This window comes from Streptomyces sp. NPDC043867, assembly GCF_056435845.1.
The window spans coordinates 8,966-66,636 of sequence record NZ_JBWKDS010000017.1; the positions used below are offsets into that span (position 1 = coordinate 8,966).

A 57,671-nucleotide genomic window follows, 5' to 3' on the forward strand; every position below is an offset into this window, starting at 1 on the left:
TTCCCCCCCCCGACCACCCACAACACACACCAAAAACAAAAACGCCCCCCCCCCCCCCCTGTTCCCCTTCCCTCCCTCCCCCCCGGCGTCGGCGACGGGGTGTGCGGAGCCTGCGCTTCCGGGCGTTGAGGCTCGTCAACCGCCCCTGCGCACCGCCTTATTCCGAGATTGACCAACACTTGACGAGTGGCTTATCTCACCAGCCGTCAACCCTTTCCTACGGTCGCGTAGCTCACATCGGAGGGGAATCATGGGCCGATGTGGCAGACGATTCGAAGAGTGACAACAGATCAGTGATCGGGTCGTACGTGGCGGTGGGGGACAGCTTCACCGAAGGCGTCGGCGATCCCGGCCCGGACGGGGCCTTCGTCGGCTGGGCCGACCGGTTCGCGGTACTGCTCGCCGACCGGCGTCCAGAGGGCGACTTCGGCTACACCAACCTCGCCGTACGGGGAAAACTGCTCGACCAGATCGTCGAGGGCCAGCTTCGGCAGGCCAAGGAACTGGCGCCGGACCTCGTCTCCTTCTGCGCGGGCGGCAACGACATTCTCCGGCCGGGCACCGACCCCGACGAGGTCGCCGAGCGCTTCGAGCGTGCGGTCGCCGACCTCGCCTCGGCCGTCGGCACCGTCATGGTGACCACCGGGTTCGACACCCGCACCATGCCCGTGCTCAGGCATCTGCGCGGCAAGATCGCCACGTACAACGGGCATGTGCGGGCCATCGCCGACCGCTACGGCTGCCCGGTGCTGGACCTGTGGTCGCTCAAGACCATCCAGGACCGGCGCGCCTGGGACGGCGACCGCCTCCACCTGTCGCCCGAAGGACACACCCGGGTCGCCCTGCGGGCCGGCCAGGTCCTCGGCCTCGAGGTCCCGGCGGACCCGGACCAGCCCTGGCCCCCGCTGCCCCCGCGCGGCACCTTCGAGGTGCGCCGCGACAACATCCAGTGGGCGCGCGAGTACCTGGTGCCGTGGATCGGCCGCCGGCTGCGCGGCCAGTCCTCCGGGGACCACGTGGCGGCCAAGGGCAGCCTGTCACCGGACGACATCAAGCTGCGGATCGCCCCCGCGGTGTGAGGGGCCGGGCAGAGTCCCCGGGTGGGCGGGCGGTGCGCCCGGTACGGCGGCTCAGTCGGCGGCCCGGTGGGGCGGTGACGTCAACGCCTCGCGCTCCAGGCCCAGTTCGCGCGTGAGGGCCTCGTCCGCCCAGGCCCGGGTGCGCGCCCGCGACACCGCGCCGGGGTAAGCGGTCATCTGCACGGCGAGACCGTCCAGCAGGGCCGTGAGCCGCAGGGCCGCGTCCATGGCGTCCGGGCAGCGGAACTCGCCCGCGGCCACGCCCTCCGCGATCACCTCGGCGAGCGCGGCCTTCCACTGCCGGTCGAGGTGCTGAGTGACCTCGCGCAGCCCCGGCTCGCGCAGCGCCACCGCCCAGCCCTCGATCCACAGCCGCCAGCCCTTGGCCTGGCCGGTCGGCGCGTACCAGCGGACGGCCGCCCGCAGCCGCCGCAGCGCCGACGTGCGTCGGCCCAGCAGCTTGCGGAGCCGGGCGAGATCGTCCTTGGCGGCGAACGCGAACGCCTCGGCGACCAGTTTCTCCTTCGTCGAGAAGTGGTAGAGCACCAGCGCGTTGCTCACCCCGAGTGCCGCGGCCACGTCCGCGATGCGCACGGCCGCGACACCGCGCGCCTCGATCTGTCCGATGGCGGCCCGCAGCAGTTCCTCGCGCCGCTGGACCACACTCAACCGCACTCTCGCCACGCGGCAACCCTAATCCGTCGCGCAGCACACCCCGGACGCCGGCCCGGCCTCACCGCGAACGCGTGGGCTGCTCCGACACCGACGCCGACGCCGACGCCGACGCCGACGCCGACACCGCCGTCGACGCCGACCCGACCCGACGCGACGCGGCCCGGACCCGACCCGGCCCGGCCGCGGCCGTCCTCCGTAGGGGCCGCCCGCCCGTCACCGGTACCAGCCGAACCGTTCCGCGATCACCGGCAGCCGGTCGGCGGCGACGGCGTGCGCCGCAGCCCGCGGAGTCGTGCCGTCGGCCTCCGCACGCGCCAGCACGCGGTCGATCAGGGCGCGCATCGCGCGACGGAGGTACGCGAACGCCTCGTCCGCGTCGGGACCGATGTCACCGAACAGCGTCCACCACCACCAGGCGTTGGTACCGGAGTTGACCACCACGTCAGGCAGGACCGTGATCCCGCGTGCGGCGAGCAGGTCCTCCGCCCCCGGCAGGACGGGCATGTTGGCGGCCTCCACGATCCAACGGGCCGTGATCCCGGCCTGGTTCACGGTGTCGACCGCGTACGAGACAGCGGCCGGCACCAGGACCTCGGCGTCGGTGAACAGCCAGGCGTCGCCCGGCAGTTCACGGTCCCGGGGACGCAGCGCGGCGCGGTCGACGGTCCCGTACGCGTCCCGCGCGGCCAGCAGCGTCTCCACATCGAGCCCCCGGGGGTTGGCGATCGTGCCCTTCACGTCGGCGACGGCCACCACGGTGAGCCCCGCGCGGGTGAGGAACCGTGCCGTCGCCCCGCCCATCGTGCCGAACCCCTGCACGGCGACCCGAGTTCCCGCGTACGGCACGTCCGCCCGGTCCAGCACGGCGAGGACGGACTCGGCGACACCGCAGCCGCCGGCCAGCTCGTCGAGCCCGATGCCGTCCACCTCGACCGCGAAGGCGTCCGCGAGGCGACGGCGGGCCGCCGCCTCGTCGTCGAGCAGCGGATACACCGCCTGGACGGAGGAGACGAGCCCCGCCTCGGCAGCCGCCCGGTCGACCAGGTCCTGGGTCAGGCCGAGATCCTCTCCGGTGGCCCAGACGGTCTCGATGTAGGGGCGCATGGCGCGCAGATACCGCACGAGCACGCCGTACGCGTCCGGGTGCCGGGGGTCGCAGTCGATGCCGCCCTTGGCGCCGCCCAGGGGGATGTAGCGGCCCTCGGGGTTGTAGTGCAGGGCCTCTTTGACGGTCATGCCGCGGGCGAGCCCCGCGACCTCGTCCACCGTGCAGCCCTCCCGCATCCGCAGTCCGCCGCTGGAGACGCCCCGTACCAGCCGGTCGACGACGAGGTGGCCCGTGCGCCCGGTGACGTGGTCGGTCCAGGTCAGCCGGATGAGCGGGGCGTCGGCGAGGGCGGTCATGCGGGCTCCAGGGACGGTGATCGGCGGCGGGCCCGGCCGGGACGGCAGACCGGGCCGCACCCCCGGTTCGGGATCCGCGGGGATGATATCCGCGTGACGGGCCTCTACTGAACGACGGGTCAGTCCGGGCCCGGGTCGGCGGGTGGACCGGGTGCTGCGGAGGGCGCGGGCCCGGCGGGGCGACCCGGTGCCGGAGGAATCCGGACACCTTGTCGTCACCCGGCCGACCCGGGCCTGTCGGAGGGGCGGACCATAATGGAATGTCAGACCGACTCCACCTGGAGGTTGCCGTGACCGGTTCCCGTCTCCCGAGCTCCGGGCTCCGCTCGTTGCGGCCCGCCGCCTTCGGTGCGGATCCGAGCGGCGAGCGCCTCGAGCGCATCCGCAGATCACCCCACTTCGCCGACGGCGTCTTCAAGAACCCGGAGAGCGCCCGGATTCGGCCCGACGGCTCCATGGTCGAGTTCGCGAAGGTCTACTTCCGCCGCGAGGAGCGCGTCCACCGGTTCCCGGCCGGGACGGTGCCGGTGCACCCCACGACGCTCGCGGACCTGGACAGGCCCGCCGTGAGCGGACTGCGGGTCACCTGGATGGGGCACTCCAGCGTGCTGGCCGAGATCGACGGGCACCGGGTGCTCTTCGACCCGGTCTGGGGTGAGCGCTGCTCCCCGTTCCCGTTCGCCGGGCCCAGGCGGCTGCACCCCGTGCCCCTGCCCCTGGCCGCCCTCGGCCCGGTCGACGTCGTCGTCATCTCGCACGACCACTACGACCACCTCGACATGCCCAGCATCAAGGCCCTCGCCGGCACGGACACCGTGTTCGCGGTCCCGCTCGGCGTCGGCGCGCACCTGGAGCGCTGGGGCGTCTCGGCCGACCGCCTGCGCGAGCTGGACTGGAACGAGACGGCGAAGGTGGGCGGTCTCTCCCTGACCGCCACCCCCGCGCGTCACTTCTGCGGCCGCGGTCTGCGCAACGCCCAGCACACGCTCTGGGCCTCCTGGGCCGTCTCGGGCGACGAGCACCGGATCTACCACAGCGGTGACACCGGCTACTTCGAGGGCTTCCGGGACATCGGCGCCGGACACGGCCCGTTCGACCTGACGATGATCCAGGTCGGCGCGTACAGCGACTTCTGGCCGGACATCCACATGACACCCGAGGAGGGCATGCGCGCCCACCTGGACCTCCAGGGCGGCACGCCGGCCGGCGTGATGATGCCGATCCACTGGGCGACGTTCAATCTCGCGACGCACCCCTGGGTGGAGCCGGGCGAGGGGACGATCGACGCGGGCCGTGCGGCGGGCGCGCGCATCGCCCTGCCGCGGGTCGGGGAACCGTTCGAGCCGACGGCAGCCACCGTCCCGTCCGAGCCCTGGTGGCGCGGGGTCGCCCGGGAGCCCGAAGGCGGCTGGAGCGAGCCCGCGGAGACGGCCGCCACGACCACCGGCATCACCAGCCCGGCCACGCAGAGTAATCCTCCAGCCAAGGCTGCGGAGGGCACCGGGGAGCCGGAGACCGTCCCTGCCGGGTGACCGCCCGGGACGAGACGCCCTACGCCGAGGGCCGAGGAGCGCATCGCTCCTCGGCCCTTCGCCGTTCGCTCCCGACCACTCCTGACCAGGTTCGATCGAGTCGACGCTCGACGGGAACGTCTGTCCGAGGAACTGGCCGGTCTGTCGTGCGAAGTCTCATACCAGAGCGGGACGGCTTCCGCGGGACTTTGTCAACTGCCCACCGCACCTCTTTCGTTGCCGACTACTGTGAGTTGCCGTCGGGCGACGTGGCGTCGGTTTCTTCGGCCCCGCCGACCGGCACCGCGATGGCGCACGACCGAGTCGCGCAGACCCGCGGGGGCCCCGTGCCCCCGACGCACCAGTACGAGGACGCCGATGTCTCACCTCCGCGCACCGGCCGCCCGCGCAGACCGCCGTGAGGGCGGACGGCACGGGCGACCGGCCGCCCGTGCCATTCCGCCGCTGCCCGAGACCCACATACGGTCTCAGCTGCTGCGCCTGGCCGTCCTGCCCCCGATCGCGGTGGCCCTCGGTGCCTGCGCCGCCGTGCTGTTCATGCTCCGCACGGCCGGCGCCCGCCCCAGCCCTGGCCTGTGGGCCGTGCTCGCCGGAGCCGTCGGTGTGGCGCTCGCGGGGATCGTGATCGCCGCCGTCGCCGCCGACCGTGCCGCCAGGACCGTGGGCGACCGGGTCGGCGCCCTGCGCCGCACCACCGCCCGCGGCCAGGCCGACCTGCGCGCCCTCCTGGAGACCCTGCGCCGCGGCGAGCCGGCACCCGCGCGCAGGCCGCGCGGCGGGCCGCCCCCGGACGCCGACGAGTTCGAGCTGCTCGGCGCCGACCTGGTCCGCGCCCAGGACGGCGCCGCGACCGCGGTCGTCCAGGCCGCACAGCTCTCCAGCCATGCGGGCAGCGAGCAGAAGGTCGAGGTCTTCGTCAATCTGGCCCGGCGCCTCCAGTCCCTCGTGCACCGGGAGATCTCCATCCTCGACGAGCTGGAGAACGAGATCGAGGACCCGGACCTGCTCAAGGGCCTCTTCCACGTCGACCACCTCGCCACCCGCATCCGGCGTCACGCCGAGAACCTCGCCGTGCTCGGCGGTGCCGTCTCACGCCGTCAGTGGAGCAACCCCGTCACCACGACCGAGGTGCTGCGGTCCGCCATCGCCGAGGTCGAGCAGTACTCCCGGGTCAAGCTGGTGCCCCCGATCGACGGCACCCTGCGCGGACACGCGGTCGCCGACGTCATCCACCTCCTCGCCGAACTCGTCGAGAACGCCACCGTCTTCTCCGCCCCGCACACCCAGGTGCTGCTGCGCGCCAGTCTCGTCACCTCCGGGCTGGCCGTCGAGGTCGAGGACCGGGGCCTCGGCATGCCCATGGGCGAGCAGAACAGGATGAACGCCCTGCTCGCCGACCCCGACCAGGTCAATGTCGCCAGCCTGCTGCAGGACGGCCGCATCGGCCTCTTCGTGGTCTCGCAGCTGGCCCGGCGGCACGGCATCCACGTCCGGCTCCAGACCAACATCTACGGCGGTGTCCAGGCCGTACTCGTCGTGCCGCAGGCGCTGCTCGGGACGGGTCCGGAGACCACCGGGGCCATTCCCCGGGCGCCGCAGCGGGAGGCCGTGGACCCGCCGCGAGCGGGCGCCGGTCCCGAGCAGCCCGCCGTCACCGGGCCCGCGCCCGAGCCTTCGGCGCCCCGGCACGCCGCCTCACCCTCCCTGCCGCGGCAGGGAGGGGAGCCCCGTGAGCCGGAGCCGGCCGGCGGGGCTCCCGCGCCCGTCTCCCGCGGCGACGGCGGTCCGGCACCGCTGCCGCTGCGGGGTGCCCGTCCAGAGCGGCCCACTCCGGCGGCGGCCGTGCCCGGCGTCCGCCCGGAGGACCGGCGGACGGTGGCGCAGAACGCGATCACGCCGCCCGTGCCGCGCAACGGCGCGGTGCGCGGCACCATGGGCAGGCCGCCCCAGCTGCCGCGCAGGCGGGCCCAGGAACACATCGCGCCCCAGCTCCGCGACGGCCCGGCGTCCACACCCCGCCCGGACGACGGGCAGCACGTCGGCCACGACCCCGGCCTGATGGCCGCGTTCCAGCGCGGGATCGGTCTCGCGGAGGCCGCGCAGCTGGAGCCCGACCTCCCGCAGCCGGACCACCCGCAGCCGGAACACCCGCAACCGGGCCACCCGCAGCCGGGCCACATGGGGCCGGATCACCTGCTCCCGGGTCACATGGAGCCGGGCCACATGGGACCCGGCCACGCGGGGCCGGGCCACCTCCTCCCGGCCCACATGGAGCCGGGCCACATGGGGCCGACCCATATGGAGGGCATCCATATGGAGCGGGTCCACACGGACGCGCCGGCCGTACTGGGAGCCCTGCACCTGGGCACGCAACACTTCGACGGGCCCTTCACCGACGTCCCGCACGAGGACGCGCCGCAGCACGGCCCGTCGTACGGCGGCCCGCCGCACACGGCCTCCGCGCCCCCCTTCGACCTACCGTCCGGCCCCGGCGCCCCGCCCGCCTCCGCACCGCCGCCGGGAGCCGACCCCCTCGGGTACGCGGCGGAGGACCTGCCCGTGGACGACGCCCGCCCCACCCCGGACGCGCCGCACCCGGCCGAAGACCACTCCGTCCACGCGTCCGGGCGGCACGAAACGCGGGCGGCGCGCGAGATCGCGCCCGCGCCCGGACCCGGCTTCACCACCCGGCACGACGGGAGCGCACCGGCCGGATGACCACCCCCACCCCCACCGCTCCCGCAGACCTTCGTATCCCAAGGAGTCGATCCACCATGGCGAGCGATGCGCCGACCGGCCAGGTATCCGATCTCGACTGGCTGATGAGCGGCCTCGTCCAGCGCGTACCGCACACCACTTGCGCGGTACTCCTGTCCTGCGACGGACTAGTGAAGTCGGTTCACGGCCTCGACACGGACAGCGCCGACCACATGGCGGCCCTGGCCTCGGGCCTGTACTCCCTCGGACGCAGCGCCGGACACCGCTTCGGCGAGGGCGGCGACGTACGCCAGGTCGTCGTCGAACTCGACTCGACGCTGCTGTTCGTCTCCACCGCGGGCTCCGGCACCTGCCTCGCCGTACTCGCCGGACGCGAGACCGACGCGGCGGTGCTCGGCTACGAGATGGCGATGCTGGTCAAGAGCGTCCGGCCGTATCTCATGACCGCGCCCCGGCGGGCAGCCGCCGAACCGTCGGCGATGAGGCCGTGAGGGTGGCCGCGGCCGGCGACGGGCCCTGGCTCGACGACGCGGCCGGACGGCTCGTGCGCCCCTACACGGTCAGCAACGGCCGGACCAGGCCGACGACCGAGCTCGACCTGCTCTCGCAGGTGATGACCACCGGGGCGACCCCCCTCGGATACCTCGGCCCGGAGCACACCCAGGCGCTCGAACTGTGCCGCGGGCCGCTCTCGGTCGCCGAGATCGCCGCGCATCTGAAGCTGCCGGCGGCGGTCACCAAGGTGCTGCTGTCCGACCTCGTCGACTGCGGGGCGCTGACCACGAAGCCCCCCGGGTTCCACCACCACCCCACTGACCGGTCTCTTCTGGAGGCAGTGCTCGATGGACTACGACGACAGCTCTGACCCGTTCCCCACCGCACTGAAGATCTTGGTGGCGGGCGGGTTCGGGGTCGGCAAGACGACCTTCGTCGGCGCGGTGAGCGAGATCGCGCCGCTCAGCACCGAGGAGCTGCTCACCACGGTCAGCGCCGCGACCGACAACCTCGACGGGATCGAGAACAAGCTCGAGACGACCGTCGCGATGGACTTCGGGCGCATCACCCTGGACCCGGAACACGTGCTCTACCTGTTCGGTACTCCCGGACAGGAGCGGTTCTGGTTCATGTGGGACGAGCTCTCCGAGGGCGCGCTAGGCGCGGTGATCCTCGCCGACACCCGCCGCCTGGAGGACTGCTTCGCCGCCGTCGACTTCTTCGAACAGCGCGGTCTCGGATTCATCGTCGCGATCAACGAGTTCGACGGCTCGTACCGCTACGACCCCGACGAGGTGCGCGCGGCCATCGACCTCGACCCGGAGATCCCCGTGGTGCGCTGCGACGCCCGGATCTCCAGCTCAGGTGTGCAGACCCTGCTCACGCTGGTACGCCATCTCCTCGCCCACGCGCCGACCCGCGCCCGGGGTCACGGAGCCCACACGTGAGCCCGGCCCCCGGGTCAGGGAGCCCGTCCATGAACCCGCCCCCAGGTCGAGGAGTCCGCGCATGAGTTATGACCCGCCGCGTCCGGCAGGTCGCCTGCTGCTGACCCCGGAGGACAAGGACGCACCGGCGAGGGTGCGGCGGCTGCGCCGGCTGGGCCTGGGCGAACGCGCCGAACCGGCCTTCGACGCGTTCGCGGACCGGCTCGCCGAGGTCGCCGCGGTGCCGTACTCCATGGTCAACTTCATCGACGAGAAACGGCAGTTCTTCGCCGGTCTGCACACGCCCGACGGGACCGGATCGGGCGCACGGCTGATCACCGCCGCGACCGCCGACGGCGGCACACGCGGGTTCGGCCGCCACCTGACCCGCGACTACGGCTTCTGCCCCCATGTGGTGGTCCGCCGCAAGGCACTCGTCCTTGAGGACGTCTGCGACTACCCGCGGTTCGCGGGCAACCCGGTCGTGGACGAGATCGGGATCCGCTCCTACCTGGGCGCTCCGCTGATCGACCGCACGGGGATCGCCCTCGGCACGGTCTGCGTCGTGGACGTCGAACCCCGCCCGTGGGGCAGAGCGGGCCTGGAGACCATCAAGTCGATGGCGTCGGAACTGCTCACGCAGATCGAACGCCGGGAGAGCGACGGCAGCTGACTCCGCCGCCGGTGCGTGAAGCAAAGCTGCGGCGGCGCTTAAGAAAACCTCGATGGACCCGGGCCGCCGTCGTACGGCAGATTTCTGGGGGATCTCACCCCTTTCCCCGGGTCCGGGCCCCTTCGGCGTGCCCTCCCTCCGGGACCTACCCACAGGAGCCGTAGCGTTGAAGGCGCTGGTCAAGGAGAAGGCGGAGCCGGGCCTCTGGCTCACGGACGTACCCGAGCCGTCCATCGGTCCCGGCGACGTACTGATCAAGGTCCTCAGGACCGGGATCTGCGGCACCGACCTGCACATCCGCAGCTGGGACGGCTGGGCGCAGCAGACGATCAGCACCCCGCTCGTCGTCGGCCACGAATTCGCCGGCGAGGTCGTCGAGACCGGCCGTGACGTCGCCGACATCGAGGTGGGCGACCGGGTCAGCGGCGAGGGCCACCTGGTCTGCGGCAAGTGCCGCAACTGTCTGGCCGGCCGGCGCCACCTGTGCCGGGCCACGGTGGGCCTCGGTGTCGGCCGCGACGGCGCCTTCGCCGAGTACGTGGCGCTGCCCGCGGCCAACGTGTGGGTGCACCGGGTGCCCGTGGACCTCGACATCGCGGCGATCTTCGACCCGTTCGGCAACGCGGTGCACACGGCGCTCTCCTTCCCGCTGGTCGGCGAGGACGTCCTGGTCACCGGCGCCGGACCGATCGGACTGATGGCCGCGGCCGTGGCCCGCCACGCCGGCGCCCGCAACGTCGTCATCACCGACGTCAGCGAGGAGCGGCTGGAACTCGCCCGCAAGATCGGCGTCAGTCTCGCCCTGAACGTGGGCAGGGCGACCATCGCGGACGGGCAGCGCGCGCTCGGCCTGCGTGAGGGCTTCGACATCGGCCTGGAGATGTCGGGCCGCCCCGAGGCGATGCGCGACATGATCGCCAACATGACCCACGGCGGCCGGATCGCCATGCTCGGGCTGCCCGCCCAGGAGTTCCCGGTCGACTGGGCCCGGATCGTGACGTCCATGATCACCATCAAGGGCATCTACGGCCGGGAGATGTTCGAGACCTGGTACGCGATGTCGGTGCTGCTCGAAGGCGGCCTCGACCTCGCCCCCGTCATCACCGGCCGGTACGGCTACCGCGACTTCGAGGCGGCCTTCGCCGACGCGGCGAGCGGCCGCGGCGGCAAGGTCATCCTCGACTGGACCGCCTGATCCCGGATCCGGTCCGCCGCTTCGGCCCACCCGCCCTCACGCAACTCCTGGAGCCCTTCCATGTTCGACTCCGTGCGCGACGACCTGCGCGCCACCCTCGACGAGATCCGCGCCGCCGGCCTGCACAAGCCCGAGCGCGTCATCGGCACCCCGCAGTCCGCGACGGTGAGTGTCACCGCCGGTGGCCGCCCCGGTGAGGTCCTCAACTTCTGCGCGAACAACTACCTCGGCCTCGCCGACCACCCCGAGGTCGTCGCCGCCGCCCACGAGGCACTCGACCGCTGGGGCTACGGCATGGCCTCCGTGCGCTTCATCTGCGGCACGCAGGAGGTGCACAAGGAGTTGGAGCAGCGCCTGTCCGCGTTCCTCGGCCAGGAGGACACGATCCTCTACTCCTCCTGCTTCGACGCCAACGGCGGTGTCTTCGAGACCCTCCTCGGCGCGGAGGACGCGGTGATCTCCGACGCCCTCAACCACGCGTCGATCATCGACGGCATCCGGCTGTCCAAGGCCCGCCGCTTCCGGTACGCCAACCGTGACCTCGCCGACCTGGAGCAGAAGCTCAAGGAGGCGTCCGACGCCCGGCGCCGCCTCATCGTCACCGACGGCGTCTTCTCCATGGACGGTTACGTGGCGCCGCTGCGCGAGATCTGCGACCTCGCCGACCGCTACGACGCCATGGTCATGGTCGACGACTCGCACGCCGTCGGCTTCGTCGGCCCCGGCGGCCGCGGCACCCCCGAGCTGCACGGGGTCATGGACCGCGTCGACATCATCACCGGCACCCTCGGCAAGGCCCTCGGCGGTGCGTCCGGCGGCTACGTGGCCGCCCGCGCCGAGATCGTCGCCCTGCTGCGCCAGCGCTCCCGCCCGTACCTCTTCTCCAACACGCTCGCCCCGGTGATCGCGGCGGCGTCCCTGAAGGTCCTGGACCTGCTCGAGTCGGCCGGCGACCTGCGCGACAAGCTCGCCGCGAACACGGCGCTGTTCCGCTCCCGGATGACGGAGGAGGGCTTCGACGTGCTGCCCGGCGACCACGCCATCGCCCCCGTCATGATCGGCGACGCGACCGTCGCGGGACGCCTGGCTGAGCTGCTCCTGGAACGCGGCGTGTACGTGATCGGCTTCTCGTACCCGGTGGTCCCGCAGGGCCAGGCACGGATCCGGGTGCAGCTGTCCGCCGCCCACTCGACCGAGGACGTCAACCGGGCCGTGGACGCGTTCGTGGCGGCCCGCGCGGAGCTGGGCGCCTGAGGGAGGGACATACCGGCCCTCCCGGCCTGAGAGAATCGGTCGCATGATCGAGGCGCGGCGGCTCCACATCCTCCGTGCGGTGGCGGACCACCGCACGGTGACGGCGGCTGCCGCCGCGCTGTATCTCACGCCGTCGGCCGTCTCCCAGCAGCTCGCCGCGCTCGAACAGGAGACCGGCCACCGGCTCGTCGAGCGGGGTGCCCGGGGTGTCCGGCTGACCCCCGCGGGCGAGATCCTGCTCACCCACACGAACGTGGTCCTCGCTCAACTGGAGCGCGCGGAAGCCGAATTGGCGGCGTACAGCTCGGGGGCCGCGGGCACGGTCACCGTCGCCGCCTTCGCCACCGGCATCGGTCTGGTCGTGGCTCCGGCGCTGGCCCGCCTCGCGCTGACGGCGCCCGGCATCCGCCTCCGCGTCCAGGACGCCGAGGGCGACGCCAGCCTGCCCATGGTGCTGGACCGGCAGGTCGACGTCGCGGTGGCCGTCGAGTACCGGGGCGCCCCGGCCGCCGACGACCCGCGCCTCACGCACGTCCCGCTCTACGCCGAGCCCTTCGACGCGGTCGTCCCCGTCGCCCACCGGCTCGCCGACGCGGGGGAGGTGCCGCTCGCCGAGCTCGCCAAGGACCCCTGGATCGGCCCCTACCCCGGCAACCCCTGCCACGACGTGGTTGTCCTGGCCTGCGAGAACGCCGGATTCCAGCCCCGCCTGGAGCACTCCTCGGACGACTTCCGGGCCGTCGTCGCCCTCGCCTCGGCGGACGCCGGTGTCGCCCTGGTGCCCCGCTCCGCCCTGCGCGGCATGGACCTCTCGGGTGTGGTGGTGCGCCCCGTCGACGGCACCGCTCCCACGCGCCGCGTCTTCGCCGCCGTACGCCGTGGCGCGGAGGGGCATCCGCTGATCCGCCCGGTGCTGGCGGCGCTGGCGGAGGCCGCGACGGCGTAGCGGTACGGAAGCCCTGCCGTCTCCCCTGCTGAACGGCGCGTTTCACATCTGGGATAGCATCCCGAATATGAGAGACGATGTGGAGGATGCCGTCGATGCCCGGCTCGCGGCCAGACTGGCCGAGCTGCGGGCCGAACGCGGCTGGTCCCTGGGGGAGCTGGCGGAGCGCAGCGGGGTGAGCCGCTCGACGCTCTCCCGGGCCGAGCGGGCGGAGACCAGCCCCACGGCCTCGCTGCTGAACCGCCTGTGCGGTGTCTACGGACGCACCATGTCGCAGCTGCTCAGTGAGGTCGAGGCGGCTCCCGACCTGCTCGTGCGAGCCGCGGACCAGGCCGTCTGGGAGGACAGCGCGTCCGGTTTCGTACGGCGGTCGGTGTCCCCTCCGCACCCGGGCCTGCGCGGCGAACTGGTCGAGGGCCGGCTCGCGGCGGGCGCCGACATCGCGTACGACCGTCCGCCCGTCCCCGGTCTCGAACAGCACATCTGGGTCCTGGCCGGGAGCCTCGACGTGACCGTGCGGGACGTCGAGCATCACCTCGCCGCTGGAGACTGCCTCCGCATGCGGGTCTGGGGGCCGACCCGCTTCCGGGCACCCGGCCCCGACGGCGCGCGGTACGTGCTGGCGGTGGTGCTGCCGTGACCGCCGTGTCCAGGCTGAGCGCAGCCGAACTCCTCTCTGTCGCCGACGAGTTGGCGGACCTGCTGACCGACACCGTGGACGGCGGGGCTTCCGTGGGGTTCCTCGCGCCGCTCGGCCCCGCGGAGGCCGCCGACTGGTGGCGGGGGCGGGCCGAAGCGGTCGCCGCCGGAGAACTCGCCGTCTGGGCGGCGCGCACCGGGGGCCGGGTGACCGGCACCGTCGGCCTCGCCTTCCCCGGCAGGCCCAACAGCCGGCACCGCGCCGAAGTGGTGAAGCTGATGGTGCACCGGGACGGCCGCGGACAGGGCCTCGGCCGCAGGCTCCTGGCGACCGCCGAGCAGGCGGCGGCCGCGGCCGGCGTCACACTTCTGCACCTCGACACGGAGACCGGCAGCCCCGCCGAGTCCCTCTACCGGTCCGCCGGATGGACACGGGTCGGCGCGATACCCGACTACGCGGAGACCCCCGAGGGCGCGCTGCACGCCACGACGATCTTCTACAAACACGTGGGACCTGCAATTCCACCCGGCTGACGCCCGCCGGGTGATTGTCAGTGCCCTTCGCTACGGTGCGGTCCATGCCGGATGCCCACGACGTACGCCGTATCGCCCTCTCCCTGCCGGAAACGGCGGAGAAGACCGCCTGGAGCATGCCCACGTTCCGGGTCGCGGGCAAGATGTTCGCCACGCTGCCCGAGAACGAGACCTCCATCGCCGTCCGCTGCCCCAAGGAGGAGCGCGACGAACTGGCCCTGGCCGAGCCGGGGAAGTTCTGGATCGCCGGCCACGAGGCGAACTTCGCCTGGGTCCGCGTCCGCCTCGCCGCCCTGGAGGACGAGGACGAACTGCGCGACATCCTGGCCGACTCCTGGCGCCAGGCGGCCCCGCCCCGGCTCCTCGACTCCCACCCGGAGCTGGGGCCCCCGGCCACCGGCTGACGCGACGGTCACGGCGGCCTCGGCACCGGCTCCGGACAGCCGCTCCCGCCTCGCCGGGCGGAGACGCACCCGCGTGGGCCCCGGGAACCCGCCGGACGCTCACCCGTGCGCCACCCCCGCCCCCAGGAACCCGCCGATCCGCTCCCGCAGCGTCCCCGCGTCGAGCCCGTGGGCGGCCACGTGTTCCTCGACGGTGCCGTACCGGCGCAGTTCACGGCGGCCCACGCCGAGACCGAGGACCCGGTGCGGCAGGTCGGCGAGCGCGTCGTTGGCGGCGGCCGTCGACGTACCCGCCAGGTACGGCTCGACCAGGACGACGTCCGCGGCCCCCGAACCGGTGGCCCGGCGCAGCCCCGCCGCGTCGAAGGGCCGGACGGTGGCCGCGTACAGGACCGTCACGTCGAGTCCCTCCGTCGCGTCCAGCACGGCGTCGAGCATGGGGCCCACGGCGACGACCACACCGGCGCGCCCCTCCCGGACGGTGAGGAGGCGGGCCCCGTCTACGGCCCGCCCGCGCGCGTTCGACTGCACGGAGAGCCGCACGTACACCTTGTCGTCCCCGGCGGCGACCGCGTGGCGCAGCAGTGTCTCCGCCTCGTCCGGATGGCCGGGGACGTGCACGGTCCAGCCGTCCAGCGTGTCGAGCAGCGCCACGTCACCCGGTGACATGTGGGTGAAGCCGCCGGCCGGCCAGTCGAAGGAGGCGGCGGCGCTGACCAGGACCGCACCGGCGTCCTGATGTCCGAGGTCCAGCTTGACCTGCTCGAAGGGCCGCTCGACCAGGAAGCTGGCGAAGGTGTGCGCCACCGGCCGCAGCCCGGTGAGCGCGAGTCCCGCGGCCGTGCCGACGAGGAGCTGCTCGCGGATGCCGACGTTGATCACCCGGTCGGGGTGCCTGCGCCGGGCCTCCGCGAAGCCGTCGGAGCCGATCTCCGCGAGGACGACCGCGACCCGCGGATCCTCGTCGAGCAGCCGCGTGACGACGGGGGCGAAGCGGTCGCGCATGGTGTCCATGGGGTGTTTCCCTTCCCGGGGGTCTCCCGAGCGAAGCGAGCGGATGACAGAGGGCGGCCGGGGTGGCTCAGGCGTCCTTGGGCTCGACCCGGGCCACGACCACGTGCGGCCGGCCCGGGTGCGGCGCGGTGAACGCGGCGTACAGCGCCGCGTGGTCACGGCCGTCCACGGTCTCCGTGGACCACCCGGCGGCCGCGAACCGCGCCGCGATCCCGCCGGGCCGGGCGTGACGGGCGGAGGAGTTGTCGATCACGACGGTGTGCAGCCGCTCGAGTCCGGCGGGACCGGCGTACGCGACGGCCTCGTGGTTGCTGCCCTCGTCCAGCTCGGCATCCCCGACCAGCACCCACACGCGCGGCGCGTCGAGCCCCTGGGCGCGCAGCCCGAGTGCCGTGCCGACGGCGATCGGCAGCCCGTGCCCGAGCGACCCGCTGCCGATCTCGGCGCCCGGCACCAGGACGCGGTCCGGGTGATGCCCGAGCGGCGAGTCGTAGGAGCCGAAGCCCGGCAGCCAGTCGACGGGCACAAAGCCCTTGGCGGCGAGTACGGCGTAGTACGCCATCGGCCCGTGCCCCTTGGACAGCAGGAACCGGTCCCGTCCGGGATCGTCCGTCCCCTCGGGCCGCACGTCGAGCACGCGGTCGTACAGCACCCACAGCACGTCCAGGGTGGACGTCGCCGCGGGTCCGTGCTTCTCGTCCCCCGTCATCAGCCCCATGAGCCCGGGCAGGTCCTCGTACCGGTACCGCGCGTGATCGCGCTCAGCCGTGATCGTCATGCCGACGATCGTGCAACCTCAAGCGGAGTTGAGGTCAACCGCCGGGTGCGGGAATTCGCCAGGGAGCCGCCGCTGTGCGTCGCCCCGTAAAAGCGGTGCGCGACCACCGGCCCGAGTGCGGTATTGTTTCCGTGCGCGTTCGGCCAGGGGAAACCCCAGGTCAGACGGGCATCGGGACGTGGCGCAGCTTGGTAGCGCACTTGACTGGGGGTCAAGGGGTCGCAGGTTCAAATCCTGTCGTCCCGACGTGTGAAGTCGACAGTCGGAGGCCGTCTTCCTTCATGGGGAGGCGGCCTCCGTCGTGCTCGCGCAGCCCGGTCGCCCCTTCGCGGTCCGGCTCCGTCACGCCTTGGCGAAGTCGACCTCGTCGGCCCGCACGACCTCGGCGTTCATGTTCCGCTCCATCATCTGGAAGGACGCCCGCGCGAGATCCTCGTGGATGTGGGCGACGGCGTCGCTCGGCACGGTCACCCGGAAGTGCCGGATGTGGGCGTCGAGCGCCGAGTACAGCACGCACTGCTCGGTGACCTGCCCGCACATCACGATGTGCCTCACCCCCTGCTCGGCCAGCAGGTACTCCAGTGGCGTCTGGTAGAAGATCGAGTGCCGGGCCTTGACGACGAAGAGCGACTCACCGTCCGGCCGGATCGGATCGACGAGGTCGGCGTGGGGCCCTCGCAGGGCGGCCTCCAGGAGCTCGTCGTGGTGCGAGCGCCACCGCCCGGAGTTGTCGTTGACATAGATGACGTCCGCTCCCTGTTCCCGGGCCCGGCCGATCAGCCGGCGCATCGCGGGCAGCGCCTTGCGCACGGAGTCGACCAGCACCTCGGCGTCCTCGTGCTCATAGGTGTTGATCATGTCGATGACGACCAGCGCGGTCTTCGGCATGTCGGAATCCACAAGTTCCTCCTCGGCCCAGGGAGCGGAGCCCACGGTGGCATCGTGCGCCCCGGCCGAAGCGTCCGACACGCCCCGGCCCGTCCAGGGCGCGGTGTTCGGGTGACACAGGGCCACGCGTCATCCCCTCTATGATCACGAACGCACGGTCCGGTTCTGTGCGGTACCCCTCTCGGACGCGGCCATCCGCCGGTCTTTCCCGGCACTCCCCGGGCCCGGGAGATCGCCGCTCGTCGGGCGCCGGTCTCCGGGCGGACGACTCCCGCCGGTCCGGTGCGCGGCATCGGGATCGGCCCGAAAAGGGATAGCGCGGCGCATTGTGGGAACGCGGACGGCTGCCCCGGAATCACCCGACCGGGGTCCCGCACCGTCCCGACCGTCCCGCACAGGAGGGCACATGCCAGCACCGCAATGGCCGTTGCGGACGGACACCCGCTTCGGCAGCAACGACGTGCTGGCGGGCCGGTACCGTCTGGACGCTCTTCTCGGCCGGGGCGGCGCCGCCGACGTGTACGGCGGCTTCGACCTGAGACTGCGGCGGCCGGTCGCGGTGAAGGTGTTCAGGCTCGGCACCGACGCGCAGACGGAGGAACGGTTCACCGAGGAGGCCGTGATGCTGGCCGGCCTCCAGCACCCCGGACTCGTCACGGTCTTCGACTCCGGACGGGAAGCGGGCAGCCCGTTCCTCGTCATGCAGCTCGTCACCGGTGCGACGCTGCGTGCCCGGGTCGCCGGGGGAGCCCTCACCCCCGCCGAGGCGTGCACCGTCGGCGCTGCCCTGGCGGACGCCCTCGACTACGTGCACGCGGCCGGAGTGGTGCACCGCGACGTCAAGCCGTCGAACATCCTCCTGGACGGGACGGGCGCACCCCACCTGACCGACTTCGGCATCTCGCGGCTGATGGACAGCACCACGCAGACCGCCACGGGCGCGCTGGTGGGCACCGCCGCGTACCTGGCTCCCGAGCAGGTCATGGGCCGGCCGGTCGGGCCCCCCGCCGACGTGTACGCGCTCGGACTGACCCTCCTGGAATGCCTCAAGGGAGAGCTCGAGTACGACGGCGCCCCGTTGGAGGCGGCGATCGCCCGCCTGCACCGTGCCCCGGTCCTCCCGTCCTTCCTGGGCGAGGAGCTGACCGCTCTGCTCGGCGCCATGACCGCCGTGGACGAGCACGAGCGCCCCGACGCCCGTACCTGCGCGGACCTGCTGTCGGCCCTGGGCGCGGGGGAGCGGCCCGCCGTGATCCGTGTGCTGCCCCCGCAGTCCCCCGGCGCGAAGGACGGCAACGACACGGCCCGGGTCCTCGGCGCAGGTCCCGGCATGCGCGCCGCCGACGGCGACGCCGCTCCCCTACGGCACGGCAGCGGGCGCGCGCTGGCCACCGCGGGCGCGGCGCTGGCAACGCTCCTGGGCGTCACCCTCGCGGGCGTGGTGGGTCTGCCCGACCACGGCGCCGCCGCGGGGCCCGACAGCCATGCCTCGTCCAGCGCGGGCACCGAGCCGTCGGACACCTCCGCGGCCGCGCCGGACCCGAAGGCCGCGCCGGGGAGCGCCTCCGCGCGGGCCAGCACGCAGCCCGTCACGTCCTCCGCGTCCGCGCCTTCCGCGTCGGCCCCCGCTCCCCGGGAGAACGCGGTGACAACTCGCCAGGTCGCTGCGCCGGCCAACCCCGAGCCGCAGGCCAGATCGCCCAAGCACAAGGCGCCCAAGAAGCAGATGGCGCCCAAGAAGGAGAAGGCGTCCGGCAAGCAGAAGGCGAACAAGTAGGACCAGCGGCGCCGGTCCAGGACGGTGCCGGAGCCCGGCGCACCGGCCTCACGTGCTGACCGGGGTGCTCGGCTGCCCCGCGGTGACTCTCGCCGATGTCCTCGCGGACCCGGCACTCCTGCCTGGGGCACCCCCTGTGTGATCAAAGTACCGGGAGCGTTAACATCTGAGCACCGCCTAGCTCGAAAGATAAACCTGTGACTGTCAACGACGACTCGTTCACCAACTGGAAGAACCGCGAGGAGATCGCGGAGTCGATGATCCCGATCATCGGGAAGCTGCACCGCGAGCGGGACGTCACGGTCCTGCTGCACAGCCGCTCCTTGGTGAACAAGTCGGTGGTCAGCATCCTCAAGACCCACCGGTTCGCCCGGCAGATGGCCGGTGAGGAGCTCTCGGTCACCGAGACCCTGCCGTTCCTGCAGACGCTCACCACGCTCGACCTCGGCCCGTCCCAGATCGACATCGGCATGCTCGCCGCGACCTACAAGTGCGACGACCGCGGGCTCTCGGTGGCCGACTTCACCGCCGAGGCCGTCGCCGGCGCGACGGGTGAGAACAAGATCGAGCGCCGCGAGGGACGCGACGTCGTCCTGTACGGGTTCGGCCGGATCGGCCGGCTCGTCGCCCGCCTGCTCATCGAGAAGGCGGGTTCGGGCAACGGCCTGCGGCTGCGGGCCGTCGTCGTCCGGCAGGGCGGCGCCCAGGACATCGTCAAGCGGGCCTCGCTGCTGCGCCGGGACTCGATTCACGGCCAGTTCCAGGGCACGATCACCGTCGACGAGGCGAACAGCACGATCATCGCCAACGGCAACGAGATCAAGGTGATCTACGCGGGCGACCCGTCGGAGGTCGACTACACGGCGTACGGCATCAAGAACGCCATCCTCATCGACAACACCGGCAAGTGGCGCGACCGCCAGGGCCTGTCGCAGCACCTGCGTCCGGGCATCGACAAGGTCGTCCTGACGGCGCCGGGCAAGGGCGACGTCCCGAACATCGTCCACGGCGTCAACCACGACACGATCAAGCCCGACGAGCAGATCCTGTCCTGCGCGTCCTGCACCACCAACGCGATCGTGCCGCCGCTGAAGGCGATGGCGGACGAGTACGGCGTCCTGCGCGGGCACGTGGAGACCGTCCACTCGTTCACCAACGACCAGAACCTGCTGGACAATTACCACAACTCCGACCGCCGTGGCCGTTCGGCGCCGCTCAACATGGTGCTCACCGAGACCGGCGCCGCCTCCGCCGTCGCAAAGGCGCTGCCCGACCTCGAGGCGAGGATCACCGGCAGCTCGATCCGCGTGCCGGTGCCGGACGTCTCGATCGCGATCCTGAACCTGCGGCTCGCCCGCGAGACCACCCGCGAGGAGGTCCTCGACTACCTGCGGAACGTCTCGCTGACCTCGCCGCTGAAGCGCCAGATCGACTTCATCAGCGCCCCCGACGCGGTCTCCAGCGACTTCATCGGCTCGCGTCACGCCTCGATCGTCGACGCCGGTGCCACGAAGGTGGAGGGTGACGACGCCATCCTCTACCTCTGGTACGACAACGAGTTCGGCTACTCCTGCCAGGTGATCCGCGTCGTCCAGCACGTGTCCGGGGTGGAGTACCCGACGTACCCGGTGCCCGTGAGCTGACGTGAGATGAGCCGGGCCCCGCGCCGGACGACCGCCGGCGCGGGACGGCGACAGCCGTACGCGGTGCCCGTCCCGGAGAGGGGGCGGGCACCGCGTACGGCTGTCGTGGGGTGTCCGGGGTTCGTGGCGGAGGCGGGACTCCGACGGCCGGGGTGTCCGTCAGGCCGCCTGGACCAGCTGCGCCCGTCCGAACAGCAGGGCGTATCCGTCGGGGAGCCGGCGGATGATGCGGGAGGTCAGATCGTCGCCGGCGAGGCGTGCGACGACACCGAGGACCGAGCCGGTGTCCCAGCGCGTGGTGGCCGGGGAGCCGCCGGTGCGTTCGGCGAGGTCCTTCACGAACCCCCAGCCGCTGAGCGGCTTGCCGGAGGGGATCTGCGAGGCGAGGAAGGCGGCCGCCTCCCGGGGCAGGAGGGCGGCGAGCTCGACGCGCTCGTCACCCGTCAGCTGCCGGCCGAGCGCTTCGAGGACGTGGCGGACGACGTCCTCCGCCCGTCGGCGGGTGGGGTAGGCGCCCTCGTAGCGCACCCTTTCCAGCATCTGCTCGAAAGTGACGGCCGCCGCCGGCGCTGCCGGAGGCGTGGGGGGCGCGGCGGGAGAGAGGAGGGTCATGTGAGGTGCGACGTCTTTCCTTGCGTGGGCCGATGTCGGGCGTGGACCGGGTGTGTGTGGGGGGCGGGCCGACGTCCTCATGTCGAGGCGTCCTCATGGGGAGGGAAGGCCCGTGGCGCCGGGGCGCCGGGGCGGAACCCTGGGCGAGCCGCCCCGAGCCGCCCCGAGCCGCAACGGCGGGCGTACGACCGGTTGTTCAGCCGTCGAGTTCCCTGCGCTTCCCGCTGCCGCGGACGCTGATCTTCCGGGGCCTGGCGCGCTCGGTGATCGGGATGCGCAGGGTGAGGACGCCGTCCTCGTAGTCGGCCGTGATGTGCTCGGTGTCGAGGGTGTCGGCCAGGACGACCTGGCGGGAGAAGACACCCAGCGGCCGCTCGGACAGTTCCGTCTGCGCGTTCTCGGACCTCGCGAGGGGGCGCCGTTCGGCCCGCACCGTCAGCATGTTGCGCTCGACGTCGATGTCCAGCGCGTCGGGGTCGATGCCGGGCAGGTCGAAGGCGATCACGTACTGGTCGCCGTCGCGGTAGGCGTCCATCGGCATCGCGGAGGGGCGGGACCACGTCCCCGGACCCATCAGGTGCTGGGCCAGCCGGTCGAGTTCACGGAACGGGTCGGTGCGCATCAACACGGGAAACACCTCCAGAAGGTTCAGGCAGTTGCTGCCAATGCGCTTCACCTGACTCCGTTGTAGCATGTCATCCATACGACGACAAGTGAGATGTCATCCGATTGATGACGATCGGGTCCGGCGGGCGGTCAGCGGGTCTGCGGAAGTGCGGAGCCGCCGTCTGCGGAGCCGCTCGACGAAGGAGACGAAGGAGAAGAAGGAGAGGCGATGAACGACGACAGCACCCCGGCTCCGGCCTCCTTCATGGCGGCGGCCACGGCTTTGGAGGCCATCGCGCGGGCCATGCGGACGGCCCGCGCCGCCGACGCCTCCTCCACGGACGACCCCGAGCAGGCGATGGCGGCGCTGCTGCTTCTGCGTGAGGTGCGCGAGCAGCTCGCCGACTGGGAACCGGGTCTGATCGAGACGGCCCGGGAGGCGGGCGCCAGCTGGGCGGACCTCGCCCGGCCGCTCGGTGTCTCCAGCCGTCAGGCGGCCGAGCGGCGGTACTTGCGCGTACGGCCCGGGGAAGCCGGTACGACCAAGGAGCAGCGGGTGCGGGCCACCCGCGACCGGCGGGCGGCGGACCGCTCCGTCGCGTCCTGGGCCCACGACCACGCCGCCGCACTGCGCCAGCTCGCCGGGACGATCACGGACCTGCCCGACCTTCCCGCGGCGGCGACGGACGCGCTGAGCGACCTCCGGGCGGCGCTGGGGGACAGTGATCCGGCCCGTCTGCTGGACCCCCTCACGGCGGCGGGGCCGCACCTGCGCACCGTGCATCCCGAACTCGCCGACCGGGTCGGTGACATCGGCCGCCGTACCCGGCTGATGCGAGAGACCGAACAGCGCCAGCGCTCCTCGGGCGCGCCGTAGGCACCCGCGGGGTCCGCGTCAGCGGGCGGAGTGCGTGAGCAGGTAGTCGATCGCCTGGGTGACGTCGTCCACGCTGTGATGGGGCACGGCGAGATCGTCGGGCCAGGGCCGCCCGCGGACCCAGATCGGCTGCAGTCCCGCCTTGTACCCGCCGGCGATGTCGTTCTCCGGGTCGTCGCCGATCATCCAGTCGTCGCGCGAGAGCTGGGTGCCGCACCGGGCCGCCGCCAGCTCGAAGAGGCGGGGATCCGGTTTGCGCACGTCGATGTCGCCGCTGGCCGCGATCCCGTCGATCAGGTCGGCGAGGCCGGTGGCGCGGATCTTGGCGCGCTGGATGTCGGACGGCCCGTTGGTGGCGACGCCGACGGTCCAGTCGGCGGCCCTGAGCCGGGCCAGGCTGTCGAGCACGGCGGGGCGGCAGGTGACGGCGGACGCCATGCGGTCGATGTACGCGCGCCACAGGTCCGCGGCGGACTCGTCCAGGTTGAAGAGCTCCCGGAGCCGGGCGAAGTCCTCCGGGCCCGCCCGGTCGGCGAGCTGCGTGAGCATCCAGTGCTCGACGTCGGGCCCGTAGCCGCGCGTGCGAGTCAGCTCGCCCACGGCCTCGGCGAACGCGGAACGACGGTCGACCAGGGTCCCGTCCAGGTCGAAAAGAGCCAGGCGCATGCGGTGACCTTAGCCTGGTGCGTCTCCTGCGTCCGTGAAGGTTCACGCCGACGTGCGGGCGCGGTCCAGGCGCTCGACGCCCGCGGCCGGCGTTCCGGGATCACGCGGGTCTTCGGCGGGCGAACCGGGCTCGGGCGCCGACCGCTTCCCGGTTCACCGCGATGGCCGCGATGGCCGCGGGCCGGGTTCCGGGACGGGGTGCGGGGTTTGCCGGTGGCCGCCTCCGGTGTCCGCGTGCGTGTCCGTCCCGGTGGGGGCCGTCGGTTCCGTCGCCACGAGGACCACCTGGTCCTCGGCCCGCCACTCGCGCTGTTCCGCCTTGGGCGGATTGAGCCGGACCCCGTGGTCGGGCGGCTGCCTCCGCAGGTCGTGACGGCGGTAGCCGATGGCGCACTCACCGCGGTCGCGCGCGGCGGCCACGACGGTCGCGAAGGTGGCCACGCCGCCCGGCCCGACATGGTGCCCGCCGGTTCTTCCGGGGCCGTTCGGCGATCCCGCGCACCGTCCCTCAGCTGCGCAGGACGCCCGCGAGGTACGCACCCAGGGCGGTGGTGACCGGCGGGTGGAGCCGGGCGCCCGGATACCCGTCGGGCCGCACCACGCCGCGGGGCGCGGCGCTGCGTCCGCGCGGCGGGCTCGGCGCCGAAGGCCGGGCGGGAGAAAACCCGGTGACCCGCTCCCGCCCGCTTCCCTACACTCGCCACACACCGTGCGCCACCACACGTCCGCAGCGCACGCCGTGACGAACGAGGGGAGCCGGGCCGTGCGTTGCCGCACCGCTGTCGTCGCTTCCCGGTCACGCTACGAGGTGATCCTCGTGTCCTCGTCCGCCCGGTGCCCGCTGCGCGGCCGGCACCGGACGTCCGTGACGAACGCCTGACCTGACACACAGTCACCTGGCGCGGCGCGCCCTGCGGGGCCGCGCCGCGCCGGGCGTCTCCGCAGCCCCGACCCCGGTAGCTCACAGGCGGCTTCGTCCGGGAACAGCGCCGCCCCTTTCCAGAGCGCCCGAAAGGCCCGAGCCGTGCGCACCGACCTGCACCCGCACCCGACCGTCCCGCTGACCGCCGTCCGCAATCTGGGCATCCTCGCCCACGTCGACGCCGGGAAGACCACCGTCACCGAGCGGATCCTCTTTCTCACCGGAGCCACCCACAAGCGCGGCGAGGTCCACGACGGCACGACCGTCACCGACTTCGACCCGCAGGAACGCGACCGGGGCATCACCATCTTCGCCGCGGCCGTGAGCTGCGACTGGGACGCCCACCGGATCAACCTGATCGACACCCCGGGCCACGTCGACTTCTCCGACGAGGTGACGCGCTCGCTGCGCGTGCTCGACGGCGCGGTCGCGGTGTTCGACGCCGTCGCGGGCGTCGAGCCGCAGAGCGAGGCGGTGTGGCGGCAGGCCGACCGGTACGGGGTCCCGCGCATCGCGTTCGTCAACAAGCTGGACCGTGCGGGTGCCGACCTCGACTCGGCGGTCGCGTCGATCCGGGAACGTCTGCATCCGGCCCCGCTGGTCGTCCAGTTGCCGATCGGTACGGAGGACGGCTTCACCGGGGTCGTGGATCTGCTGCGCATGCGGTCCCTGGTGTGGGCCGACGGCGGGGACACGGCCGAGGAGGGGCCCGTACCGGACGCGCTGCGCGACGAGGCGGGGCGCCGCCGCCGGCTGCTGGAGGAAGCGGTGGCGGAGCTGCACCCGCTCGCCCTGGAGGAGTTCTGCGCGGGCTCGACGCTCTCCGCGGACACGCTGAGGTCGGCGCTGCGCGACCTGACCCGCAGCGGTGACGGCGTGGTCGTGCTGTGCGGCTCGGCCTACCGCAACCGGGGCATCGAACCCCTGCTGGACGCCGTGGTCGCCTATCTGCCCTCGCCGCTGGACGTACCCGCGGCGCGGGGCACCTGGGACGGCAAGGAACAGGAACGGGCCGCCGACCCGGCGGCACCGCTCGCGGCCCTGGCGTTCAAGGTCGAGGCGACCGCCATGGGACGGCTGACCTTCCTGCGCCTGTACTCGGGAACGATCCGGACGGGAGACACGGTGTGGAACGCGACTGCACGGCGCACCGAACGCGTCGGCCGGGTGCTGCGTGTGCAGGCCGGCCGCCACACCCCGCTGGACCGGGCGGTGGCCGGTGACATCGTCGCGGTGATCGGGCCGAAGGCCGCGCGCGCCGGATCGACCCTGTGCGCCGCCGGAGCGCCGCTGGTGCTCGAACCGCCGACCGTGGCCGACCCCGTGGTCTCCGCGGCCGTCGAGGCGTGCGCGGGCACGGACACCGACCGGCTGGCGTCGGTGCTGGCGCGACTGGTGGAGGAGGACCCCTCACTGGTCGTCAGGACCGAACCCGAGACCGGCCAGACGACGCTGTCCGGCATGGGCGAACTGCATCTGGAGGTGGCCGTGGAGAAGATCCGCCGCGCCCACGGGCTGGACGTCCGGGTCGGCCGGCCGAAGGTGGCGCTCCGGGAGACCGTCGTCCGGGGCGTGGGCGGACTGGTGTACCGGCACGTCAAACAGGACGGCGGCGCCGGTCAGTTCGCCCATGTCGTCCTCGACGTGGAACCGATGGAGGCGGGCAGCGGCGCGGACGCCGGGGGCAGTGCGACGGGCTTCGCGTTCCGGTCGGCCGTCGTCGGCGGCCGGGTGCCCCAGGAGTACGTCCGTGCGGTGGAGGCAGGCTGCCGTGACGCGCTGGCGGAGGGGCCGCTCGGCGGTCACCCCGTGACAGGACTGCGCGTGGTGCTGACCGACGGGGCGACGCACGCGAAGGACTCCTCGGAGATGGCGTTCCGGGCCGCCGGCCGGTTCGCGCTCCGGGAGGCCCTGCGCGCGAGCACGATGGCCCTCCTGGAGCCGGTGGCCGACGTCACGGTCACCGTGCCGGTCGACGCCGTGGGCGGTGTGCTCGGCGATCTGGCCGCGCGTCGCGGCCGGGTCTCCGGCTCGGCCACGCGCGGGGGAGCTGCGGTGATCACCGCCACCGTGCCGCTGGCCGAACTGTTCGGCTACGCGACGCGGCTGCGCGGCCGGACCCGGGGCCGGGGAGTCTTCACCGCCCGGCCCGCCGGCTACGCCCCGGCCCCGGGCTCGGCGTCCCGCACGGCACCGACCCGGTGACGTCGCGGCGGTCCCGCCCCCGCACGGGCGGGACCGTCCTGCCGGGACCGGCCACACGGGTCTCCGTACACCCCTCGGGGACCGGCCACACCCCGGTCTCCGTACGCCCCTCGGGGACCGGCCACACCCCGGTCTCCGTACGCCCCTCGGGGACCGGCCACACCGGTTTCCGTACACCCCTCGGGGACCCCGTTGCCGCAGGTCGCGCCGGTCACGCCGGGTGACGGCGGGCGCAGGCCGGAGCTGAGCGCCCCATGTGCGAGCAGACGGACGCCCCGGCCCCGGCGGTCGTCGCTCTCGTGTCCGCCGGCGGTGGCACCGTCCGGGACGGGTGCTCTCACGCGGCGGTCCCGAGGACCTCCTCGGCCACCCGCCTGTCGAGCGCCGAGCGGACCAACGCCGCCGCGAGGACGGCCGGTTCGGTGTTCCCGGCGAGTTCGACCAGCCGGCCGGGATCCTCGGGAAGGCCGAGCCGCCCTGCGCCCTGCAGGGCCTTGCCGTCGACGTACGGTGCCGTCTCGGGCCAGACGCGCTGGACCTCGCGCAGGAAGATGTCCGCGCCCGTGGGCCCGATGCCGGGCACCTCCCGCAGGAGCGCGCGCAGCCGGGACAGGTCGCCGTCGGCCTCGTCCCGCAGGCGCCGCAGATCGCCGCCCCAACGCTCCGTCAGCAACCGCGCGCCGTCCCCGAGTTGGGTCGCCGTGCGCTCGTCGTAGCGCCGGTAGCCGCCGGCGCCGAGCGCGACGACCCGCGTGTGCCGGTCCGCCGCGGCCATCCGTCGGGGATCCCGCAGTCCCGCGTCGTACAGGGCGCGGGCGGTCGCCACGGCGACGGAGGCACGGATGCGCGCGCTCAGCAGGCCGGCCAGCACGAGGGTGCGGTACAGCGGCTGGGGGCTGTTCCGCAGCGTGATGCCCGCTTCCTCCGCGTACGTGCGGCCGTACGAGGCGACGAGCCGCTCGATCACGCGGCGCTGCCCGTCGGTCACGTCCCGGCTCCCTGGGGCGGCCGGAGCGCGTCGTGTCCGAGGGTCATCAGCCGGTGGCGCCGCCGCTCGTCCCCGGCCAGAGACCCCTTCGCCCCGTCCGTCTCGGCGGTGACGGTGTCCACCACCTCGTACATGACGCGGACGTCGTCGTCGGTGAGGTCCGTGCGCCGCTTCTGGAGCAGGGCCAGGACGTGCTGCCCGGTGGGCGCGCCCGCGTGCTCGGGCGCCGGCTCCGCGTTCTCGTCGGCGTCGCGGATCCGCAGCCACGCCGCAAGCTCCTGGGAGGTCATGTTCACCACACGGTGGAACTCGGCCCACAGCGCGTCGAGTTCGAGGGCGTCGGTCACGGTGTGACTCCTTCCGGTCGCTTCCGGGGACGAGGGTCCGTGGACGCGCCCGGCTCCCGCGGGGGCCCGGTCCCCACGCGCGGGTGCCCAGGACGGATGGGCGGAAACCGCTCTGATCGTTTCCGGGCGGGGAGGGGCGGGCAGGGCCCCGAAGGGCCTTCCCAGCGGGCGGGCGGCCGTCTATAGTCAAAAACTAGCAGTGCTAATTAACGGGGTCCTCGTCATCACGCCCCGTCCCAGTCCGGTGTCCGTCAGGAGTCATGCCGTGCGTCCCGTCCACTTCGCGGCCGCCCGCCGCACCCCCATCGGCAAGCTGCGCGGAGCCCTCTCCGCCGTACGCCCCGACGATCTCGCCGCGGCCGTGCTCCGCGCGCTCCTCGCCGATGCGCCCGCCCTCGACCCGGCCCGGATCGACGACGTCTACTGGGGCGCCGCCAACCAGGCGGGCGAGGACAACCGCAACGTCGCCCGCATGGCCGCCCTGCTCGCCGGACTCCCCGACACCGTGCCCGGCGCCACCGTCAACCGGCTGTGCGCCTCCGGCCTGGAGGCCGTCACCACGGCCGCCCGCACGATCGCCGCGGGCGAGGCCGACATCGTGCTCGCCGGCGGGTCCGAGTCCATGAGCCGCGCCCCGTTCGTGCTGCCCCGCCCCGACGAGGCCCTGCCGCACCGCATCGAGACCGTCGACACCCGGCTCGGCTGGCGCCTGGTCAACCCGGCGATGAAGGACCTGCACGGCGTGCTCTCCATGGGCGAGACCGCCGAGGAGGTCGCCGAACGGTACGGCGTCCCGCGCCGACGCCAGGACGAGTTCGCCCTGCGCAGCCACCAGCGCGCCGCGGACGCCCGCAAGAACGGGTACTTCGACGCCGAGCTGCTGCCCGTGACCCGGCCCGACGGAGTCGTCGTCGACACCGACGAGTGCGTCCGCGAGGACACGTCGTACGAGAAGCTGGCCCGCCTCAAGCCGGTGTTCCGCCCCGGCGGCACGGTCACCGCGGGCAACGCCTCACCGATGAACGACGGCGCCGCCGGGCTCCTCCTGGTCAGCGAGGACGCCCTGCGCGAACTGGGGCTGGAATCCCTCGGGCGGTACGTCGCCGGGGCCTCCGCGGGCGTCCACCCGGACGTCATGGGCATCGGACCCGTGCCCGCCACCGAGAAGGTGCTCGGACGCGTCGGCTGGACGGTCGCCGACCTGGAGGAGGCCGAGTTCAACGAGGCGTTCGCCGCCCAGGCCCTGGCCTGCGTGGACCGGCTCGGCATCGACCCGGAACTCGTCAACCCGACGGGCGGCGCCATCGCACTCGGCCACCCGCTGGGCTGCTCGGGAGCCCGCATCCTCACCACCCTGCTCCACCGCATGCGGCGCTCCGGCGCGGCACGAGGCCTCGCCACGATGTGCGTCGGCGTCGGACAGGGGAGCGCGGTGCTCGTCGAGCGCCCCTGAGAGCCCCGGGACGCCACCGCAGAACGACCTGGTCCAGAGCCGCACCAGCACGGAAACGGAGTACTCCTCCATGGCAACCCTGTCCCTCGCCGCGATCCTCGCCGAGAACGCCCGCCGCCGCCCCGGACGGACGGCGCTCGTCGAGGGCGAGCTGCGCCTCACCTTCGCCGAGGTCTGGCAGCGCGCCCTCGCCCAGGCCGGCGCCCTCGTCGGACTCGGCGTACGGCCCGGGGACCGGGTGGCGCTGATGGCACCCAACACGGCCGAGTTCCCGCAGGCCTACTACGCGATCGCGGCGGCGGGCGGCGTGGTCGTCCCCGTCCACCTGCTGCTGTCGGCCTCCGAGGTCGAGCACGTCCTGAAGGACAGCGGCGCCACCCTGCTGCTGTGCCACCCGGCGCAGGCGGAGACCGGCACGGCGGCCGCGCGCACCGCGGACGTCCCGGTCGTCACCCTCGGCGCCGAGTTCGAGACGCTCGCCGCGCGGGCCGAACCGCTGCCGTCGTACGTCGGCCGCCAGGCCGACGACCCCGCCGTCGTCTTCTACACCAGCGGCACGACCGGCGTCCCCAAGGGCGCCGTGCTCAGTCACTTCAACCTGGTGATGAACGCGACCGTCAACGCCTTCGACGCCAACGACATCCGCCCCGACGACATCGCCCTCGGCGCGCTCCCGCTCTTCCACGCGTTCGGCCAGACCGTCTCCATGAACTCCACCTGGCGTGCGGGCGCCACCCTCGTCCTGCTGCCGCGCTTCGACGCGGCCCGCGCCGTCGAGCTGATGGTGAAGGAAGGGGTGAACACCTTCCACGGCGTGCCGACGATGTTCGTCGCGCTCGCCGCCGTCGCGGCCTCGATGGACAAGCTCCCCGACCTGCGTGTGTGCGTCTCCGGCGGCGCCTCACTGCCCGTCGCCGTCCTGGAGCGCTTCGAGGAGGCCTTCGGCGCGACGGTCTACGAGGGGTACGGGCTGTCGGAGACCTCGCCGACCGCGACAGTGAACCAGCCCCTCTTCGGCACCAGGCCCGGCACCATCGGCCATCCCCTGTGGGGCGTCGACGTCGAGATCGCGCGCGCCGAGGTCGAGGGCCGCATCGAACTGCTGCCGCCGGGGGAGCTCGGCGAGGTCGTCATCCGCGGCCACAACGTCTTCTCCGGATACCTGGGCCGGCCCGAGGCGACCGCCGAGGCCGTCGTCGACGGCTGGTTCCGCAGCGGAGACCTCGGCACCAAGGACGACGACGGCTTCCTGCGGATCGTCGACCGCAAGAAGGACGTCATCATCCGCGGCGGCTTCAACGTCTACCCGCGAGAGGTCGAGGAGGTCCTGGCCCGCCACCCCGGCATCGCCCAGGTCGCGGTCATCGGCCTGCCCGACGAACTGCACGGCGAGGAGGTGTGCGCGGTCGTCGTCCGCGCGCCGGGAGCCGCGCCGGACGCCGCGGGGATCACCGAGTGGTCCAAGGAGCACCTGGGCCGGCACAAGTACCCGCGGCGGGTGGAGTTCGCCGACGAGCTGCCGCTCGGCCCGAGCATGAAGGTCCTCAAGCGGGAGCTGCGGGTGCGGTACACGAGGTGACGGCGGCGGGCGCGGCCACCTGACGGGACGCTCCCGGCCCGGCGGGAACACGGGGGCATAGCATCGGTTCCCGCATGAACACGATGACGCTCTGGCACATATCGCTCTGGGAGTTCGCCGCCCTCGCCGCGGCGGCCCTGCTCGTAGGCTTCTCGAAGACCGCGGTGAGCGGGGCCAACACAATCAGCCTGGCCGTCTTCGCCGCCGTCCTGCCGGCCCGCGCCTCCACCGGCGTGCTCCTGCCCCTCCTGATCGTCGGTGACGTCCTCGCCGTCCTCACCTACCGGCGGCACGCCCACTGGCCCACGCTGTGGCGGCTGTTCCCCGCCGTCGCCGCGGGTGTCGTCCTCGGCACGCTCTTCCTGGCGCGGGCCGACGACGGGATCGTACGGACGTCCATCGGCGCGATCCTGCTGTTCATGGCGGCGGTCACGCTGTGGCGCCGCCGGACCGCGGACCGGGACCCCGACTCCGTCGTCACGCGGACGGGCCGGATCAAGGCGCGGTCGTACGGGGTCCTCGGCGGCTTCACCACGATGGTCGCCAACGCCGGCGGTCCCGTGATGTCGCTCTATCTGCTGTCCGCCGGCTTCCGCAAGCTGGGCTTCCTCGGCACCTCCGCCTTCTTCTTCCTCATCGTCAACGTGTCCAAGGTGCCCTTCAGCGTCGGGCTCGGCCTGATCGACGGGAACTCGCTGCTGCTCGACGCGGCGCTCGCCGCCTTCGTGCTGCCGGGTGCCCTCATCGGCAAGTGGGCCGTCGACCGCATCGACCAGCGCCTGTTCGAGCAACTCGTGATCGCCGCGACGATCGTCGGAGGCGTCCAGCTGCTGCTGCGCTGAGCCGCGCAGGCAGCACCTCACGGACCGTCGTCCAGGCGCTCCCCGTACGCTCGGCGCCATGTCCCCGCACATCCTGGTCCTCGGCGGTACGACCGAGGCACGCGAGCTCGCCGCCCGCCTCGCGGCGCATCCCGGAGTGCGGGTGACGACGTCGCTCGCCGGACGCGTGTCCCGGCCGGGCGCGCTCGACGGGGACGTCCGCGTCGGGGGGTTCGGCGGGGCACAGGGGCTGGCGTCCTGGCTGCGCGAGCACCGGGCGGACGCCGTCGTCGACGCCACCCACCCCTTCGCCGCGGGCATCACGGCGAACGCGGCGCGGGCCGCCGCGACGGCCGGTGTCCCGGCCGTCGTCCTGCGCCGCCCGGGCTGGCACCCGGAACCCGTCGACCGCTGGCACCCCGTCGCGTCCCTCGACGAAGCCGCCGCGGCCCTGCCCCCGCTCGGCCGCCGGGTCTTCCTCACCACCGGCCGACTGGGCCTCGCCGCCTTCGCGCGGCTGTCCGCACACCACTTCCTCGTCCGCTCGGTGGAGGCACCCCGGCCGCCGATGCCGCCGCACACGCGGGTGCTGCTGGCCCGCGGCCCGTTCACCGTGTCCGACGAGCGGGCCCTGCTGCGCGAACACCGCATCGACGTCCTGGTGACGAAGGACAGCGGGGGAGCCGCGACCTCGGCGAAGCTCACCGCCGCGCGCGAACTCGCCCTCCCGGTCGTCGTCGTACGCCGTCCGCCGCTGCCCGCCGGGGTCGTCGCGGTGCCGGACGTGGCCGGAGCCCTGGACCGGCTGGACCTCGGCCCGCGGTGACGGACCGCGGAGCCCGGCGAGGGACGGTGCCTGCCGGTCGCCCCGTCTCCGTGCGCAGGCCCCGGTGCCCGGGTCCGGCCGGGGCGGACCCGGGCGCCCACCCGCCGACGCCTGCGCCTACCCGCGCGGACGCCTGCGCAGCAGATACGTGTCCATGATCCAGCCCTTGCGCTCCCGGGCCTCCGCGCGCAGGCGCTCGATCCGCGGGGCCGCCTCCGCCAGGGGACCCGAGTCGAGGATCTCGTCCGGGGTGCCGATGTAGGCGCCCCAGTAGATGTCGATGTCCTGGTCGGCGTACTGCCGGAAGGTCTGGTGGGCGTCGAGCATCACCACGACGTCGTCCACGTCCTCGGGGAAGCCCTCCGCCAGCCGGCGCCCCGTGGTGATCTGGACGGGCCGCGCGACGCGGTTCAGGCCCGTGCGGTGCCTGGCGACGAGCGCCGAGACGCTGCTGATGCCGGGCACCACGTCGTACGTGAACTCCACCGCGCCCCGGCCGAGGATCTCCTCCAGGATGCCGAGCGTGCTGTCGTACAGCGCGGGATCGCCCCACACCAGGAAGGCGCCGCTCTCGTCCTCGCCCAGCTCCTCGGCGATCAGCCGCTCGTAGATCTCCGCGCGGGCGCTGCGCCAGTCCCCCACGGCGGGCGAGTACGCCGCACCCCCGGCGGCCCGGTCCCGGTCCGGATCGCGCGCCTCGACCAGCCGGTACGTCCCCTCCGGCACGTGCGCGTCGAGGATGTCACGGCGCAGCCCGACGAGGTCGGACTTCACCTCGCCCTTGTCCAGGATGAAGAACACGTCCGTGCTCCTCAGCGCCCTGACCGCCTGCAGGGTCAGCTGCTCGGGATCGCCCGCCCCAATACCGATGACATGTATCTTTCGCACGCACCGAGTCTGCCGCACGCCGCGGGCACCCGGCGCACCGCGTCCGCGGAGCGGTCCCCGGCGCCGCGCGGACCGCCACCACCGATCCGGACCCGGAATCCCGCACCGCCGACTCCGGAATCCCCGAACCGTCGGCCCCGGTCTACCGGGTCCCGGCCCCGGTCCCGGTCAGCCTGGGCGCCCGCTCCCCGGCGTCGACCGCCGTCCCGGCCCGCTCCACGCCGCCCGCCAACTCCCGTGCCCAGTCGGCGAGTTCCGTTAGGGCCATCCCGTACGGCCGAGGCCGGCCCGTCTCGGCGGCCCACTGCTCGACGGCCCCGGCGCCACGCCGCAGCAGCCGGGCGCCGCCCGTCGTGTTGCCCCGGGCCGCGTGGGTGAGCCCCACCGCGAGCTGGGCCAGCCCGCGCCACAGCCCGCGCTCCTCCTCGGGGCCCGACTTCCAGGCGTCCTCGAAGACCTCGTGCGCGTGGAACGGCTTGCCCGCGTCCAGCAGCGCCTGCGCCTGCGCGACCGTCTCCGCAGGAGTGCGCACGACCCCTTCCGGCTGCCGCTCCACCCCGTCCGCGCCGTACGGCAGGGGGCGGCCCAGCCCGTCCCGGGGCCGGGCGTTGCGTGCCCGTCCCTCCGCGTCCCGGTCGCGTCCGTCGTCCGTCCGGCCCTCAGAAGTCCCGGTCATCCTCCGATTGTCCCGCCCGGGGCGCGGCGCCGCCCCGGCGCCCCCTTCGGACCCGCCGCCGACGTGCGGTAAAGTTCTGTACGCGCCGTTCCGCGGGTCACCTCGGAAGGCGCACCGGGACGTGGCGCAGCTTGGTAGCGCACTTGACTGGGGGTCAAGGGGTCGCAGGTTCAAATCCTGTCGTCCCGACGGTGTCGACCAGCGGGTTTGCCGATATGGCAGACCCGCTGGTCTGCGTTGTACGGGGCGCGTGACGAGCCGGTGACCGGCCCTGCCCACCTCCCGTGAGTGGCGTGAAACCGCCGCAAGGCGGGCCGCCGGCCGCGAAAACGCTTGGACCGTGCCGGCGGCGCCGCGACACACTGCGGTTCCCGGACCGCCGGGACGTGCGTGTCGGAGCCGGCGCGAGGCGTGTGACCGTCGTCGTCACCCCTCCCCTCGCCGGCGGACGACCCCGGGGGCGGTCGCCGTACGACGACACGGGGGGTGGGATGGGACCGGTCATGTCGCGTGGGACTCCGCCCGGAAAAGGTGCGGTGTCCCTCGCACTTCGTTTCCACGGACGGGAGTTGGCCCGGCTGCGGTGGCTGGCGGTGCCCGCCGTGCTGCTGCCGGCGCTGGGCAACATCGGCCTCAACTACCTCGCGCCGCTCGTCGTCGCCAAGCTCGTCGGCCGCATCGCCGGGGACGCCGGAGTGGGCCTCGGCCAGACCCTGCCCTACGTACTCGGCTTCGCCGGCGTGCTGCTGCTCGCCGAGCTGCTGTGGCGCATCGGCCTGCACTGCCTGAACCGTGTCGACGCCCTCGGTATCGAGCACCTGTACGTCATCGGCATGGACGAGCTGTTCGCCAAGGACGCCGCCTTCTTCCACGACAACTTCGCGGGGTCGCTGACGAAGCGGGTCCTGAGCTTCGCCTCCCGCTTCGAGGAGGGCGTCGACACCCTGACGTTCTCGGTCGTGGGCAGCCTCGTACCGCTGATCTTCGGATCGGTGGTGCTGTGGCACGGTCGCCGGCATGGACCGGCTCGTCGTCCTGGACCGCGGACGGATCGTGGAACAGGGCACTCACCAGGAGCTGCTCGCCCGCGGCGGCACCTGCGCGAAGCTGTGGCAGCACCAGTCGGGCGGCTTCCTCGCCGACAGCCCCGCGCGGGCCCGGCTGCCCTGACCGCGAGGACCCGGGCGGTCGGGGCAGCCGCCGGAGTGGTCTGCTTCACAGCGGGGGAGTGGGCCGCCTCACATGGCGCGGAACGGGCGGGGCCGACACCATGGTGCGCGTCACCGGCAGGCTGAAGGGATCCCGCATGTTCCGCAAGGTGCTGGTCGCCAACCGAGGTGAGATCGCGATTCGCGCGTTCCGTGCCGGCTATGAGCTGGGCGCGCGGACCGTGGCCGTCTTCCCGCACGAGGACCGCAACTCACTGCACCGGTTGAAGGCCGACGAGGCTTACGAGATCGGTGAGCCCGGGCACCCGGTGCGGGCGTATCTCTCCGTCGAGGAGATCGTCCGCGCGGCACGCAGGGCGGGAGCGGACGCGGTCTATCCGGGCTACGGGTTCCTCTCGGAGAACCCCGACCTGGCCCGCGCCTGCGAGGAGGCCGGCATCACCTTCGTGGGGCCGGGCACCGAGACGCTGGAACTGACCGGGAACAAGGCGCGCGCGGTGGCCGCCGCCCGCGCGGCCGGCGTGCCGGTGCTCGGCTCCTCGGCGCCCTCCACCGACGTGGACGAACTCGTCCGGGCCGCCGAGGACGTCGGGTTCCCGGTGTTCGTCAAGGCGGTCGCAGGCGGCGGCGGGCGCGGCATGCGCCGCGTCGAGGACCCCGCCCAGCTCCGCGAGTCCATCGAGGCCGCGTCGCGCGAGGCCGCCTCCGCGTTCGGCGACCCGACGGTGTTCCTGGAGAAGGCCGTCATCGAGCCCCGGCACATCGAGGTGCAGATCCTCGCCGACGGGCAGGGCAACGTCATCCACCTGTTCGAGCGCGACTGCTCGGTGCAGCGCCGCCACCAGAAGGTGATCGAGCTGGCCCCCGCGCCGAACCTGGACCCGGCGCTGCGCGAACGGATCTGCGCCGACGCCGTGCGGTTCGCCCGTGAGATCGGCTACCGCAACGCCGGCACCGTGGAGTTCCTCCTCGACCGCGACGGCAACCACGTCTTCATCGAGATGAACCCGCGCATCCAGGTCGAGCACACGGTGACCGAGGAGGTCACCGACGTCGACCTCGTGCAGGCCCAGCTGCGCATCGCCTCCGGTGAGACCCTGGCCGACCTCGGCCTCTCCCAGGAGACCGTCACCCTGCACGGCGCCGCCCTCCAGTGCCGGATCACCACCGAGGACCCGGCCAACGGCTTCCGCCCGGACACCGGCCGGATCAGCGCCTACCGCTCGCCCGGCGGCTCCGGGATCCGGCTGGACGGCGGCACCACCCACGCCGGTACCGAGATCAGCGCCCATTTCGACTCGATGCTGGTGAAGCTCACCTGCCGGGGCCGTGACTTCGACACCGCGATCGGCCGGGCCCGGCGTGCCGTCGCCGAGTTCCGCATCCGCGGCGTGGCGACGAACATCCCGTTCCTCCAGGCCGTGCTCGACGACCCGGACTTCCGGGGCGGCCGGGTCACGACCTCGTTCATCGAACAGCGTCCGCACCTGCTCACGGCACGCCACTCCGCCGACCGCGGCACGAAACTGCTCACCTATCTCGCCGACGTCACGGTGAACAAGCCGCACGGTGAACGGCCCGAGCTGGTCGACCCCACCACCAAGATCCCGGCCGTGCCGGCCGGGGAGCCGCCCGCCGGCTCCCGGCAGCGGCTCGTCGAGCTGGGCCCCGACGGCTTCGCCCGGTGGCTGCGCGCGTCACCGGCCATCGGCGTCACCGACACCACGTTCCGCGACGCCCACCAGTCACTGCTCGCCACCCGCGTCCGCACCAAGGACATGCTCGCCATCGCCCCCGTGGTGGCCAGGACCCTGCCCGAACTGCTGTCCCTGGAGTGCTGGGGCGGCGCCACCTACGACGTCGCGCTCCGCTTCCTCGCCGAGGACCCCTGGGAACGCCTGGCCGCACTGCGTGAGGCGGTGCCGAACATCTGCCTGCAGATGCTGCTGCGCGGCCGCAACACGGTGGGCTACACGCCGTACCCGACGGAGGTGACCGACGCCTTCGTGCAGGAGGCGGCGGCCACCGGCATCGACATCTTCCGGATCTTCGACGCGCTGAACGACGTCGGACAGATGCGGCCCGCCATCGACGCCGTACGGGAGACCGGGACGGCCGTCGCCGAGGTCGCCCTGTGCTACACCTCCGACCTGTCCGACCCGTCCGAGCGGCTGTACACCCTGGACTACTACCTCCGCCTGGCCGAGCAGATCGTCGAGGCGGGCGCCCACGTCCTCGCCGTCAAGGACATGGCGGGCCTGCTGCGCGCCCCGGCCGCCGCCACACTCGTATCGGCGCTGCGCCGCGAGTTCGACCTGCCGGTGCACATCCACACCCACGACACCGCGGGCGGCCAGCTCGCCACCTACCTCGCCGCGATCCAGGCCGGGGCGGACGCGGTCGACGGAGCGGTGGCGTCCATGGCCGGGACCACCTCCCAGCCGTCGCTGTCGGGCATCGTCGCCGCGACCGACTACTCCGAGCGGCCGACCGGGCTGAGCCTGCGGGCCGTGGGCGACCTGGAGCCGTACTGGGAGAGCGTCCGCAAGATCTACGCGCCCTTCGAGGCGGGCCTTGCCTCGCCGACGGGGCGGGTCTACCACCACGAGATCCCCGGCGGGCAGCTGTCCAACCTGCGCACGCAGGCCGTCGCGCTGGGCCTCGGCGACCGCTTCGAGGAGATCGAGGCGATGTACGCCGCCGCCGACCGGATCCTCGGCCACCTGGTGAAGGTCACCCCCTCGTCGAAGGTGGTCGGCGACCTCGCCCTCCACCTGGTGGGCGCCGGCGTCGACCCGGCGGACTTCGAGGCCCGCCCGGACCGGTTCGACATCCCGGACTCCGTCATCGGCTTCCTCCGCGGCGAGCTGGGCAATCCGCCCGGCGGGTGGCCTGAGCCGTTCCGCACCCGGGCGCTGGAGGGCCGTGCCGCGCCGAAGCCCCGGGAGGAGCTGACCGCGGACGACCGCGACGGTCTGGTGAAGGACCGGCGGGCGACACTCAACCGGCTGCTGTTCCCCGGGCCGACCCGCGAGTTCGAGACGCACCGGCAGACCTACGGCGACACCAGTGTGCTGGACAGCAAGGACTTCTTCTACGGGCTGCGTCCGGGCAAGGAGTACGCGGTCGACCTCGAACCCGGCGTCCGGCTGCTCATCGAGCTGGAGGCCGTGGGCGAGGCCGACGAACGCGGCATGCGCACCGTGATGTCGGCGCTGAACGGCCAGCTGAGGCCGATCCAGGTGCGCGACGCCGCCGTCTCCTCCGACATCCCGGCCACGGAGAAGGCCGACCGCGCCAACTCCGGACACGTCGCCGCGCCGTTCGCGGGAGTGGTGACGCTCGCCGTCGCCGAGGGGGACGAGGTCGAGGCCGGTGCCACGGTGGCCACCATCGAGGCGATGAAGATGGAGGCTGCGGTCACCGCCTCCAGGAGCGGCACGGTGTCGCGGCTGGCCATCAACCGCATCCAGCAGGTGGAGGGCGGCGACCTGCTCGTGGAGATCGCCTGACGTGCCGCCTGCCCGGTCGGCGGAGGCTGCCGTCCGTTACCGGGGCATGCGCGCGGTGAGTCGGTGAACCGGTTCCGGGGTACCGCCGACCCGATTGCGGCCGACGGGACCCGGAGCCGTGGGCGGGGCCGACGGGGTCCGCGGGCGCAGGCGGGCCGACTGGGCCCGGAGTCGTGGGCGGGGCCCGGGGTCGTGGACGGCGCGGCTCCGGCTATCCTGTGCGGCGTACCGGACACGGGGTGCCCCGCACGAGGGCTGAGAACACACCCGTCGAACCTGAACCAGTTCGCACTGGCGGAGGGATGTCTCATGTCGTTGCCGCGTGCCCGCGGCGAGGCGGCCGTCGCAGGCCCGCAGCGCGTCGTCACCGGGCGGATGCCCGCCGCCCCCGCCGGACCGTCCGCCGCACCGGCCCGTGTCCTGACCGTCGCCGGATCGGACTCCGGCGGCGGCGCGGGCATCCAGGCCGACCTGAAGACGATGCTGGCGCTCGGCGCACACGGGATGAGCGTGCTCACCGCGGTCACCGCGCAGAACTCCGTCGGTGTCCAGGGCGCCTGGGAGCTTCCGGCGGAGGCGGTGCGGGCGCAGTACCGCAGCGTCGTCGACGACATCGGCGTGCAGGCGGTGAAGACCGGGATGCTCGCCTCGCCCGAACTCGTCGCCACCGTGGCCGGGTTGCTGGCGGACACCGCCGCACCCGTGGTCGTGGACCCCGTGAGCGTGTCCAAGCACGGCGACCGGCTGCTCGCGGACGAGGCGCTGGACGCCGTACGTTCCGTACTGCTGCCGGTCGCGACGGTGGCGACGCCCAACCTCGACGAGGCGGCGCAGCTCACCGGCGTCCGTGCGACGGACGAGCGGGGCATGTCCGAGGCCGCGGAGCGACTGCTGTCCTACGGGCCGCGCTGGGTCCTGGTCAAGGGCGGGCATCTGCCGGGCGAGGCCGTGGACCTGCTCACCGACGGCACCGAGACCCACTGGCTGCGCGCCCCCCGCCACGACAACCGGCATACGCACGGCACCGGTTGCACCCTGGCCTCGGCCGTCGCCGTCGGCCTGGCGCAGGGGCGGACGGTGCCCGAGGCGGTGCGGCTGGCGAAGGACTACGTCACGGGCGCGATAGCGGCGGGCTTCCCGCTGGGCGCCGGCCTCGGCCCGGTCGACCACGGCTGGCGGCTGCGCGCGGGCCGCTGAGCCGCCGACCCGGGTGGTCCTCGCCGGGGCCCCGCGTCGTGTCCCGTCACCGGTGTCCGACGCCCCGGGTGCGGCAGGGCGCGCGGGATCCGCGGACGGGCCGGCGGGGCGTACGCCCTTGTCAGGGGCCCTCCCCAAAACCCCCTGTGGCGCCGAACGGGACCGGGCGTACGGCCTTGTCCCGGGCCGTCCGGAGACCCCCGTGGCGCCGAACGGGTGGACTCGGAGGAACGCGTACTGGACGAGGGGTGTACCCCGGGGAGCGGATGGTGACGTTGCCACTCGAACCCCTGACCAGGAAGAGGAGTCCCGTGCGACGTACCCCCTCCCGCCGCCTGTTCGCCGCATCCCTGCTGGTGGCGTCCGTCCTGGCGCCCATGACGGCGATTCCCGCCGCCGGTCACGCCGTGGCCGTCGACCGGCACGACAAGCACAGGACCCCGCCGGACGGCCTCGGCCGCAAACTAACCGCCAGACTGGACAAGGCCGTCGAGAAGGTCCGCCGCGAGGCAGGCATCCCCGGGGTCGTCGTCGGACTGTGGATGCCCGGCAAGGGGAACTACGTCCGGGCGACCGGAGTCGCCGACACCGGGACGGGCGAGCCGATGAGCACCCGCCAGTTCATCCGGATCGGCAGCGAGACCAAGACCTTCACGGTCACCGCGCTGCTCGAACTCGTCGACGACGGCCGGATCGGACTGGACGACCCGATCTCCGAGTACATCGACGGCGTGCCGAACGGCGACCACATCACCCTCAGGCATCTGGCCGAGATGCGCAGCGGTCTGTTCCCGTACAGCGCCGACCCGGACTTCGAACACGACCTGCTGAGCGACCCGAGCCGTTCGTTCACCCCGGAGGAGTTGCTCGCGTACGGCTACCGGCACGACAACACCTCCGCACCGGGGACGGAGTTCCAGTACTCCAACAGCAATCTCGTGCTCCTCGGCCTGGTGATCGAGAAGGTCAGCGGCCACCGCCTCGGCGACTTCATCGAGAAGCGGATCCTGCGGCCGGCCCACCTGCGCCACACGCTGTTCCCCGAGGACCACGAGTTCCCCGCGCCGCACGCGCGCGGCTACACCGACCAGACGCTGAGCGGTGAGGTGGAGGACTCCACGGACTGGAACCCCAGCTGGGCCTGGGCCGCCGGGCAGATGATCTCGGACCTGCGCGACCTGCGCCGCTGGGCGAAGATCGTGGCCACCGGCGAGCTGCTCAGCCCGAAGACCCAGGCACAACGGCTCAGAACGCTGCCGATCGGCGACCCCGGGACGAGCTACGGCCTCGGCATCTTCAAGTCCGGCGGCTGGATCGGGCACAACGGCTCCATCCCGGGCTACGAGACGGTGACCGTCCACCTGCCATCGAAGAAGGCCACGCTGGTGGTGATGATCAACACCGACATCCTCGTCGGAGAGCAGGAGCCGTCCTCGCTCGTCGCCCGGGCGGTCACCGAGATCGCGACGCCGAAGAACGTCTACGACCGTCCGGTCCCCTTGCGTTGAGCGCCCGCTGCCCGCTGCCCGCTGCCCGCTGACGCTGCCCGGTCCTGCGCGGGCGACCGGGCGGCGGGAGTTGTCCAGCCGCTCGCCGAGCAAGCCGGTCACGCTGCGCAAGCCGGTCACGCCGAGCAAGCCGGTCACGCTGCGCAAGCCGGTCACGCCGAGCAAGCCGGTCACGCTGCGCAAGCCGGTCACGCCGAGCATGCCGGTCAGGCTGCGCGCGGCCGGTGAGGCTGCGCACGGCTGGTGATGCCGCGCGCGGCCGTGTGACCGCGCGCCTCACCAACCCGCTTTCTCCCGACTCCGGTTGATCCTTCATCACTCCGACACCTGCCGCCTCTGGTGCTTTCGGCGACGGCCCGGAAAGCTGATCCGGGCATGTCAATGCGCCGCCCGATCCGCCCCCACCGCGGTCGACCAGGAGGACGTAGTGAAGAAGAACTCACGCACCCGCCGAGTCTCGGTGATCCTCGGCAGCGCGCTCGCGCTGGTCGTCGCCCTCCCGGGCAGCGCGCTCGCCGATCCGCCCACGGCCCTGCCGGCCAACGCGGACGGACTGGAGCAGACGTTCCAGCCGGCCTTCGACTACGACACGGACGGCTGCTACCCGACGCCGGCCATCGGTCCCGACGGGACCCTGAACCCCGGTCTCAACCCGTCCGGTGCCCTGAACGGGCAGTGCCGCGACTCCTGGGACCTCGACAACACCAACGGCTACGCGCGCGAGAAGTGCAACAACGGGTGGTGCGCGATCATGTACGGCCTCTACTTCGAGAAGGACCAGGCCCTGGCCGGCAGCAGCCTCGGCGGGCACCGTCACGACTGGGAGCACGTCGTGGTGTGGGTGCAGAACAACCAGGCCCAGTACGTCTCCACCTCCGCGCACGGCGGCTTCAGCGTCTACGGCCGCGACCGGATCCGGTGGGACGGCACCCACCCCAAGGTCGTCTACCACAAGGACGGCGTGCGCACGCACTGCTTCCGCCCGGCCAACTCCAACGACGAGCCGCCGGAGAACCACTCCCACGCCTGGCGCTTCCCGAGCCTCGTCGGCTGGAACGGCTACCCCGTCGGTCTCCGCGACAAGCTGAGCCAGGCCAACTGGGGCAGCGCCGTCTTCGGCCTCAAGGACGGCAACTTCAACGCGCACCTCGAAAAGGCCAAGCCGGCCGGCATCGCCTTCGACCCCAACGCCTGACGAGCACGCGCGGCGAGACCGGCCGTGCGCGTGCGGTAGGGTTCACCTGCGCGATCACGTGGGCCACCACGGGACGCGGCGGGACGTGGCGCAGCTTGGTAGCGCACTTGACTGGGGGTCAAGGGGTCGCAGGTTCAAATCCTGTCGTCCCGACTTTACGAAGTCGCAGGTCAAGGGGCCGTTTCAGGGAAATCTGAAACGGCCCCTTCCGTTTTTGGGACTACGGGAGGACCAGCACACTTCACAGGACGAAGCGCACTAGGCACGGGCCGCATCGCCCCGTCCTGGACCGGCAGGAGTGCGAGAGCGGGTTCGTACAGCTGCCGCCAGGGACGATGAGGGAGAGTCGCCGAGTACTACAGGCCGAGCCCGACGTTTGCGTTGGAGTTGGAGGCCGGTGGTTGGGGGCAGAGCCGCTCCACGGCGGCCCGCAGTTCGGCTTCGCAGAGATGGTGGGACAGCGCGGACCCGCCGATCATGTCCCACATGCGCCGAGCAATTTGTGGACTCGCGAAGTGGTCGCGCAGGACGGGAGATTGGGTCGCTTCGCGGGCCAGCAGCGTGATGAGTTCGGGGCTCGCCTCAGTGGCCGCATGCCAATGGACGGCGAGCGGGCCGGTGGTCGGAAGCAAGCCGGCTCGCGCAGCAGCGATCAGGGCCCGGCAGGTCTCCTGGGGATGCCACTGTTGGGCGCCGGACCTCTCGTAGGAGCCCACGGCTTCCGCGACCATGTCGGCCGACCAATCCGTGCGTGGCAACCACACGGATGCCCAGGCCACTGCGGCCGGATGTGCCACGGTGTTGGGCTGCAGCGCCGGGACCACGTCTGGGAGAAAGCGCTGGCCGTGGCACTCGTGTAGTGCCTGGGCCGCCCACCCTATGCCGGTCCAGTGTGCCTCTGCGTCCACTACCAGGTGGCGACCTGCCACCTGCTCGACGAGCCGTCCCACCGCCTGGGCCAGAGAGTCTGCGGATCTGTTCGCGACCTGGGTCACCTTCAGTAGCCTGCTCGCTTGATGAAGTCCCAGCGCATTTGCCAGGACGTCGATGTGCAATCCGAGTACATGGCCGAGGATCTCGTCGAACGCATCAGTCCCACCGGTCAGCCACAAAGCTTGCAGCAGACCGGGAACCTCTTGCAGATCCGACCGGAGACTCAGACGAAACCGATTGATCAGCCGATTGACATTGACGCTGGCGGCCAGTTGCTCGCCCCACTGCGGTTCCCACATGTGGGCGAGCGTCAGCATCTCATTGACCGCACGCGGACTGGCGAAGAGATGCATGGTGGACTCCCACCGTGTAGTGACCAAGGTGTGCATCCACTCGGTCTCCTCGGTGCGATTGGTCACCCCGAGCCGGGCCAGGGCGCGTCCTACGTTGCCCTGGACCATTGGGTTCTGCTCGAACTTGAAGGCTTCGACGAGCGTCCGCCAGCGCCTTCGTTCGTTCCGTAGGGCTTCGAGTTCCGCCTTGCCCAGTCCCGGTTTGCAGCGCTCAGCCTCGCTCAGCAGCTCGGCGGTGAGCGGCGGATGCACGACGCTGCGGAGAACAAGTTCCCGCAGATGGGAGAGGTCCTGTCCGCCGTGCGGCTGACTCAGGATGTTCACGGCCATGGCCGCTGCGCCCGGATCCAGGGTGCGGAGCTGCCCGAGTGCGGTCGTGAAGGCGCCGATGCTGCGGCCGACTTGAAGCCGCTCGGCCCAGTTCCAGTGGGGGTGCTGTTCCTTGAAGTAGCGGAGTACCAGCTCGGTTGCCTCGGCCCGGCCGCCGGCCCGCAAGGTGTCGGCCATCACATGGAGTTTCTGTGCCACGTTGCTCGCACTGCTCAGCAGCGGAGCGTGCACGGCCTTGTCCAGTTCGAGCCGTTGGGCGTAGTCCACGCCGATGTCGGGTACGAGCGCGAGCCCCAGACGGTGGGTGTGCACCATGCTCTCGGGGTCGAGCCCGACCTGGGACATCCGGTCGCACAGCACCTTCCTGTCCAGTCGCTGCGCCAGCTCGTGGAGGAAGTGCTGACCGAAGTAGTCGTCCTGGATCAGGAGCATGGCCATGCGCGGACCCCAAGGGCGGGCCGTGCCGCGTTGCGCGTGGATGCTGGAGACGACGAGCCCCAGCGCACCCTCCTCGATGGACTGCCTGTAGTCCGCGCCGGCTTCCCACAGTCCGCGCAGCAGGTGGTAGACGATGGCGGGTCGGCGCTCCCGCCGCATGACGTTCTTGACGAACTCCTGACCGATCTCAGAGGCGAGACGGTAGCTGAATCGCTCCTTGGTGTCGCAGTAGAGATCGTCCACACGACTCACAGCGCTGAGCAGCATGCCGGCGCCCCGCGCATCCTCGAAACTGCGGACGGTCTTGGCCAGTTCGCGGGCGAGCCCGGCATCGGCGATCAGGTCACCGTTCCGGTTCTCCTGGTACAGGAGCGTCCGCAGCGTGCCGCCGTGGATGTTTCGAACTGTCGAGAGGAGGATGGCCGCCTCGGCGGGCGGCGCCGCCTTGACCACGGGAACCAGGGTGCGCCCGAACTTGAGGTGATTGAGCAGTCGGTTGCAGAGCCCGCGGTTGCTTTGCGCCAGGTCGAACAGGGCCTGGCTTATCTGGATGGCGTCCGAGTGTGCCAGAGCAGCCTGGAGCTGCGACTTGTACTGCTCGATGATCTGGTCCCAGTCGCCCGTGCCGTCGAAGTGCAGGCGCAGCGAGATCCAGGAAAGGATGGCGGCAAGGGACCTGTCCTTGGTGGGACTGGACAGTATGAGGAACTGTGCGGGCTTGAAGAGGGGGCGCAGCGCCGACGCGGCATTGTCCTCCCGGGCCTGCCGTGACTTGGTGAAGATCAGATCGTCCATGCGCCGTACGGCGATCAGGTCCCTGTAGTTTGCGGGATCGGCATCACGGACGAGGCTGTCTGTGCGTTGCTCGAACCAGTCGCAGATCGTCGCCGTCGGGGTGGTGCCTTCACCCGCTAGCTTGAGCAGAGCGCTGATGAGGCGGTACCGGTCCGTGAGGCTGGAGGGCCGGCTGAGGACCGTGTCCAGACCACCCTGCGGTGTGCCGACCCACGCGACGAGGTCCGCCAGAACGTTCCGCGGCAGTCGGAACTCGTCATCCCACAGCGCCGTGAGCCCGATCGTGAGATCGCGGACCGTCAGATCGTCAAGGCTCTTGAGGCGTTGGAGCACCGCCGGAAGTGCGGCGGCGGTCCAGTCGGCGTCACTGTGGCGCCGGCACAGCCGCAGCACCGACAGGGCTGCGCGCGGGTGAGTTTCGGCCGTCCAGGCCGTGATCGCCTCGCGCACCGAAGTGAGTTTCAGCAGCAGCGCAAGCCGTTCTGGTGCGTAGGCGGCGCACTTACGCAGCAGTGCGTTGAGCCGCAACTGGTTGTCGCTCCGGAGGAGATCCAGCACGTATGGTTCGAGCTGGGCGGGGAAAGCTGCCAGCCCATCGCGGCTGGCGGAGGTAATCACCGCCTCGGCTCGGACGGTGCTGGGGATCTTGGCCAGCCCGTTATGGACGACGACGCCGAGAGCCTGAAGCGTACCCTCGGGGATCACGTCTATATGGGCGGTCGGGACTCCGTCGTCCAGCCACGATAGTGCGGCCAGGAGGTAGACCGAGGCGCGGACGTCGGTGTCGAGGGGCGCACAGACGGCCTGCGCCCGTGCTCGTACGAGGTCGGCCCCCAGACCCCTGTCCGGCAGAGCTCCCGCAGCGGCCGGTTTGTCGGCGGGCTCCTCACACAGCAGATCGGTCAGCAGACCGAGATCCCCGTGGCACGCTTCGACGGCCAGGCCTACGGCGGCGGTGTCGTCGGCGCGGACCCGATACTTCCCGGGCGCCTGACGGATCATGCGCCGGGCCAGGTCGGGGACCTCCCCGGACGGAACCAGGGTGACGTAGGCGGTCACCCCGTGGTTTTCCCATCGGTTGGTGGCCCCGTCGACGTACCGGGTCAGTGCGAGCACGCCCACCTTGAGCTCGCCCAGACACTCCAGAGCCTCGCCGATGTTGCCGTCCTCCAAGGCGTGCAGGTCCTCCAGGACCACGAGCACCTTCCGGCGCGTGTGGCCGACGCCGGCGGCGGTGAGCGCGGCGCGGACGACGGGCAGCAGGTCGCCGTCCGAGGGCAGTTGACGACGGTCGGGGGACAGTACGAGGGCCTGCCAGCCGGCGGCCTCCAACTTCCGCACCACCTGCTGGGCACACACCGTCTTTCCGCTGTTGGGTGGCCCGGACTGGATCACCCGCGACAAGGGCCGCTGATGATACCGCTTGAAGAGGAAGGAGGACTGCTCGAAATCGACCAGGGTTTCGTCGGCGGGTCCACCCCACCCTGGCGCGGAGTCGCCTGCGGCGGTCGAGTGCAGAATGCGCCACTCCTCCTCGTCGAGAGCCTGCGACGCCCGCCGCTCCACCGCGGCGTGCCACTGCTCTCCCCAGAGCAGGCGGGCGGCTCCGAGCAGGGTGGGCTCTGAGTCGGACTCGACCGTGCCGCCCCGGTGCAACTGCCAGCCGCCGGTGTCGCGCCACAGGAGGTCGAGCCCCGTCTCGGCGGCAGCCACCTTCACCTGTTCGATCACAGCCGGCGGCAGCCAGTCACCGTCCTGCGAGATGCCCGCAAGGACGAGTACACCCAGAGTGCCGAGGTCCGGGAGACCGCCCTCTGCGGCGATCCAGGCCAGGGCGACGGCAGCCGGGGCGGAGTCCGGGGCGACGGTGGAGGGACTGAGGACGTACGTGGCGTCGACACGGGGGTGGGCCTCGGTGGAGAGCTTGTTGCCCACGGCCGCCACGAGGGGCCGTGCCGCATGCAGACCCCGGTCGATCGCGGCGGGGTCGGGGAGCGGCGACCAGGGCAGGGCGCCGCTGCGGGGATCGAGCACGATGTCCGCAACGGCGATGACGTACCAGTCGTCAACCGGTGCCAGCAGAAGGGGCACCCCGCCCGCAGGCGTCGGCCTGATCGCGTCGTCGCTGTCGGTCGCCACACGGTCGGCTCGGGTCACTAGTTGGTCGAGCTCGGCCAGCAACTCTGTGTCGAGCTCGCCGAGAAGGCCGCTCAAGTGCGTGGCCCCACCCCCCGCGTACTCGAAAAGGAGTGCGCCGGGGCCGATTGGGGTTCTCTCTTCCGAGAAGCTGAAGGGGCGTCGGGGGAGGGGGATCTTTCTGTCCAGGGCCCTCTGCCCGAGGTCGATGACCGTGCGGAGCCGGGACTCGACGCGGAACCGGTCGACCGTTGGACTCACAAGGTCCGTGGCCAGCGCATGAAGTGCCATGTGCAGTTCATGTATCAGGGACGATTCCCTGTCGACGTTGGACGAGATCAGGTTCTCATGGCTCACGCCGACTCCTCGATTGCCCGTGTGCGTGCCGTTCATGGCGTGATGCGGATCAGACCCTCCACGGTTCCGGCGACGATCTGGCCGTCGTGGTGCAAGTCCACCGAGTGGACGTCGAGCCCGATGTCGAAGTGGCGGGCTCGGTTGGCATCGGTGTCGGACGACAACTGGATGTCGCCGTGGACACCCGCGCTGACCAGCACCTGCGTGTCACCCACAGTGCACAGTCGCAGTTCGCTGATGCCGCTGCCGTGGTCCGTGATCCACCGGTGGGTGCGGCCGTTCCAGTCCGACCACCAGACAGACCCGTCGCCGGCTCCCGTGTAGATGCCGTCAGCGTTGGAAGCGATCTTCATCAGACCGCGGCTCTGTGGCGGTTCGAAGGTGTGCAGGCGTTCGCCGTCATTGCGCCACACGACCACCTGCGAGGCCGTGCGCGCCGCCACCCGGACTCCGCCAGCTGTCGTCGCTGCCGTGGCTCCGCCCAGTCGCAGTCCCGGCTTGTCGACACGCTTCCCGGTGACGCCCCCGCTCCGCCACTGCCACCCCTCGCTTCCGGCGATCAGCAGGGCCTGTCCGACTTTGACGCAAGTGTGCAGGGGACAATTGAGATCCAGTGGCGCGATCTCCTGGCCCATGCGGTTCAAGAGCGCAACCCACGCCCCGCCCGTGATCTCCCCCGCGAACAGCGCGGGCTGCCCTGCGTGGTCGATGACCGAGGATGTGGTGATCCGTGGTCGGACGCCGCGGCTGCGGCTCGGCACGTTGTCCGGGTTGAACACGGTCCAGGCGGTGTCGTCGGCGCCTCCCGGCCGGTGGAAGATGGTGCTCCCGGTCAGCGCCAGCTCGCCGCCGTCGGGAAGACAGTGGACCGTCTTGATGCTCCGGTCCTCCGGGACGTCACGATCATTCGCTTTCGGACGCAGATAAGTCGGGCGGCAGTCCACGGCCACGGCCTGCCAGCCCGAGGCGTACTCACGGGCACGTCGGGCGAGTTCGTCCAAGGCTCGTACCTGGGCGTGCAGAGCAAGCCGCGCCAGGGTGTGTCCGTCGGGCCGCCAGCGCGCCCCCATCAACTCCCAGCAGAGGGACCGGACGTTGGCCACCCTGTCCTTGGTGGATTCCTGGAGGAGACCGAGGGCTCGGTACAGCGTTTCGCTGTCCATTGCGAGCAGGAATTCCGGATCGTCCAGGAACTCGTCCAGGATGCCTGCCAGCCGCGCATGGTGAGGAAGGTGCTCGCGGGTGTACTGGTCGGCGCCGGACCAGTTGCGCTGTCCGGACGGCAGCACGGCGAGTTGTTCGGTCATCGCGGCGACGAACAACGCGTGGTACCTGCCCGCGTCGGCCGACTCGGTCAGGTAGTCGGCGGTCGGCGGGTGCTTGAGCCTCCATCCGTGACCGTTCATGCCGTCCTCCAGCAGATCAAGGTAGTCTCTCGCCGCTCTGCACACGTCGGCGATGGCCGCGGGGCCCGCTCCGGGTCTGCCGGACGCACGGACCACCGCGGCCCACAGTCGCCCGTCGGCCGGGAGTCCGTCGCCTTGGGCCAGTGCCACCGGGAGGAGCATCTCCCGGGCCCACCTGGGATCGTCGTCGCTCCGTGCGTGGCTGAGTTGGTCGAGAGCGTCCAAGAACAGGTCGGCGTTCGACCGCTCGGCCTGGACCCTGGCGGTCGCTGGGTCTTGGGTGCTTGTGTCGACGGCGAAGAGGTAGGCGCGGAGCCAGGACCGGTCGGCCGCCGAGGCCGTGGCGAGCGCGATGTCACGTATTGACTGGGCGCTCGTGGCCGACCATCTGGTGCCTTTACGGTTCCTGAGCACGTGCTCGACCAGCCCGACGACGTCGGCCTTGCGAAAGTACGCGTCCGTGTCAAGGTCGACGAGCTGGCCGTCGAAGCCTTCCGGTATCTCACTGGTGGCAATCACGACCCGGGTCCGCGGTTGTGCGGCCAGGGGTGCCAGCAGTGTGCTGTAGAGGAGCTCGGGCTCTTGGCTCGCGTCCACCGAGTCGAAAATCAGGCGCAGTCCTCGGTCGCCGAGGGTCTCCACCAGGCCGACGCAGTCTTCCTGATCGGTCTCGTAGAGGTCGGCCAGGTCGTACACCACGGCGTCCACACTCTTGCCGCGGACGTCCATGAGCACGTCGACGCATCCGCCGGGCGCGGCGGCAGGCGCCGGTGTCCCGACGGGCAGCGGCCGCTCCGAGGAGGACGAGGTGTGGATCCAAGAGAGCAGGACGGACTTCCCCGAGCCCGGCCGTCCGGTGACCACAAGCGGTGCTCCAGGGTGTGACGGCGGCGCCTCGTCCAGATAGGAGGCGATGTCTCGCACGGCTTCGGCACGTCCGCAGAAGGCCCATCCGCTGTCGTTGTTTGCCTCGGGTGGCCGCCGTACGCGACGAAGTGGCTTGTAACGCGGATTGGGGAAGGCGCGGATCTCCTCCTGAGGGGGCACCAGGCCGGGCAATTGGGGATCCTTGGGATTCTCGGACCCCTTCTCCATGCGGACTTTCAGCTCCGCGAAGAGTTTGTAAGCGTCGAGGTGTTCGTCATCATGGCTGGCGCGTGTGTTGCGCAGGGCGGCAGCGAAGGAGTCGGCGAAGTGCATCTGCTGCGCATCCGTGATCCGGTCCGTGGAGCTGATCAGAGTGAGCAGAGGAAGGTCGGCACCTTTGTCGATCTGCTTGCGCGCCTCCTCGCCCAACCGGTTGATCGCCAGGCCGGATCGGCAGGCGTCGAACAGGATGACCACTTCGCGCGGCCGGGCCTTCCCGCCCGGGATGATGAGCGACATGAGCTGGGCGACGTCCAGCATGCTCGACCGCTCGGCCTCCTTGCTGTCGTGAGCGGCGAGAAGGATGTCCCCGTTACCGAAGTCGATGCCGTGTCCCGAGTAGTAGAAGAGCAGGACGTCGGGGGGTGTGCCGTCGTCGCCGTCCAGTGCCTGCTCGAAGCTACTCACGAGGTCGCTGATTTCGGGATCGGTCCGTGAGCCGTGGTGGATCGTGAACCCGGCCTCCGCCAGGACGGCCCGCATCATCCGAAGTTCGTCCGGCACGCGCGGCAGTGGCTCGAACCCGTCTCCGAAGCAACTGGTGCCGGAGACGAGTGCCACCCGGACGAGGTCCGTCAAGCTGCCACCGGGGTACGACGCCGTCGTCACCGCTCGGTGGCTAACAGCGCGGTCGCGACGGCCTCGGCCACCTCTTCGGTCGTGAGGTAGCGGAGCACGGAATGGCTGCCGAAGAAGTACTTGCCGGGCTTGTGCCAGGGCAGATTGACGACGGGTCGGTCGTCGACGTCGCCGAACGCGGGCGCGAGGTGCTTCACGAGTGCGATGGGGTCGTCCTTGGCGGCCACGTTGACCCAGCGGGCGACCGGGGGAAACGCGTTGCCCTTGGAGGGCGGCGCCGGCAGCAAGCGGTCCTGGACCGCGCGCAGGCCCAGGGGGGAGCCGATGCTGATGAAGGTGTGCACGTTCCACTCGGGGTGGGCGCGGAGGGTCTCGTAGGCGACGACGGAACCCAACGAGTGGCCGATGACGACCCTGGTATCCGGGGTGACGACTCGTTCGAAGCGCTGCTGTGCGCACGCCCGCACGGTGTCGGAGGCGTCCAGGTAGCGTCGTATCTGGCGGATCATCCAGATGACGGTGCGGCTCATCGGCTTTCCGAGCCCCTCGTACCGCTCCAGTCGGCGTAGGGCAATCTGACCGAGTCCCTTGTCGCCGGGCAGCGGAGCATCGGTACCTTCGGCGAACGCTTCCAGCAGCTCCAGCTCGAGCGCGTCGCGCACGTCACCGATTTGGAACGCCGGGATGTCCTCCAACTCGTCGTCCACGCCGCCGCCCTTGACGCTTCGGCTGCGGAAGCAACTGCCGTAGTACACGCCGGACACATCCCCCGCGTCCGGCACCGGGTACGCGGCGTCCATCATGCCGACCCGCAAGGCTTCGTACCATTCGGTCACCATCGTCTCGGCGTGTTTGTACTGGTAACCGATGCCGTGGCAGATGACTACACGCGACACTGTGCCCCCTCGTGCCTCGGCCGACGTGCCAACCCTGAAGACCTGAGTCACTATCATGCCGTATTTCCGGGAAGGGGATAGTCGCTACGCATGTTCAACTGGGCGTGTCGAAGGCTTGGTTGTCTCCATCGCCGTGGATTTGATGACGCCGTGCTCGGTGTGCGAACGTCGTGGCCGGAGGCCGTACCGGAACATCCGGTACGGCCTCCGGCCGTTGCGCCGCCGGGCCCGGCTACTCGACCTTCGCCCAGTCGAGCGTGCGCTCCACCGCCCGCTTCCAGCCCGCGTAACCCTCCGCGCGCCGGTCTTCGGACCACTGGGGCTCCCAGCGCTTGGACTCCTGCCAGTGGGTGCGCAGTTCGTCGGTGTCGCGCCAGAAGCCGGTGGCCAGCCCGGCCGCGTAGGCGGCGCCGAGCGCCGTCGTCTCGGCGACGACGGGACGGCTGACCGGTACGCCGAGGACATCGGCCTGGATCTGCATGCACAGGTCGTTGGCGGTCACGCCGCCGTCGACCTTCAGCACGTCGAGGTGGACCCCGGAGTCCTGCTCCATCGCCTCCACGACGTCGCGGCTCTGGTAGCAGATGGACTCCAGCGTGGCCCGGGCCAGGTGGCCGCCGTCGTTGTACCGGGCGAGGCCGACGATCGCGCCGCGCGCGTCCGAGCGCCAGTACGGGGCGAAGAGACCCGAGAACGCGGGCACGAAGTAGATGCCGCCGTTGTCCTCGACCGTCTTCGCCAGGGTCTCGCTCTCGGCCGCGTCATTGATGATCTTCATCTGGTCGCGCAGCCACTGCACGGCGGACCCGGTGACCGCGATCGAGCCCTCCAGGGCGTAGATCGCCGGGCTGTCGCCGAACTGGTACGCCACGGTCGTGAGCAGGCCGTGCTGGGAACGGACCAGTTCCGTACCGGTGTTGAGCACCAGGAAGTTGCCGGTGCCGTAGGTGTTCTTGGCCTCGCCGGGCGCGTAGCAGACCTGTCCGACGGTGGCCGCCTGCTGGTCGCCGAGCACGCCCGTGATGGGAATCGGGGCGCGCAGCGGCCGGGAGGTCCGGGTCACCCCGAACGCCTCCCGGTGGGACGAGGGGCTGATGGCGGGCAGCATGGCCCGGGGGATGTTGAAGAAGCCCAGCAGCTCGTCGTCCCAGTCGAGGGTCTCCAGGTCCATCAGCATGGTGCGGCTGGCGTTGGTCACGTCGGTGGCGTGGATACCGCCGTCGGGACCGCCCGTCAGGTTCCACAGGACCCAGGCGTCCGTGTTGCCGAAGAGGGCGTGGCCCTGCTCGGCCGCCTCACGGACCCCGTCGACGTTCTCCAGGATCCACTGGATCTTGCCGCCGGAGAAGTAGGTCGCCGGCGGCAGCCCCGCCTTGCGGCGGATGACGTCGCCCTGCCCCGAGCGTTCCAGCGCCGCGGCGATGGAGTCGGTGCGGGTGTCCTGCCAGACGATGGCGTTGTAGTAGGGACGGCCGTTGCGCGGGTCCCAGACCACCGTGGTCTCGCGCTGATTGGTGATGCCGATCGCCGCCAGGTCGGTCGGGGACAGGTTCCCGTGCCGCATGGCGTTCTGCATCACCGAGTTGGTGCGCTCCCAGATCTCCACCGGATCGTGTTCGACCCAGCCGGAGCGCGGCATGATCTGGGCGTGCTCGAGTTGGTGCTTCGCCACCTCGTTGCCGGCGTGGTCGAAGATCATGAAACGGGTGCTGGTGGTCCCTTGGTCCACCGCGCCCACGAAGTCCGCCATGGGAATACGCCTCCTTCGCGGGCGTCAGGACTCGTCGGGTGAGGGGACGCGTCCGGGGGGCTCCGGCTCCGCCGTCGGCAGGAACCGGCCGATCAGGAGCTTGTACAGGGCAGCGCCGAGCACTCCGCCGATCAGCGGGCCGATGATCGGCACCCAGAAGTAGAAGTTCCCGTACTGATCTCGCCAGGCTCCGCCGTATCCCGTGAGGAAGCTGGCCAGCCGGGGCCCGAAGTCACGCGCCGGGTTGATCGCGTAGCCCGCGTTGGTACCCCAGGCCATGCCGATGGCGACCACGACGAGACCGATGATGAACGGTGCCAGGTTGGCGCCGGGCGGCGTGCCGAGCAGGTCCGTGATGGCCAGGATCAGCAGCAGCAGGATCGCGGTGCCGATGATCTGGTCGCGGAACGCGCCCCACTCGTGGACCGGCAGATTGGGGTTGCCGTTCGCCGGAAGGGTCGAGAACACGCCCTGTGTCTTGATGGTGTGGCCGGGGTCGGCCTTGGCCAGCGCCTCGGAGTAGTTCCAGCGCACCAGCAGGGCGGCCACGAAGGCGCCGGCCGTCTGGGCCAGCGCGTACGGTGCCACCTTGCTCCACGGGAACCCCTTGAACGCGGCCAGCGCGACGGTCACCGCGGGGTTGAGGTGAGCACCGCTCAGCCGTGCCGCGACGTAGACGCCGAGGGTCACGCCGAGGCCCCAGGCCCAGGCGATGCTGTCGTGGTTGCCGAGACCGCCCGCAGGCGTCGTGAGTGCGCCGCCGGCGACCACCTGGGCCACCACGCCGCAACCGAAGAGGATGAGAATCATGGTGCCGAGGAACTCGGCCGACATCTCGCCGACCAGCCCCAGCCGCTTGAATCGCTCAGCCATGGAAGCCCACTTCCCACCGGCACGGAGCCGGCCGTCGACTGTCCGAGCCCTCCCCGCATCAGAATAGGACGATCAAGCGACAATCGCACAAGGGGCGGAATGTTCACTTTTGTGGCAAGGGGGTGTGTGCTCAGGACGGGTGCAGCGGGGAGCCGGTCAGGGCTTCGGAGGGCCTGCCGTCCACGCCCTTCGGGATGTCGCCCGCGAGCATGACGCGGTGCATGACGCGGGGGTGGTCGAGGTGGCCGGTGTCGCCGGGGGCGAGATGGACGGTGGCCCGGTTGTCCCAGAACGCGACGCTGCCCGGCTCCCACCGGAAGCGGACCGTGTACTCGGGGCGGGTCGCCTGCTCGACGAACATCTCCAGCAGCCGCACGTTCTCCGCGCGGGACACGCCCAGGATCCGCTCCACGTAGTACCCGTTGACGAACAGCAGGCGCTCGCCCGTCTCCGGGTGCACCCGCACCAGGGGGTGCACCGAGGCGACCTGATGGTCCTGGAGGTGCCGGACGTAGGCGTCGTGGCCGGGACGCGGCTGGTATCCGACGCCGAGCCGGTGCTCCGCGCGCAGTCCCTCGGCGAAGCGCTTCACCGGCTCGGACAGGCCCGCGTAGGCAGCCGCCAGGTTCGACCAGGTGGTGTCCCCGCCGTACGGGGGGACGGTCTCCACGCGCAGGATGGTGGCCGCCGGCGGATCGATCCGGGCGCCGTGGTCGCAGTGCCAGCCCCGCAGCAGCGTGTGGCGGCGCCGCTCCAGCCACTCGTCGCGGTCCATGCCGTACCGCCCGGCCAGCTCCAGCCGGTCCGCCGTCGTCTCCACCTGCGGGAAGTCCGCCGGGGACGCCGTGCCGCGGGACCGCAGGACGACCGGTTCCCCGAAGCGGCGGGCGAGCGCCACATGGGCGGCGTGATCGAGGTGCTGGTCCCGGAAGAACACCACCTTCCAGCGCAGCACCGCCGCCCTGATCGCCGCGACGACCGCGTCGTCCAGGGGCCCTGCCAGGTCGACACCGCCGATCTCCGCGCCGGTGTGGCCCGAGGCCGGCCGCACATCGATACCGGCGTCCGCTGTCACGTCTCACTCCGTTCCGTCGAGTCCGGTGGGCCGTCGACCGCCGAAACCCGGGTCGCGGCCCCGTTGATCGCTACCCGCCCCCGGCCCTGCGAACCCGTACGGGGCCCGACGCGCCCCACCACGGCGGCGGAAACGGCAGCCGCCCCGGCCGGAGGGATTCCGGCCGGGGCGGCTGTGTGCGGACGGCGGGTCCGCGGTGGTGCGTCAGGCGAGGATCGCCAGCGCCTCGTTCCACGTCTTCGACGGGCGCATGACGGCCGTGGCCCTGGTGACGTCGGGCTGGTAGTAGCCGCCGATCTCGGCCGGCTTGCCCTGCGCGGCGATCAGCTCGTCGACGATCGTCTGCTCCTTGGCAAAGAGCGTCTCGGCGAGCGCGCCGAACGCCTTGGCGAGGTCGGCGTCCTCGGTCTGCGCGGCCAGCTCCTGGGCCCAGTACAGGGACAGGTAGAAGTGGCTGCCGCGGTTGTCGATGCCGCCGACGCGACGGGTCGGCGACTTGTCGTTCTCCAGGAAGGAGGCCGTCGCGCGGTCGAGCGTGTCGGCGAGGACCTGGGCGCGCGCGTTGCCCGTGGTCGTCGCGAGGTGCTCGAAGCTGGACGCCAGCGCGAGGAACTCGCCGAGGCTGTCCCAGCGCAGGTAGTTCTCCTTGACCAGCTGCTGCACGTGCTTCGGGGCGGAACCGCCCGCGCCCGTCTCGAAGAGGCCGCCGCCGTTCATGAGCGGCACGATCGAGAGCATCTTGGCGCTGGTGCCCAGCTCCAGGATCGGGAACAGGTCGGTCAGGTAGTCGCGCAGGACGTTGCCCGTGACAGAGATCGTGTTCTCGCCGCGGCGGATGCGCTCCAGGGAGAACGCGGTCGCCTCGACCGGGGACAGGATCTTGATGTCCAGGCCCTCGGTGTCGTGCTCGGGCAGGTACCGCCTGACCTTCTCGATCAGCCGGGCGTCGTGCGCGCGGGTCTCGTCCAGCCAGAACACGGCCGGGTCGCCGGTCGCGCGGGCGCGGGTGACGGCGAGCTTGACCCAGTCCTTGATCGGGGCGTCCTTGGTCTGGCAGGCGCGGAAGATGTCGCCGGCCGAGACGGTCTGCTCCAGGACGATGTTCCCGGCCTGGTCGACGAGGCGGACCGTGCCGGTGGCGGGGATCTCGAAGGTCTTGTCGTGGCTGCCGTACTCCTCGGCCTTCTGCGCCATCAGACCGACGTTCGGGACGGAGCCCATCGTCGACGGGTCGAAGGCGCCGTTGGCGCGGCAGTCGTCGATGACGACCTGGTACACGCCGGAGTAGCTGCTGTCCGGCAGGACCGCGAGGGTGTCGGCCTCCTGGCCGTCCGGCCCCCACATGTGGCCGGAGGTGCGGATCATCGCCGGCATGGAGGCGTCGACGATGACGTCCGAGGGGACGTGCAGGTTGGTGATGCCCTTGTCGGAGTCGACCATCGCCAGCTCCGGGCCCTCGGCGAGCTCGGCGTCGAAGGACGCCTTGATCTCGGCGCCCTCGGGCAGCGCCTCGAGGCCCTTGTAGAGGCCGCCGAGACCGTCGTTCGGGGAGAGACCGGCGGCGGCGAGGGTCTCGCCGTACTTCGCGAACGTCTTCGGGAAGAAGGCGCGGACCACGTGACCGAAGATGATCGGGTCGGAGACCTTCATCATCGTGGCCTTCAGGTGCACCGAGAACAGCACGCCCTCGGCCTTGGCGCGGGCGATCTGCGCGGTGAGGAACTCGCGCAGCGGCGCGACGTGCATCACGGACGCGTCCACGACCTCGCCGGCCAGGACGGGTACGGACTCGCGCAGCACGGTGGTGGAGCCGTCGTCGGCCGTGAGCTCGATGCGCAGGGAACCCGGCTCGGAGATGACCGTGGACTTCTCGGTGGAGCGGAAGTCGTCGACGCCCATGGTGGCGACGTTCGTCTTCGACTCGGCGGTCCAGGCGCCCATGCGGTGCGGGTGGGCCTTGGCGTAGTTCTTCACCGAGGACGG

46 protein-coding genes, 3 tRNA genes, 1 pseudogene and 1 riboswitch (1 of these 51 cut by a window edge) are annotated in these 57,671 nt (G+C 71.9%); of the genes and pseudogenes, 30 read left to right on the forward strand and 20 right to left on the reverse strand.

Annotation, left to right across the window (positions count from 1 at the left end):
• The first annotated feature begins 293 nt into the window (after positions 1–293).
• Positions 294–1,079, forward strand: coding sequence for an SGNH/GDSL hydrolase family protein (locus AC069T_RS18470; RefSeq protein WP_358851948.1), 786 nt, complete (start codon positions 294–296; stop codon positions 1,077–1,079).
• Between the two features lie 51 nt (positions 1,080–1,130).
• Here AC069T_RS18470 and AC069T_RS18475 read toward each other — a convergent pair whose 3' ends face one another.
• Together AC069T_RS18475 and AC069T_RS18480 are read right to left on the reverse strand one after the other, a co-directional pair.
• Positions 1,131–1,763 carry a TetR/AcrR family transcriptional regulator gene (locus tag AC069T_RS18475; protein WP_478783748.1) on the reverse strand — a complete coding sequence of 211 codons (633 nt, stop codon included), beginning with the start codon at positions 1,761–1,763 and terminating at the stop codon, positions 1,131–1,133.
• Between the two features lie 204 nt (positions 1,764–1,967).
• Positions 1,968–3,158: a Glu/Leu/Phe/Val dehydrogenase dimerization domain-containing protein gene (locus AC069T_RS18480; RefSeq protein ID WP_478783749.1), complete on the reverse strand. Its 1,191-nt coding sequence runs from the start codon at positions 3,156–3,158 to the stop codon at positions 1,968–1,970.
• 260 nt (positions 3,159–3,418) lie between these two features.
• On the opposite strand from AC069T_RS18480, the gene AC069T_RS18485 reads away from it, so the two are divergent.
• The 12 genes from AC069T_RS18485 to AC069T_RS18540 all read left to right on the forward strand — a co-directional run bounded on the left by AC069T_RS18485 (position 3,419) and on the right by AC069T_RS18540 (position 14,474).
• Positions 3,419–4,690 carry an MBL fold metallo-hydrolase gene (locus tag AC069T_RS18485; RefSeq protein WP_478783750.1) on the forward strand — a complete coding sequence of 424 codons (1,272 nt, stop codon included), beginning with the start codon at positions 3,419–3,421 and terminating at the stop codon, positions 4,688–4,690.
• 357 nt (positions 4,691–5,047) lie between these two features.
• Positions 5,048–7,408, forward strand: coding sequence for a sensor histidine kinase (locus tag AC069T_RS18490; protein ID WP_478783751.1), 2,361 nt, complete (start codon positions 5,048–5,050; stop codon positions 7,406–7,408).
• A gap of 56 nt (positions 7,409–7,464) precedes the next feature.
• Positions 7,465–7,899: a roadblock/LC7 domain-containing protein gene (locus AC069T_RS18495; protein WP_478783752.1), complete on the forward strand. Its 435-nt coding sequence runs from the start codon at positions 7,465–7,467 to the stop codon at positions 7,897–7,899.
• A 2-nt stretch (positions 7,900–7,901) separates the two neighbouring features.
• Positions 7,902–8,273, forward strand: coding sequence for a DUF742 domain-containing protein (locus AC069T_RS18500; protein ID WP_478783855.1), 372 nt, complete (start codon positions 7,902–7,904; stop codon positions 8,271–8,273).
• Positions 8,251–8,850, forward strand: a complete 600-nt coding sequence (locus tag AC069T_RS18505; protein ID WP_478783753.1) for a GTP-binding protein — start codon at positions 8,251–8,253, stop codon at positions 8,848–8,850. The genes AC069T_RS18500 and AC069T_RS18505 overlap by 23 nt, the downstream gene beginning before the upstream one ends.
• A gap of 61 nt (positions 8,851–8,911) precedes the next feature.
• Positions 8,912–9,502, forward strand: a complete 591-nt coding sequence (locus AC069T_RS18510; protein WP_478783754.1) for a GAF domain-containing protein — start codon at positions 8,912–8,914, stop codon at positions 9,500–9,502.
• 166 nt (positions 9,503–9,668) lie between these two features.
• Positions 9,669–10,697, forward strand: a complete 1,029-nt coding sequence (tdh, locus tag AC069T_RS18515) for an L-threonine 3-dehydrogenase (protein ID WP_478783755.1) — start codon at positions 9,669–9,671, stop codon at positions 10,695–10,697.
• A 60-nt stretch (positions 10,698–10,757) separates the two neighbouring features.
• Positions 10,758–11,951 (forward strand): glycine C-acetyltransferase, encoded by a 1,194-nt coding sequence (locus tag AC069T_RS18520; RefSeq protein WP_476752616.1) that lies wholly within the window; start codon positions 10,758–10,760, stop codon positions 11,949–11,951.
• A gap of 43 nt (positions 11,952–11,994) precedes the next feature.
• The gene (locus AC069T_RS18525; protein ID WP_478783756.1) at positions 11,995–12,897 is read left to right on the forward strand and encodes a LysR family transcriptional regulator; all 903 of its coding nucleotides are present in this window, start codon (positions 11,995–11,997) and stop codon (positions 12,895–12,897) included.
• Between the two features lie 67 nt (positions 12,898–12,964).
• A complete protein-coding gene (locus AC069T_RS18530) occupies positions 12,965–13,537 on the forward strand; it encodes a helix-turn-helix domain-containing protein (protein WP_478783757.1) in 573 nt (190 codons plus the stop codon).
• Entirely contained in the window at positions 13,534–14,070 is a 537-nt protein-coding gene (locus AC069T_RS18535) for an N-acetyltransferase family protein (RefSeq protein ID WP_478783758.1), read from the forward strand. Before AC069T_RS18530 ends, AC069T_RS18535 begins: the two co-directional genes overlap by 4 nt.
• A 44-nt stretch (positions 14,071–14,114) precedes the next feature.
• Complete coding sequence (locus AC069T_RS18540; protein ID WP_478783759.1) at positions 14,115–14,474, forward strand: MmcQ/YjbR family DNA-binding protein; 360 nt, start codon at positions 14,115–14,117, stop codon at positions 14,472–14,474.
• A gap of 99 nt (positions 14,475–14,573) precedes the next feature.
• Here AC069T_RS18540 and AC069T_RS18545 read toward each other — a convergent pair whose 3' ends face one another.
• Complete coding sequence (locus AC069T_RS18545) at positions 14,574–15,488, reverse strand: transketolase family protein (protein WP_478783760.1); 915 nt, start codon at positions 15,486–15,488, stop codon at positions 14,574–14,576.
• A gap of 67 nt (positions 15,489–15,555) precedes the next feature.
• Positions 15,556–16,266 (reverse strand): transketolase, encoded by a 711-nt coding sequence (locus tag AC069T_RS18550; RefSeq protein WP_478783761.1) that lies wholly within the window; start codon positions 16,264–16,266, stop codon positions 15,556–15,558.
• Between the two features lie 172 nt (positions 16,267–16,438).
• Between AC069T_RS18550 and AC069T_RS18555 the strand changes: the two genes are divergently transcribed.
• Positions 16,439–16,512 (forward strand) — tRNA-Pro (locus AC069T_RS18555).
• A 96-nt stretch (positions 16,513–16,608) separates the two neighbouring features.
• Here AC069T_RS18555 and AC069T_RS18560 read toward each other — a convergent pair.
• Complete coding sequence (locus tag AC069T_RS18560; protein WP_478783856.1) at positions 16,609–17,154, reverse strand: cysteine hydrolase family protein; 546 nt, start codon at positions 17,152–17,154, stop codon at positions 16,609–16,611.
• A 406-nt stretch (positions 17,155–17,560) separates the two neighbouring features.
• Between AC069T_RS18560 and AC069T_RS18565 the strand changes: the two genes are divergently transcribed.
• Both AC069T_RS18565 and AC069T_RS18570 read left to right on the forward strand, forming a co-directional pair.
• Positions 17,561–18,931, forward strand: a complete 1,371-nt coding sequence (locus AC069T_RS18565) for a serine/threonine-protein kinase (RefSeq protein ID WP_478783762.1) — start codon at positions 17,561–17,563, stop codon at positions 18,929–18,931.
• Between the two features lie 197 nt (positions 18,932–19,128).
• Entirely contained in the window at positions 19,129–20,574 is a 1,446-nt protein-coding gene (locus tag AC069T_RS18570) for a glyceraldehyde-3-phosphate dehydrogenase (RefSeq protein ID WP_478783763.1), read from the forward strand.
• 159 nt (positions 20,575–20,733) lie between these two features.
• On the opposite strand, the gene AC069T_RS18575 is transcribed toward AC069T_RS18570, so the two are convergent.
• Together AC069T_RS18575 and AC069T_RS18580 are read right to left on the reverse strand one after the other, a co-directional pair.
• Positions 20,734–21,114: a DUF2267 domain-containing protein gene (locus AC069T_RS18575; protein ID WP_478783764.1), complete on the reverse strand. Its 381-nt coding sequence runs from the start codon at positions 21,112–21,114 to the stop codon at positions 20,734–20,736.
• A 268-nt stretch (positions 21,115–21,382) separates the two neighbouring features.
• A complete protein-coding gene (locus tag AC069T_RS18580) occupies positions 21,383–21,814 on the reverse strand; it encodes an Hsp20/alpha crystallin family protein (protein WP_478783857.1) in 432 nt (143 codons plus the stop codon).
• Between the two features lie 207 nt (positions 21,815–22,021).
• Here AC069T_RS18580 and AC069T_RS18585 point away from each other — a divergent pair, with 207 nt between their 5' ends.
• The gene (locus AC069T_RS18585; RefSeq protein ID WP_358850766.1) at positions 22,022–22,669 is read left to right on the forward strand and encodes a type III effector protein; all 648 of its coding nucleotides are present in this window, start codon (positions 22,022–22,024) and stop codon (positions 22,667–22,669) included.
• Between the two features lie 18 nt (positions 22,670–22,687).
• Here AC069T_RS18585 and AC069T_RS18590 read toward each other — a convergent pair whose 3' ends face one another.
• Both AC069T_RS18590 and AC069T_RS18595 read right to left on the reverse strand, forming a co-directional pair.
• The gene (locus AC069T_RS18590; RefSeq protein ID WP_478783765.1) at positions 22,688–23,335 is read right to left on the reverse strand and encodes an HAD family hydrolase; all 648 of its coding nucleotides are present in this window, start codon (positions 23,333–23,335) and stop codon (positions 22,688–22,690) included.
• Between the two features lie 153 nt (positions 23,336–23,488).
• Positions 23,489–23,776 (reverse strand): hypothetical protein, encoded by a 288-nt coding sequence (locus tag AC069T_RS18595; protein WP_478783766.1) that lies wholly within the window; start codon positions 23,774–23,776, stop codon positions 23,489–23,491.
• 583 nt (positions 23,777–24,359) lie between these two features.
• Here AC069T_RS18595 and fusA point away from each other — a divergent pair.
• Positions 24,360–26,462: an elongation factor G gene (gene fusA, locus AC069T_RS18600; protein WP_478783767.1), complete on the forward strand. Its 2,103-nt coding sequence runs from the start codon at positions 24,360–24,362 to the stop codon at positions 26,460–26,462.
• A gap of 337 nt (positions 26,463–26,799) precedes the next feature.
• Here the strand turns inward: fusA and AC069T_RS18605 are convergent, their stop codons facing one another.
• Together AC069T_RS18605 and AC069T_RS18610 are read right to left on the reverse strand one after the other, a co-directional pair.
• Positions 26,800–27,450 carry an HhH-GDP family DNA glycosylase gene (locus tag AC069T_RS18605; RefSeq protein ID WP_478783768.1) on the reverse strand — a complete coding sequence of 217 codons (651 nt, stop codon included), beginning with the start codon at positions 27,448–27,450 and terminating at the stop codon, positions 26,800–26,802.
• Complete coding sequence (locus AC069T_RS18610) at positions 27,447–27,797, reverse strand: DUF3140 domain-containing protein (protein ID WP_478783769.1); 351 nt, start codon at positions 27,795–27,797, stop codon at positions 27,447–27,449. Before AC069T_RS18610 ends, AC069T_RS18605 begins: the two co-directional genes overlap by 4 nt.
• Positions 27,798–28,062: 265 nt before the next feature.
• Here AC069T_RS18610 and AC069T_RS18615 point away from each other — a divergent pair, with 265 nt between their 5' ends.
• The 4 genes from AC069T_RS18615 to AC069T_RS18630 all read left to right on the forward strand — a co-directional run bounded on the left by AC069T_RS18615 (position 28,063) and on the right by AC069T_RS18630 (position 32,476).
• The gene (locus AC069T_RS18615; RefSeq protein ID WP_478783770.1) at positions 28,063–29,250 is read left to right on the forward strand and encodes a thiolase family protein; all 1,188 of its coding nucleotides are present in this window, start codon (positions 28,063–28,065) and stop codon (positions 29,248–29,250) included.
• 70 nt (positions 29,251–29,320) lie between these two features.
• Positions 29,321–30,829 carry a long-chain-fatty-acid--CoA ligase gene (locus AC069T_RS18620; protein WP_478783771.1) on the forward strand — a complete coding sequence of 503 codons (1,509 nt, stop codon included), beginning with the start codon at positions 29,321–29,323 and terminating at the stop codon, positions 30,827–30,829.
• 74 nt (positions 30,830–30,903) lie between these two features.
• On the forward strand, positions 30,904–31,671 hold the full coding sequence (locus AC069T_RS18625; RefSeq protein ID WP_478783772.1) for a sulfite exporter TauE/SafE family protein: 768 nt from the start codon (positions 30,904–30,906) through the stop codon (positions 31,669–31,671).
• A 58-nt stretch (positions 31,672–31,729) separates the two neighbouring features.
• A complete protein-coding gene (locus AC069T_RS18630; protein ID WP_478783773.1) occupies positions 31,730–32,476 on the forward strand; it encodes a cobalt-precorrin-6A reductase in 747 nt (248 codons plus the stop codon).
• Positions 32,477–32,593: 117 nt separating this feature from the next.
• On the opposite strand, the gene cobF is transcribed toward AC069T_RS18630, so the two are convergent.
• On the reverse strand, positions 32,594–33,364 hold the full coding sequence (gene cobF / locus AC069T_RS18635) for a precorrin-6A synthase (deacetylating) (protein WP_478783774.1): 771 nt from the start codon (positions 33,362–33,364) through the stop codon (positions 32,594–32,596).
• A gap of 142 nt (positions 33,365–33,506) precedes the next feature.
• Positions 33,507–34,040 (reverse strand): DUF309 domain-containing protein, encoded by a 534-nt coding sequence (locus tag AC069T_RS18640; protein WP_478783775.1) that lies wholly within the window; start codon positions 34,038–34,040, stop codon positions 33,507–33,509.
• A gap of 115 nt (positions 34,041–34,155) precedes the next feature.
• On the opposite strand from AC069T_RS18640, the gene AC069T_RS18645 reads away from it, so the two are divergent.
• From AC069T_RS18645 to AC069T_RS18680, 8 genes and pseudogenes are all read left to right on the forward strand, one after another.
• Positions 34,156–34,229 (forward strand) — tRNA-Pro (locus AC069T_RS18645).
• A 302-nt stretch (positions 34,230–34,531) separates the two neighbouring features.
• A pseudogene (locus tag AC069T_RS18650) lies at positions 34,532–35,044 on the forward strand (ABC transporter ATP-binding protein); the annotation flags it as partial.
• Positions 35,045–35,346: 302 nt separating this feature from the next.
• Entirely contained in the window at positions 35,347–38,721 is a 3,375-nt protein-coding gene (locus AC069T_RS18655; RefSeq protein WP_478783776.1) for a pyruvate carboxylase, read from the forward strand.
• Between the two features lie 225 nt (positions 38,722–38,946).
• Positions 38,947–39,041: riboswitch (TPP riboswitch) on the forward strand.
• A gap of 55 nt (positions 39,042–39,096) precedes the next feature.
• Positions 39,097–39,918, forward strand: coding sequence for a bifunctional hydroxymethylpyrimidine kinase/phosphomethylpyrimidine kinase (gene thiD / locus AC069T_RS18660; protein ID WP_478783858.1), 822 nt, complete (start codon positions 39,097–39,099; stop codon positions 39,916–39,918).
• A 311-nt stretch (positions 39,919–40,229) separates the two neighbouring features.
• Positions 40,230–41,426: a serine hydrolase domain-containing protein gene (locus tag AC069T_RS18665; protein ID WP_478783777.1), complete on the forward strand. Its 1,197-nt coding sequence runs from the start codon at positions 40,230–40,232 to the stop codon at positions 41,424–41,426.
• 70 nt (positions 41,427–41,496) lie between these two features.
• On the forward strand, positions 41,497–41,673 hold the full coding sequence (locus AC069T_RS18670) for a hypothetical protein (RefSeq protein ID WP_478783778.1): 177 nt from the start codon (positions 41,497–41,499) through the stop codon (positions 41,671–41,673).
• Positions 41,674–41,853: 180 nt separating this feature from the next.
• The gene (locus tag AC069T_RS18675) at positions 41,854–42,621 is read left to right on the forward strand and encodes an NPP1 family protein (protein ID WP_478783779.1); all 768 of its coding nucleotides are present in this window, start codon (positions 41,854–41,856) and stop codon (positions 42,619–42,621) included.
• A 79-nt stretch (positions 42,622–42,700) separates the two neighbouring features.
• Positions 42,701–42,774, forward strand: a tRNA-Pro gene (locus AC069T_RS18680).
• A 203-nt stretch (positions 42,775–42,977) separates the two neighbouring features.
• On the opposite strand, the gene AC069T_RS18685 is transcribed toward AC069T_RS18680, so the two are convergent.
• The 7 genes from AC069T_RS18685 to AC069T_RS18715 all read right to left on the reverse strand — a co-directional run.
• Positions 42,978–47,963, reverse strand: a complete 4,986-nt coding sequence (locus tag AC069T_RS18685) for a hypothetical protein (RefSeq protein ID WP_478783780.1) — start codon at positions 47,961–47,963, stop codon at positions 42,978–42,980.
• A 32-nt stretch (positions 47,964–47,995) separates the two neighbouring features.
• Positions 47,996–51,094, reverse strand: coding sequence for a caspase family protein (locus tag AC069T_RS18690; RefSeq protein WP_478783781.1), 3,099 nt, complete (start codon positions 51,092–51,094; stop codon positions 47,996–47,998).
• 26 nt (positions 51,095–51,120) lie between these two features.
• Positions 51,121–51,990, reverse strand: a complete 870-nt coding sequence (locus tag AC069T_RS18695) for an alpha/beta fold hydrolase (RefSeq protein ID WP_478783782.1) — start codon at positions 51,988–51,990, stop codon at positions 51,121–51,123.
• A gap of 232 nt (positions 51,991–52,222) precedes the next feature.
• Positions 52,223–53,740 carry a glycerol kinase GlpK gene (glpK, locus tag AC069T_RS18700; protein ID WP_478783783.1) on the reverse strand — a complete coding sequence of 506 codons (1,518 nt, stop codon included), beginning with the start codon at positions 53,738–53,740 and terminating at the stop codon, positions 52,223–52,225.
• 24 nt (positions 53,741–53,764) lie between these two features.
• Positions 53,765–54,613 carry an MIP/aquaporin family protein gene (locus AC069T_RS18705; RefSeq protein WP_478783784.1) on the reverse strand — a complete coding sequence of 283 codons (849 nt, stop codon included), beginning with the start codon at positions 54,611–54,613 and terminating at the stop codon, positions 53,765–53,767.
• Between the two features lie 130 nt (positions 54,614–54,743).
• A complete protein-coding gene (locus AC069T_RS18710; protein WP_478783785.1) occupies positions 54,744–55,688 on the reverse strand; it encodes a TauD/TfdA dioxygenase family protein in 945 nt (314 codons plus the stop codon).
• Between the two features lie 204 nt (positions 55,689–55,892).
• Positions 55,893–57,671 carry the 3' portion of an NADP-dependent isocitrate dehydrogenase gene (locus AC069T_RS18715; protein WP_478783786.1) on the reverse strand. 441 nt of this gene lie beyond the right edge of the window, so only the last 1,779 of its 2,220 coding nucleotides appear in the window; its start codon lies off the right edge, out of view; the stop codon is at positions 55,893–55,895.

Excerpts from the sequence above, each read along its gene's own strand:
- AC069T_RS18480 (WP_478783749.1), bottom strand. The coding sequence starts at position 3,158 with ATGACCGCCCTCGCCGACGCCCCGCTCATCCGGCTGACCTGGACCGAC.
- AC069T_RS18485 (WP_478783750.1), top strand. The coding sequence starts at position 3,419 with ATGTCAGACCGACTCCACCTGGAGGTTGCCGTGACCGGTTCCCGTCTC.
- AC069T_RS18490 (WP_478783751.1), top strand. The coding sequence starts at position 5,048 with ATGTCTCACCTCCGCGCACCGGCCGCCCGCGCAGACCGCCGTGAGGGC.
- AC069T_RS18495 (WP_478783752.1), top strand. The coding sequence starts at position 7,465 with ATGGCGAGCGATGCGCCGACCGGCCAGGTATCCGATCTCGACTGGCTG.
- AC069T_RS18505 (WP_478783753.1), top strand. The coding sequence starts at position 8,251 with ATGGACTACGACGACAGCTCTGACCCGTTCCCCACCGCACTGAAGATC.
- AC069T_RS18510 (WP_478783754.1), top strand. The coding sequence starts at position 8,912 with ATGAGTTATGACCCGCCGCGTCCGGCAGGTCGCCTGCTGCTGACCCCG.
- AC069T_RS18520 (WP_476752616.1), top strand. The coding sequence starts at position 10,758 with ATGTTCGACTCCGTGCGCGACGACCTGCGCGCCACCCTCGACGAGATC.
- AC069T_RS18525 (WP_478783756.1), top strand. The coding sequence starts at position 11,995 with ATGATCGAGGCGCGGCGGCTCCACATCCTCCGTGCGGTGGCGGACCAC.
- AC069T_RS18530 (WP_478783757.1), top strand. The coding sequence starts at position 12,965 with ATGAGAGACGATGTGGAGGATGCCGTCGATGCCCGGCTCGCGGCCAGA.
- AC069T_RS18540 (WP_478783759.1), top strand. The coding sequence starts at position 14,115 with ATGCCGGATGCCCACGACGTACGCCGTATCGCCCTCTCCCTGCCGGAA.
- AC069T_RS18545 (WP_478783760.1), bottom strand. The coding sequence starts at position 15,488 with ATGGACACCATGCGCGACCGCTTCGCCCCCGTCGTCACGCGGCTGCTC.
- AC069T_RS18550 (WP_478783761.1), bottom strand. The coding sequence starts at position 16,266 with ATGACGATCACGGCTGAGCGCGATCACGCGCGGTACCGGTACGAGGAC.
- AC069T_RS18560 (WP_478783856.1), bottom strand. The coding sequence starts at position 17,154 with ATGCCGAAGACCGCGCTGGTCGTCATCGACATGATCAACACCTATGAG.
- AC069T_RS18565 (WP_478783762.1), top strand. The coding sequence starts at position 17,561 with ATGCCAGCACCGCAATGGCCGTTGCGGACGGACACCCGCTTCGGCAGC.
- AC069T_RS18575 (WP_478783764.1), bottom strand. The coding sequence starts at position 21,114 with ATGCTGGAAAGGGTGCGCTACGAGGGCGCCTACCCCACCCGCCGACGG.
- AC069T_RS18585 (WP_358850766.1), top strand. The coding sequence starts at position 22,022 with ATGAACGACGACAGCACCCCGGCTCCGGCCTCCTTCATGGCGGCGGCC.
- AC069T_RS18590 (WP_478783765.1), bottom strand. The coding sequence starts at position 23,335 with ATGCGCCTGGCTCTTTTCGACCTGGACGGGACCCTGGTCGACCGTCGT.
- AC069T_RS18620 (WP_478783771.1), top strand. The coding sequence starts at position 29,321 with ATGGCAACCCTGTCCCTCGCCGCGATCCTCGCCGAGAACGCCCGCCGC.
- AC069T_RS18625 (WP_478783772.1), top strand. The coding sequence starts at position 30,904 with ATGAACACGATGACGCTCTGGCACATATCGCTCTGGGAGTTCGCCGCC.
- AC069T_RS18630 (WP_478783773.1), top strand. The coding sequence starts at position 31,730 with ATGTCCCCGCACATCCTGGTCCTCGGCGGTACGACCGAGGCACGCGAG.
- AC069T_RS18640 (WP_478783775.1), bottom strand. The coding sequence starts at position 34,040 with ATGACCGGGACTTCTGAGGGCCGGACGGACGACGGACGCGACCGGGAC.
- AC069T_RS18655 (WP_478783776.1), top strand. The coding sequence starts at position 35,347 with ATGTTCCGCAAGGTGCTGGTCGCCAACCGAGGTGAGATCGCGATTCGC.
- thiD (WP_478783858.1), top strand. The coding sequence starts at position 39,097 with ATGCCCGCCGCCCCCGCCGGACCGTCCGCCGCACCGGCCCGTGTCCTG.
- glpK (WP_478783783.1), bottom strand. The coding sequence starts at position 53,740 with ATGGCGGACTTCGTGGGCGCGGTGGACCAAGGGACCACCAGCACCCGT.
- AC069T_RS18705 (WP_478783784.1), bottom strand. The coding sequence starts at position 54,613 with ATGGCTGAGCGATTCAAGCGGCTGGGGCTGGTCGGCGAGATGTCGGCC.